Source organism: Salmonella sp. 741265073_HBA (genome assembly GCF_046569105.1).
In the GTDB taxonomy this organism is placed as follows: domain Bacteria; phylum Pseudomonadota; class Gammaproteobacteria; order Enterobacterales; family Enterobacteriaceae; genus Salmonella; species Salmonella enterica.
In genome coordinates this window covers 1-57,671 of sequence record NZ_JBKFRY010000012.1, presented here as the reverse complement: position 1 = coordinate 57,671, position 57,671 = coordinate 1, and the positions used below count along the sequence as shown (strand labels likewise).

Below are 57,671 nucleotides of genomic sequence, written 5' to 3'. Positions count from 1 at the left end.
GACAATGTCTGACATCGACACGTAAAAACCAGGATCGCGGCATTAATATGCACGTCGTCACGGAGGTTCAGCATATCGTTATCCTCGCGGAACATCGTCTGCTGGATTACAAAGGCGTGGAAAAACGCTTTAGCCAGCTCCGCCCGCTGCGTTATCCGCGCTGGCTGGTGGCGTTTATGGTCGGTCTCTCCTGCTCCTGCTTTTGTAAGCTGAATAATGGCGGCTGGGATGGCGCGGTTATCACCTTTTTCGCCAGTATGATAGCCATGTATATCCGCCAGATGCTGGCGCAGCGGCATTTACATCCGCAGATCAATTTTTGCATTACCGCCTTTGTCGCTACCACGGTTTCCGGGCTGATGCTCACCCTTCCCGCCTTTAGCCAGACGCCCACTATCGCCATGGCGGCGAGCGTACTGCTACTGGTGCCGGGCTTTCCGCTGATTAATTCCGTGGCAGATATGTTTAAAGGACATATTAATACCGGGCTGGCGCGCTGGGCTATCGCCAGCCTGTTGACACTGGCCACCTGTGTGGGCGTAGTGATGTCAATGACAGTATGGGGGCTACGAGGATGGGTATAATCGACTTTTTACTGGCGCTAATGCAGGACATGATCTTGTCTGCGATCCCCGCCGTCGGGTTTGCGATGGTCTTTAATGTTCCCCACCGGGCACTTCCGTGGTGCGCGCTACTGGGGGCGCTGGGTCATGGCTCGCGTATGCTGATGATGAGCGCTGGCTTTAATATCGAATGGTCGACGTTTATGGCTTCGCTGCTGGTCGGCAGTATTGGTATTCAGTGGTCACGCTGGTATCTCGCTCACCCTAAAGTGTTTACCGTCGCGGCCGTGATCCCGATGTTTCCGGGGATTTCCGCCTATACCGCGATGATTTCCGCAGTAAAAATTAGCCATCTGGGCTATAGCGAACCGATGATGATTACGCTGCTGACCAATTTTCTGAAAGCCTCTTCCATTGTTGGCGCGCTCTCAATTGGCCTCTCTGTACCGGGATTATGGCTGTACCGCAAACGCCCCCGCGTGTGATCGGTGGAACGCCTCCTGCTGTTCTTACAGGTCTGTGTGGTACTATAAAAACAGTCGCCCTTCTCGGTTGTTGTTCCATATTGAGAAACATTATGTCTTCCAGAATTTTAACGTCGGACGTCATCGGTATTGACGCCCTTTTACACGATCATCATGCTGTGCTGGCGAAGTCAACGGGCGGCGCAGTGGCGGTATTCGCTAATAATGCGCCTGCCTTTTATGCCGTGACGCCTGCACGCATGGCTGAACTGCTGGCGCTTGAAGAAAAGTTATCACGTCCGGGAAGCGATGTGGCGTTAGACGCGCAATTTTACGAAGAACCCGAAGCCGCCCCCGTTGCGATTCCCTGCGGAAAATTCGCCATGTATCCCGCCTGGCAACCGGATGCGGATTTTCAGCGTCAGGCTGCCCTTTGGGGCGTGGCGCTTCGGGAGCCGGTCACCGCAGAAGAGCTGGCGGCGTTTATCGCCTACTGGCAGGCGGAAGGCAAGGTTTTTCACCATATCCAGTGGCAGCAAAAGCTGGCGCGCAGCGTGCAAATCAGCCGTTCCAGCAATGGCGGAATGCCGCAGCGCGACATCAATAGCGTCAGCGAACCTGACAATCATATTCCACCAGGTTTTAGGGGGTAACGATGAAAAATGTTGGCGACCTGATGCAGCGTCTACAAAAAATGATGCCTGCGCATATTACACCGGCGTTTAAAACGGGCGAAGAACTGCTGGCGTGGCAGAAAGAGCAAGGCGAGATCCGGGCGGCGGCGCTGGCGCGGGAAAATCGGGCGATGAAAATGCAGCGCACCTTTAACCGTTCCGGCATTCGACCGCTGCATCAAAACTGTTCGTTTGATAACTATCGGGTTGAGTGCGACGGACAAATGAACGCGTTAAGCAAAGCCCGACAGTACGTTGATGAATTTGACGGCAATATCGCCAGCTTTGTCTTTTCCGGCAAGCCGGGAACCGGTAAAAACCATCTCGCCGCGGCTATTTGTAACGAGCTGCTGCTGCGCGGAAAGTCGGTACTGATTATCACCGTAGCGGATATTATGTCAGCGATGAAAGACACGTTCAGCAATCGGGAAACCAGCGAAGAGCAGTTGCTTAACGATCTGAGTAACGTTGATCTGCTGGTGATCGACGAGATCGGCGTGCAGACCGAATCCCGCTATGAAAAAGTGATCATCAATCAAATTGTCGATCGTCGTTCCTCGTCAAAACGTCCCACCGGCATGTTGACGAACAGCAATATGGAAGAGATGACGAAAATGCTTGGCGAACGCGTCATGGACCGTATGCGCCTCGGCAACAGTTTATGGGTTAATTTTACCTGGGACAGTTACCGCAGCCGGGTGACGGGTAAAGAGTATTAAATTGCAACGTGCGCCAGGGCGATACAACGCCTGGCTGGCATAACACAGGTGATTACCATGAATACAGCGAAACATGTTCTGTGCTGCGCGGCAGTCGCCTGCGTACTGATTTCCACCAGCGGTATCGCCGCCTCCTGGCAGGATTCGCTTTCCAGCGCCGCCAGTCAGTTAAGCGCTCAGGGCGCGAACTCACAGCAGGGCGGGATGTCGCTTTCGGCGCTAACCGGTCTGCTCAGCAACGGCGCCCAGTCGCTCAGCGCCGATAATATGAATAATGCCGCCGGTATTTTGCAGTACTGCGCCAAACAGAAGCTGGCGTCCGCTACCAACGTGGAAAACGTTAAAAATCAGATTCTGAACAAGTTGGGGTTGGATACTACACAGCAGGAGCAGGACACTAACTACCTGAACGGCCTGCAAGGGTTGCTCAAGACGAAGGACGGCCAGCAGTTGAACCTCAATAATATCGGCAGTACGCCGCTGGCGGAAAAGGTGAAAACCAAAGCTTGCGATCTGGTGTTGCAGCAAGGGCTGAATTTCCTTTCCTGACTGCGTTTTTCTGACCGTGCGCCACGCTGGGACGTCCTGATAAAAGCCGTGTTTTGGCCCTTTACCCGCCAGCACGGCATTAACCCGACTTTTCCTTTCGTCTTTTCCTGTTATTAACCGCTATGTCAGGAAGTGATGCCGATCAAAAAAACAACTTTCTAAACTCATTCTAAATAATAGCGCCGTGTAAAGTCATTAGAATTGCAGCAATGTGACATCGCTATTACATTGTTAGAAATTTTTTCCTGCCAGCGATAAGCCTGGTTTATTGAGGATCGTCAGTTGTCCGAGTTGCTCTCTGTCGCTCTGTTTCTCGCCTCTGTGCTGATATATGCCTGGAAGGCGGGCCGTAACACCTGGTGGTTTGCCGCCACTCTCACGGTGCTGGGACTTTTTGTCATTCTGAATATTACCCTGTATGCCAGCGACTATTTTACCGGCGACGGGATCAACGACGCAGTGCTTTATACGCTGACGAATAGTCTGACGGGAGCGGGAGTCGGCAAATATATTCTGCCGGGAATCGGCATTGCCCTGGCGTTAGTGACGGTATTCGGCGCGCTGGGATGGGTACTACGCCGCCGCCGTCACCATCCGCATCATGTCGGTTACAGCCTGCTGGCGTTACTGCTGGCGTTGGGTTCGGTCGACGCCAGTCCGGCGTTTCGCCAGATCACCGAACTGGTAAAATCACAAATGCGCGATGGCGATCCGGATTTTGCCGTTTATTATAAAGAACCAGCAAAAACCATTCCTAATCCGAAGCTCAATCTGGTCTATATCTACGGCGAGAGCCTGGAACGGACCTATTTTGATAATGACGCGTTCCCCAATCTCACGCCAGAGTTGGGCGCGCTGAAAAATGAGGGGCTGGATTTCAGCCATACCATGCAACTGCCGGGAACGGATTACACCATCGCCGGGATGGTGGCCTCCCAGTGTGGTATTCCGCTCTTTGCGCCGTTTGAGGGCAATGCCTCAGCGTCGGTTTCCAGCTTCTTCCCGCAGAATATCTGCCTCGGCGATATTCTGAAAAACTCCGGCTACCAGAACTATTTCGTGCAGGGCGCTAACCTGCGTTTTGCCGGGAAAGACGTGTTCCTGAAATCACACGGATTTGATCATCTGTACGGCGCTGAAGAGCTGAAAACGGTGGTGGCAGACCCGTCTTATCGTAACGACTGGGGCTTCTACGACGATACGGTGCTTGATGAGGCATGGAAGAAATTTGAAGCGCTTTCCCGCTCAGGCCAGCGTTTTTCGCTGTTTACGCTGACCGTAGATACTCACCACCCGGACGGGTTTATCTCACGCACCTGCAACCGCAAACGCTACGATTACGACGGCAAGCCCAACCAGTCCTTTAGCGCCGTAAGTTGCAGCCAGGAAAACATCGCCGAGTTTATCAACAAAATCAAAGCGTCACCGTGGTTTAAAGATACCGTTATCGTCGTCTCTTCCGACCATCTGGCGATGAACAATACCGCCTGGAAATACCTGAATAAGCAAGATCGCAACAATCTGTTTTTCATTCTGCGCGGCGATAAACCACAGCAGGAGACGCTGGCGGTCAAACGCAACACGATGGACAACGGCGCAACGGTGCTGGATATTCTCGGCGGCGATAATTTTATCGGTCTGGGACGTAGCAGCCTTTCCGGGCAGTCGCTGTCGGAAGTGTTCCTGAATGTAAAAGAGAAAGTGCTGGCGATGAAGCCGGATATTATTCGCCTGTGGAATTTTCCAAAAGAGATAAAAGCGTTCACTATCGATCGGGACAAAAACATGATCGCGTTTTCCGGCAGCCACTTCCGCCTGCCGTTACTACTGCGCGTATCGGATAAGCGTGTTGAACCGTTACCGGAAAGTGAATACTCCGCTCCGCTACGGTTCCAGTTGGCCGACTTCGCCCCGCGCGATAATTTCGTTTGGGTCGATCGCTGCTACAAGATGGCGCAGCTATGGGCACCGGCGCTGGCGCTCTCCACCGACTGGTGCGTCTCGCAGGGGCAGCTTGGCGGGCAGCAAACCGTACAGCATGTCGATAAAGCGCAGTGGCAGGGTAAGACGGCGTTTAAAGATACGATGATCGATATGGAACGCTACAAAGGCAACATCGATACCTTAAAGATTGTCGATAACGATATTCGTTATAAAGCCGATAGCTTTATCTTTAATGTGGCGGGCGCGCCGGAGGAGGTGAAGCAGTTTAGCGGCATTTCCCGGCCGGAGTCCTGGGGGCGCTGGTCAAATGCGCAGTTGGGCGATGAGGTTAAAATCGAATATAAAGCGCCGCTGCCGAAAAAGTTTGATCTGGTGATCACCGCCAAAGCCTTCGGCGACAACGCGAATCGGCCGATTCCGGTACGCGTAGGCAACGAAGAACAGACGCTGGTGCTGGGTCACGATGTGTCCACTATCACGCTGCATTTCAACAACCCGACGGACGCGAATACCTTAGTCATTGCGCCGCCCGCTCCCGTCTCCACCAACGAAGGTAATATTTTGGGCCATTCGCCGCGCAAATTGGGGATTGGCATGGTGGAGATCAAAGTGGTGAATGTTGAGGGTTAAAAGAGAATGTCATATATGCCGGGTGCGGCTGCGCCTTACCCGGCCTACACATCATCTTTATCAATAAACTGGCGCGTAGGCCTGATAAGCGAAGCGCCATCAGGCAAAAGTGTGAACATCTCATCCGGCCTACGATCATCTGTAGGCCGACTGTTCACCATACGCCCTTAAAACGTTTCCCAATTATCGCTGCCGTCGGCCACAGCGGCCTTTGGTGACGACACGGCTGCCGGGGTTTTTACCGCTGCCACTTCACGCGCACGCTGCTGTTGCTGTTGAATACGGAACACCGCGACGGCCTGGGTCAGACGGCTGGCTTGCTCTTCCAGCGCCGCAGCCGCGGCGGCGGATTCTTCCACCAGCGAGGCGTTCTGCTGCGTTACGCGATCCATCTCCGCTACCGCCAGGCCCACCTGGTCGATACCACGGCTTTGCTCGTCGGACGCCGAGGCAATCTCGCCCATGATATCGGTCACGCGGGTCACTGCATTGACGATCTCATCCATGGTTTCACCGGCGCTTTCGACCAGCGTCGACCCCACATCAACACGGCTCACGGAATCCTCAATCAGACTCTTGATCTCCCGTGCCGCCTGCGCGCTACGCTGGGCCAGATTACGGACTTCACCGGCCACCACCGCGAACCCGCGTCCCTGCTCGCCTGCGCGCGCCGCTTCTACCGCCGCATTCAGCGCCAGAATATTGGTCTGGAAAGCAATACCGTCGATTACGCTGATAATATCGGCGATTTTCTGCGAACTGGAGGCGATATCGCGCATTGTTTGTACGACGTTATCCACCACTTTGCCGCCTTTTTGCGCTGTTTCAGAGGCGCTCAATGCCAGGTGACTGGCCTGACGGGCGTTTTCGGCGTTCTGTTTCACGGTGGCGGTCAGTTGTTCCATACTGGCGGCGGTCTCTTCCAGAGACGCTGCCTGCTGCTCAGTACGGGAAGAGAGATCGTTGTTGCCCATCGCAATCTCGCTGGCGCCGCTGTAAATGGCGTTGGCGCCATTGCGCACATCGCCCACGGTACGCACCAGTTCGCTCTGCATATGACGTAAGTTGTCCGCCAGTTGCCCCATTTCGTTAGAGCCTTCCACATCAATACGTTTCACCAGATCGCCGCTGGCGATATGGCGAATACTTTCAATCAGACGATTCATCGGGGCGATAAGCGACAGTTTGATGCCGAACCAGACGGCGATAATGACCACCAGAACGGCAATCAGCACACTGACCAGTACCCACATCGCCTGGTTGTAGGAACTGTTGTTATCCTCAACAGCAATATCGTACAGACGATCGTTTTGCTGCATATAGGCCATGTACTGCTTCTCAAAAGCGTCCTGATAGCTTTGAGTCGGTTGATCAAAAAACTCGTTAATCTTACCCGCGCCAAGAAGCTGAATAAGCTCCGCCAACGCGCCGTGGTAGATATCATAGGTTCGTTTGATCTCAAGGAAAGCCGCCTCGCTCTGACGTTGATCGCGCGGTAACGACTCATACTGCGCCCAGTTTTTTTCGGTCAGCTTCAGCGCATTGGTCGCCCCCTGCATCAGTTCAGCGACAGTTGCGCCGCTGCCAATATTGCTCTGGTCCATCATCCAGCGGATACCCGCGCGATTCAGGGTATTACGCGTTTGCAACAGCTCCACCCAGGTTGCATTCAGGGCAGACTGCTGCTGACGAATGGTTTGCAATACGGTGAAGTTTTCTTTGTCATTCTTCAGCGAGTTGAAGAACAGCCCGCCGGATGTCAGTTGTAAAAGGCCAAATAGCGCCAATACCAGCAGTAAGCTGGTAACAATTTTAATTCGCTTTAACATGTTTTCTCTTTCCGCTAGACAGATACAGAATTTTCGGCCTGGAAAGGGAAAACTTTATGGGATGCGCGCCATTAATATCACGATTAGCTCAGTGAAGTCGTTATGACGCCCCGCGCAACAAGGATCGCCCCATTTTATATCGTGATCTCAATCACATAAAATAGCCCACGCCCTTCTCCGCGAAACCGCTTACCGGTACGTCCGACCGCTTAAACCGCCATACAACCACTCACTGATTTACCTAACTTTACGCGCGCGATGATCTGGCAAGATCCTCTCAGCATAGCAGTCAATCTACCTCCTCAAACACGAACTCAATGTCCACCCAGCTTCGGCTGATAATTAAACTTACAACCAGGTTTTACTATGGATACGAAAAAGATATTCAAGCACATACCCTGGGTGATTCTCGGAATCATCGGTGCTTTCTGCCTCTCGGTCGTTGCCCTACGTCGGGGTGAACACGTGAGCGCCCTGTGGATCGTGGTCGCTTCCGTTTCCGTCTATCTGGTGGCTTACCGCTACTACAGCCTGTATATCGCCCAGAAGGTCATGAAACTCGACCCGACGCGCGCGACGCCGGCGGTTATCAATAACGACGGCCTGAACTACGTGCCGACTAACCGCTACGTGCTGTTTGGTCACCACTTCGCCGCCATCGCCGGCGCAGGTCCGCTGGTCGGGCCGGTATTGGCCGCGCAGATGGGCTATCTGCCGGGGACACTGTGGCTGCTGGCGGGCGTGGTGCTCGCGGGCGCAGTGCAGGACTTTATGGTGCTGTTCATCTCTTCCCGCCGTAACGGCGCCTCTCTTGGCGAGATGATCAAAGAAGAGATGGGTACCGTTCCAGGCACCATCGCGCTGTTCGGCTGCTTCTTAATTATGATCATCATCCTCGCGGTGCTGGCATTAATCGTGGTTAAAGCGCTGGCCGAAAGCCCGTGGGGCGTCTTCACCGTCTGCTCAACGGTGCCGATTGCGCTGTTTATGGGCATCTACATGCGCTTCCTGCGTCCGGGACGCGTAGGCGAAGTCTCCGTTATTGGTATCGTGCTGCTGGTGGCGTCTATTTACTTCGGCGGCGTGATTGCCCACGACCCGTACTGGGGCCCGGCGCTGACCTTTAAAGACACCACCATTACCTTCGCGCTGATCGGCTACGCCTTTGTTTCCGCGCTGCTGCCGGTATGGCTGATCCTTGCCCCGCGCGACTATCTCGCTACCTTCCTGAAAATCGGCGTGATCGTCGGTCTGGCGCTGGGGATTGTGATCCTCAACCCGGAACTGAAAATGCCGGCGTTGACGCAGTACGTCGACGGTACCGGCCCGCTGTGGAAAGGCGCTCTGTTCCCGTTCCTGTTCATCACCATCGCCTGTGGCGCCGTCTCTGGCTTCCACGCGCTCATCTCTTCCGGTACCACGCCGAAACTGCTGGCCTGTGAGACCGATGCGCGTTTTATCGGCTACGGCGCGATGCTGATGGAGTCCTTTGTTGCGGTGATGGCGCTGGTGGCGGCCTCGATCATTGAACCGGGTCTCTACTTCGCGATGAACACCCCGCCGGCAGGTCTGGGCATTACCATGCCAAACCTGCACGAGATGGGCGGCGAGAACGCGCCGCTGATTATGGCGCAGTTGAAAGACGTTACCGCACACGCGGCGGCGACCGTCAGCTCCTGGGGCTTTGTGATTTCCCCGGAACAAATCCTGCAAACGGCGAAAGATATCGGTGAACCGTCAGTATTGAACCGCGCAGGCGGCGCGCCAACGCTGGCAGTAGGTATCGCGCATGTGTTCCACAAAGTCCTGCCGATGGCGGATATGGGCTTCTGGTATCACTTCGGTATTCTGTTCGAAGCGCTGTTCATCCTGACCGCACTGGATGCGGGTACCCGTTCCGGCCGCTTTATGTTGCAGGATTTGCTGGGTAACTTCGTCCCGTTCCTGAAAAAAACCGATTCTCTGGTCGCGGGTATCATCGGTACCGCAGGCTGCGTCGGTTTGTGGGGCTATCTGCTGTATCAGGGCGTGGTCGACCCGCTGGGCGGCGTGAAGAGCCTGTGGCCGCTGTTCGGTATCTCTAACCAGATGCTGGCCGCCGTGGCGCTAGTGTTGAGCACCGTGGTACTGATCAAAATGCAGCGCACCAAGTACATCTGGGTGACGGTGATCCCGGCGGTATGGCTGCTGATCTGCACCACCTGGGCGCTGGGCCTGAAACTGTTCAGCGCCAACCCACAGATGGAAGGTTTCTTCTACATGGCAAACCTGTATAAAGAGAAGATTGCCAACGGCACCAACCTGACCGAGCAACAGATTGCCAACATGAACCATATCGTGGTGAACAACTACACTAACGCTGGTTTGAGTATTCTGTTCCTGGTGGTGGTGTACAGTATTATCTTCTACGGTTTCACCACCTGGATGAAGGTACGCAACAGCGATAAACGTACCGACAAAGAAACCCCGTATGTGCCCGTGCCGGAAGGCGGCGTGAAGATCTCTTCACACCACTAAAACTGATGCCGGGTAGCGCACAGCGATCCCGGCTAGTGTAGGCCGGATAAGGCGCAAGCCGCCATCCGGCTTTATTCATTAACAGGACGGCAGAATGTTTGATACTTTAGGTCAGGCAAAAAAATATCTCGGCCAGGCGGCAAAAATGTTGATTGGTATTCCGGACTACGACAACTATGTCGAGCACATGAAAACCAACCATCCCGACAAGCCGTACATGACCTATGAAGAGTTCTTCCGCGAACGTCAGCAAGCACGTTACGGCGGCGATGGCAAAGGCGGTATGCGCTGTTGTTAATGGAGAGACTATGACCCCGATTGCAGTTACCCTACTTACCGGTTTTCTTGGTGCCGGCAAAACCACCCTACTACGCCATATCCTCAACGAACAACATGGTTTTAAAATCGCCGTTATCGAAAACGAATTTGGCGAAGTCTCCGTTGACGATCAACTGATTGGCGATCGCGCCACACAGATCAAAACCCTGACTAACGGCTGCATCTGCTGTACCCGCTCCAACGAGTTGGAAGATGCGCTATTAGACCTGCTCGACAGCCGCGACCGCGGCGATATTGCTTTCGACCGCCTGGTAATTGAATGCACCGGCATGGCTGACCCCGGCCCGATTATTCAGACCTTTTTCTCCCATGACGTATTATGCGAACGCTACCTGTTAGACGGCGTGATTGCGCTGGTCGACGCGGTGCACGCTAACGAGCAGATGAACCAGTTCACCATCGCCCAGTCGCAGATAGGCTACGCCGACCGTATCCTGCTGACCAAAACCGACGTGGCAGGCGACAGCGAGAAACTGCGCGAGCGGCTGGCGCGTATCAACGCCCGCGCCCCGGTTTACACCGTGGTACATGGCGATATTGACCTGAGTCAGTTGTTTAATACCAGCGGCTTTATGCTGGAAGAGAACGTGCTGGCAAGCCAACCGCGTTTCCACTTTATTGCCGATAAACAGAACGATGTGTCGTCAATTGTGGTGGAGCTGGATTACCCGGTGGATATCAGCGAGGTTTCGCGAGTGATGGAAAACCTGCTGCTGGAATCAGCGGATAAACTGCTGCGTTACAAAGGGATGCTGTGGATCGACGGCGAACCCAACCGTCTGCTGTTCCAGGGCGTGCAGCGTCTCTACAGCGCCGACTGGGACAGACCGTGGGGCAACGAAACGCCGCACAGCACGCTGGTATTTATCGGGATCCAGTTGCCGGAAGACGAGATTAGAACGGCGTTTGCGGGGTTAAGGAAGTAAACGGGCGCAGAAAAGCCGGGCCGCACAGGAGATTGTATGCCCCTTATCCGAGATATTCACCAACGCTTCTGGCGTCTGCCACAACTGCCGTGGCTGGAGCTACGTACCACCAGTGAAAGCCGTCAGGCCTATAAGCGCCACAGCCACCCGCAACTGTCGCTGGGCGCGATCATCGCCGGAGAAACCCGCTGCATCAGTAACGGGCAAGAGTATCTGTTACGCCCCGGCGAGCTGATCCTGATCCCCCCGCAATCTCCACACAGTTGTAACCCGCTCCACGAGCGACCACGCAGCTATCATATGCTGTATCTCGATGCGGACTGGTGCCTGACGCAGCTCCCCCATTTGCCGGCGGATAGCCGCCTGCATACCACGCAGCCACAGTTGCAGAACCCGCAGCTTTTCCAGCTTTATCAGCAAATTGTGACGTCTATTACTCAGCAGCAAACCGCCGGACTTCCGGCGCTTATTATCCACCTGTTGCGCGCCCTGCCGCTACAAAGCGCCGACGCCGAACCGCCATGCGCCATCAGCCGCCAGTTGGTTGCCCGCTTAGTCAGCAACCTTCAGGAACCGCCGACGCTGGACACACTGGCGCAGGAGTTTGCGCTCCGTAAGGAGACTCTGATTCGCACTTTTAAGCAGGATACAGGCCTGACTCCTGTCAGCTTTACCAATATGGCCCGCATTGAATATGCCCGGCACCGATTGCGCGCCGGGGACGATATTGCCGATGTTGCCTATCAGACCGGTTTCGCCGATCAAAGTCATTTCCACAAAACCTTCGTCAGCTACACGGCGGCAACGCCGCGTCAGTACGCGCAGAACAGATCAATATCCGACAATAAATAGCGCATCCGCAGGTATAGGCTGACCTCAGTATCATCACTGAGGTTACTATGGAACAGGTTACAACGTTATTTCCCCCGGCGTTTCCCGCACTGGCGCTGGCGCATTTTATGGCGCTGCTCAGCCCGGGCCCGGACTTCTTTTTGCTGGTCGGTTACGCCGTACGCTATCGGCTGCGCGGCAGCGTCGGGCTGTGCCTCGGCATTGCGGCGGGAAATGGGCTCTATATTCTGCTGGTGGTGATTGGGTCAGGGCTACTACGTCAGACGCCGCTGCTCTTTACCATCATCGAGCTATTGGGTGCCGCCTACCTGCTATGGGTGGGCCGTCAACTGTTGAAAAGCCGCGCCGGGCCGCTGGAGTGGCGGTACGCCGCATCGGCATGTCCGTCACTGGCAAAACAACTATTACTGGGGCTAGGTTCATCGCTGTTGAATCCGAAAAATGCTCTGTTTTATCTGGCGCTAATGACCGCCCTGCTGGGCCCAAACGTGACCGTTACACAGCAGGCCATATGTGGAATCTGGATGACCAGCGTAGTGTTACTCTGGGATCTGCTGCTGATAACGCTTATCGCCCTGCCGCAAATTCAACGTCGCTTGGGTAATCTTGTCTGGAAAATTGAACGCGCCGCCGGCGGCATTCTGATCGCCTTTGGCTGCTGGATTGTGTGGCAGTTCATTACAAGTTAAATAGATGGGGGGCAGCTTTATACGGTGGTCAACGTTGCCCGGGCAGATGAATAGGGTCTGCATCATTCGAACCCTTTCCTTCTTATAATGCTGACGCCGCCATAAATTAACCTGCCCCAGAAACCAATAAAGCGACTAAATAGCCGCTTTATTCTCATCACCAAATATAATATCACCTCTCATCCAGCGGCTTATTTTCATTGATTTTCAGCTGGACTTTTCTTTTATTTACTGATGATATATCCAGGTATTTAGCGCGGTGCGAGCGTGCGCCAACACGCCCGCACCGCTAATCACAATCCCTATTAAACAGGAATAGAGACCATGACTACCCCGCATTCTATTGCAGAATTCACCGATCCAGAAGTCTCCCCGACAAATAACCGTCACTTGACCGTGAGTTATGCGAGCCGCTACCCGGATTACAACCGTATTCCCGCTATTACCCTGAAAGGTCAGTGGCTGGAAGACGCCGGGTTTACCACCGGTACGCAGGTCGATGTAAAGGTGATGAACGGCTGTATTGTGCTCAGCGCACAGCAGCCGCAACCAGAAGAAAGCGATTTGATGCAGTCGCTGCGCCAGGTGTGCAAGCTATCGGCGCGTAAGCAAAAGCAGGTGCAGGCGTTTATCAGCGTGATGGCAGGATCTAAGTAAATACATAAAATAAGCTGGCAAAGAACCCTTGCCAGCTTTAATTATAATTAATATCAATGATTGAAGGGAAACCATGCAGCTAAAAGTAAAAGAAAACATTACGCTTTGGAGAAATGAAGGATTAATTTTTTATATCATCCTGGGATTTCTATGTACTTTATTTATGGAGGTCAACGCACTATTACCATACTATCTTCAGCAAAGTATATTTTTCGAAACGCTGATGAATTACATGGTCTTCAATACGTTATTTTCGCTTGCCTTATGTGAGATTTTTTTTGCGATGCTGGTAGTTGTTTGTAATAACACTAAACTAGAGAAGCTTACAAATAATATTTTGAAAGAGTTACATAAAAGAATTATGCAAGGTTCTTTCGTTATATCCTTCTTATCTTTCGGAATATCTCTATTTTGTATGATGGCATTCTGTATTGGTTCGCTGATAATAAATAATAATTACTATGGAAAACATGCCATAAATTTTGCTTACCCATTTGTTTTATTTCTATCCTTCCCTTATCTTATACATAAATGTATAACAATCCTGTGTACTCAATTAAAAGGATTTCCCAAAAGCAAAATTCATGCAGCCATAATAATGTTACTGATAATTGCAGCCGCCATTATCATTCCATGCATATTTAACAAAAAAGAAAAAATGACTATAACCATTGATAAGGAAAAATATCATGCAATTGAGCAAAAAACTAAGGTAAAACCAGAAAAATATATTGAGAAAAAGATTAATGATATTAATATTAATGATATAAAATAGTGAGCACGCATAACATAAGGGCATAGTAATATATCATAAAATCCTTTAACTACTATTGCCCTTGAATAGATCCACTATTCCACATCCTTCCTTTCCAACCCGATATCCCTTAACTGCTCGTCACTCATTCGCCGCAGCGCCTGACAGGCCCGCTTACGCAGCCACCACCTTTTTAGCGCCCGTCTGAGCTGCACAAAGCCAATGAATGGTTGTCTGGGGCGGTTCTCGTAAAATTCCATACCGGCCTCCGCATAGAACAGAAAATGCGGGCATCATGAATGTCTGTACAAACAATAGCGGGATAAAAAGCACGGTTAGTGCAACGTGGATAAATAAGGAGGGCAATTGAGGGGGTTTTGTTCGCTTATTTCGTTCTGATTTAAGATCCGCGTCCTTCGCTGCAAAAAGCCAGGCCCCTCCCATTTTCAGAGGGGCAACAGGGATTAGCGGCGCACCACTACCAGCTTCTGGTTCACAAACTCCTTAATCCCCAGATCCGATAGCTCGCGTCCGAAGCCCGAACGCTTAACGCCGCCGAACGGCAGCTCCGCTGCGGTATCGGTCAGCCAGTTGATATAAACCATCCCGGTTTCAATCCGGGAGGCCATGCGTTTAGCACGCTCAATATCCTGACTAAACACCGCGCCGCCCAGGCCGTAGTGGGAATCGTTGGCTAGTTTTACCGCCTCGTCATCGTCTTTCACCACATACATCTGCGCCACCGGGCCGAAGAACTCTTCAAAGTACGCCGGGTTGTCACGCGTAATGTGGGTCAGAATGGTCGGCTCAAAGAAGTTGCCTTTGCTCTCCAGCGGCTTGCCGCCAACGTGCAGCGTCGCGCCATTTTTCACCGCGTCCTCGACCTGTCTGGTCAGTGTTTCCAGCGCATCTTTCGACGACAGCGGCCCCAGTTCGGTAGAAGCGTCCATCTGATCCCCCACCTTCACCTTCCTGAACGCCTCGGTGAACTGGCTGAGGAATTGATCGGCGATTTTCTCATGCAGGATAAAGCGCTTCGCCGCCGTACATACCTGCCCTGCATTAGTGAGTCGTGCCTGCACGCCAATTTTCACCGCTTTCTCAAGATCGGCATCGTCCAGCACGACGAACACATCGTTCCCGCCCAGTTCCAGCGTCGATTTTTTAATGTGCTTCGCCGCCTGTGCCGCCACGGCGCTCCCCGCTTTTTCAGATCCGGTCAGCGCCACACCCTGCACGCGCGGGTCGGCGATGATGTTCGCCACCTGATCGGAGGAAATAAACAGGTTGGTCCATGCGCCGTCCGGCGCGCCAGCTTCACGCACCAGATGGGCAAACGTCTCGGCACAGTGCGGTACGATGCTGGCATGTTTCGCCAGCACCGGGTTACCTGCGGCCAGGTTCGGCGCCAGCACACGCATCAACTGATAGTACGGAAAGTTCCACGGCTCAACAGCCATGATGACGCCAATCGGATGATGTTCTACCCACGCGTCGCCAAACTCGGTTTTATAAGGCACCGGGGCAAGGAACTGTTTCGCGTTATCCGCATAGTAACGCGCGATCTGCGCGCACAGTTTGACTTCGCCACGGCTCTGCTCGATGAGCTTGCCCATCTCCTGGCTGGCGATTTTTGCCAATTCTTCAACACGGCTGTCGATCAAGTCAGCCAGCTTATGCAGTACCGGCAGACGTTGGTCAATCTCTCCTTTGGACCAGTCGGAGTGATAGAGCGCGTCAGCTTTTTGCAGCGCGGCTTCAATATCCGCGTCCGTGTGCGGGGGATACTCTTTAATGAGCTGATTATTGGCAGGATTCACTGTCTGGTAAGCCATATCACATGTCTCCTTGTTATCGTCATTAAGGCAGCCGTAAATGCCGCTCAGAACAATAAGGGTAGTAGAGATGGCTGGCGCTATCGGTAAAGTTCGGTATATTCGTGCGGTTATCAGCGATAATTATAGAGAGCGTTGCCCGGCGATCACCGGGCCTGCAACATTCAGACTGGAACCGCGTTAGTGGCTAACATCCTGAAGCTCTTCAGCCGTAAGGCCGGTGAACCGCTGGACAGTCTCGCGGTCAAGTCCGTCCGCCAGCATCTGTCTGGCGATACGCAATGCGGCAACACGCTGACCTTTTTCCAGCCCTTTTTCCAGCCCTTCCTCCAGACCAACCTGTCTTCCTTGCCGTTCCCCTTTTCTGCGATCCGCTGCGCGGATCCTCTCTATCAGCGTCATCAGTCTCTCCTTAGTGTGCGGGACATGCCCTACCACATCACGAATAAACGTGGTGAAACGAGGCGTATGTCCGTGCTGAATCATAAGATAATTAAACAGCGCTTTAAGCTGCCTGTCATTAGCGCAACCAGTAACTAACAGCGAAGCAATTCGTTCAACCAGTCCCAGCAGGTCGCGCTGGCGGATATGTTTTTGGATGAGCTCCAGCAGCGCAATGCGGCGGTGCTGCATAATGTCATCATCCGATACCACCGTAATGTCGACCAGCGGAAAGGCAGCGGCATAGAGTCTTCTTGCCACTTCCGGGTTCGCAAACTCATCCAGCCAGCACAGCGAAAAAGGATACGGGCTATCAACACCGTGATAAAACAGCATCGGCACCACCAGCGGAAGATGCTTATGCCCCGCATCCAGATGCTGTTGCATTGCCGCCATCGCATACCGCATCAGCCGAAACGCCATATGCGCATCCGGCGTACTCTGATGTTCAATCACGACATAGATATAACCGTCGCCCTCGCGCGTTTTCAGCGACCAAAGCACATCGGAATAATAGGCTCGCAGATTTTTTTCAATAAAACTGCCGGGCTCCAGCTTTAGCGTCCGCAGGTCGCAAAGCTGGCGTAACGACACCGGCAGATGAATCTCCATAAAATCGCGGGCGGTTTCCGGGTGGCGCAAAAAGGTTTTAAACACCGCATCATGCGGTGTTGAGGTCGTCGATTTTTTCATGGCGCTCCATCACCCCAAACCAGGATGCTGCGACTCTACCTCCTGAAAATTCCTTTCTCATCCGTACCTTTTCAGCATTGCGAGGCGCGACGGAAGATAAATCCTGTTATCTGTAATGCACATGCATTTTCGGAACTGAACACGCAAAATACCAGCCTGCGCGCCCTGCCTTTATCTTTATTAACCAGACAAACTCTTTTGATTAACATCAAAATTTAATTACACTTAATGTGTATATTTTCCGTGCAACGTAAATTTCCCGAGGTGTGATGTGCTGATTGTTATCTGTAATCGCCACACGTTCTGACGAGATTCAGAACGCGTCTCTTCCTGTCTGTGTTTTCACCGGCAGCGTTTTTGATTACATGAAATTCAGTACATCCGCAGCCGCTGTTTCCATCGCCTGCCTGACGTCACGATGACGGTATTGAGTTTCGCTGTCCCATCATGGGGTTCTCCGACATGGAGCGCATTTTTTATGCAACGGATTATTCAGTTTTTCTCCCAACGCGCCACAACGTTATTTTTCCCGATGGCGCTGATTTTGTACGATTTTGCCGCCTATCTGACGACGGATCTGATTCAGCCTGGCATCATTAACGTCGTGCGCGATTTTAATGCTGACGTCAGTCTTGCGCCGGCCTCGGTCAGTCTCTATCTGGCGGGCGGAATGGCGTTGCAATGGCTTCTGGGGCCGCTATCCGACAGGATTGGCCGCCGGCCAGTGCTGATTGCAGGCGCATTAATTTTTACTCTCGCCTGCGCGGCAACGCTGTTGACGACCTCAATGACGCAGTTTCTGATTGCCCGTTTTGTGCAGGGCACCAGCATTTGCTTTATCGCAACGGTCGGCTACGTCACGGTACAGGAGGCCTTCGGTCAAACCAAAGCCATTAAGCTGATGGCGATTATTACCTCCATTGTGCTGGTCGCGCCGGTTATCGGCCCGCTCTCCGGCGCCGCGCTGATGCACTTCGTTCACTGGAAGGTACTGTTCGGTATTATTGCGGTGATGGGACTGTTGGCGTTGTGCGGCCTGCTACTGGCGATGCCAGAAACGGTGCAACGCGGCGCGGTGCCGTTCAGCGCGGTGAGCGTACTGCGCGATTTTCGTAATGTGTTTCGCAACCCGATTTTTCTCACCGGGGCGGCGACGCTGTCGTTGAGCTACATCCCGATGATGAGCTGGGTGGCGGTGTCGCCGGTGATCCTGATCGATGCTGGCGGGATGAGTACTTCGCAATTCGCCTGGGCGCAGGTGCCCGTATTCGGTGCGGTGATCGTGGCCAATATGATCGTTGTACGCCTGGTGAAAGATCCAACCCGACCGCGTTTTATCTGGCGCGCCGTACCAATCCAGTTAAGCGGGCTGGCGACATTGCTCCTCGGTAATCTTCTTCTGCCGCACGTCTGGCTTTGGTCTGTGCTGGGCACCAGCCTGTACGCGTTCGGCATTGGAATGATTTTCCCGACGCTGTTTCGCTTCACGCTTTTCTCCAACAACTTGCCAAAAGGGACGGTTTCGGCCTCGCTGAACATGGTGATTCTGACGGTGATGGCGGTGTCGGTCGAAGTTGGCCGCTGGCTGTGGTTTCACGGCGGGAGACTGCCATTTCACCTGCTGGCAGCGGTGGCCGGAGTGATTGTGGTCTTCACTCTGGCGACACTATTACAGCGCGTGCGCCAGCATGAGGCGGCAGAACTGGCCGCTGAGAAGTAACGACTCTGCCGGATAGAGGCTTATCCGGCACAGGATAATCTGATGTTTTTTGCACGTTCCTGCCGTCTGGCTCTATCCTTAACCCTATGAATAAAATCGCCGAACTCAAACGCGCCAAACGCCTGGCGCTCTCACTGTTGCTGATAGCCGCCGCGACGTTTGTAACCACGCTTTTCCTGCCGCCCAGTTTCTGGGTGCTGGGCGTAAAAGCTATTGCCGAAGCGGCGATGGTTGGCGCGCTGGCGGACTGGTTTGCCGTGGTGGCGCTGTTTCGCCGTATTCCCATTCCGTTTATTTCACGACATACGGCGATTATTCCCCGTAATAAAGACCGAATCGGCGAAAATCTTGGGCAATTTGTGCAGGAGAAGTTCCTTGATACGCAGTCGCTGATCGCGCTAATCCGCCGCCATGAACCCGCGCTGCTTATCGGAAACTGGTTCAGCCAGCCGGACAACGCCAGCCGGGTCGGGCAGCATCTGCTGCAAATTATGAGCGGCTTTCTGGAACTAACCGATGACGCCCGTATTCAGCGGCTGCTCAAGCGAGCGGTACATAAGGCGATTGATAAAGTGGATCTTTCCGGCACCAGCGCCCTGATGCTGGAAAGCATGACCAAAAACGATCGTCACCAGGTGTTACTCGATACGCTGATCGCCCAGCTTATCGCCCTGTTACAGCGTGACAGCTCCCGAACATTTATCGCCAGACAGATCATACGCTGGCTGGAGACCGAGCATCCGTTAAAAGCGAAGATTCTGCCGACCGAATGGCTGGGAGAACACAGCGCTGAACTGGTCTCCGACGCGGTGAATTCTCTGCTGGATGATATCAGTCACGATCGCGCGCATCAGATTCGTCATGCCTTCGATCGCGCGACGTATAAGCTGATCGATAAACTTAAACATGATCCGGAAATGGCTGCCCGGGCAGAAAACATTAAAAGTTACCTGAAGGAAGATGAGGCGTTTAACCGTTATCTCGGCGAGATCTGGGCGGATCTACGCCAGTGGTTAAAAACAGATATCAACGCCGAAGACTCGAAGGTAAAGCAGCGCATCGCTCATGCCGGACAATGGTTTGGCGAGACACTGATCGCCGACGACGCATTACGCGCCTCGCTTAACGGTCATCTGGAACAGGCCGCGCACCGCGTCGCGCCGGAATTCGCCGCCTTCCTGACGCGCCACATCAGCGATACCGTAAAAGGCTGGGATGCGCGCGATATGTCGCAGCAGATTGAGCTTAATATCGGTAAAGATTTGCAGTTTATCCGCGTGAACGGCACGCTGGTCGGCGGCGCTATTGGTCTGGTGTTATATTTACTGTCGCAAATACCGGCACTGCTCAGTATTTAACGCCGTTCTCGTTCAGATTAACTGCCAAACCCCGCACGTGGGAGGCATTAATTTAATGCCATTTCCCACCGATGCCCCTCTTCTCAATCCGTTATTCGCCTGCGCTTCACTTTCTTTTCTTGCAAATTTGAAACATTAATTTTACTTTTTATTATCATTTACAACAACAATCCGGCATTCCTGCCTTACTTTAGCAAAGAGAAAAACCATGGTTCATGCTCAGAGCGCTTCACCTCGCCATCCCATTTTTACGGCGCTTTTCGGTATGATGGTATTGACGCTGGGGATGGGAGTTGGCCGCTTTCTGTATACGCCCATGCTGCCGGTAATGCTGGCGGAAAAGCAGCTAACGTTTAACGAACTCTCGTGGATTGCCAGCGCCAATTATGCAGGGTACCTGGCGGGAAGCTTACTGTTTTCCTTTGGCCTTTTTCATCTCCCCTCTCGTCTACGCCCCATGCTGCTGGCTTCGGCGGTCGCCACCGGTATTCTTATTCTGGCCATGGCGATATTTACCCAACCCGCAATCGTCATGTTGGTGCGCTTCCTGGCAGGCGTCGCGAGTGCGGGAATGATGATTTTTGGATCAATGATTGTGTTGCATCATACCCGCCATCCGTTTGTGATCGCCGCGCTCTTTTCCGGCGTCGGGGCCGGGATTGCACTGGGCAACGAATATGTCATTGGCGGTTTACATTATGCGCTTTCGGCCCATTCGCTATGGCTGGGGGCCGGAGCGCTCGCCGGTATATTGCTATTAATCGTGGCAATGTTGATTCCCCCCCGCGCTCATGCGCTGCCGCCTGCGCCCTTAGCAAGAATCGAAAATCAGCCTATGCCCTGGTGGCAACTGGCGCTGTTGTACGGTTTCGCCGGATTCGGCTACATCATTGTCGCTACCTATTTGCCGCTGATGGCGAAAAGCGCGGGCTCTCCGCTACTCACGGCGCACCTTTGGTCGTTGGTCGGCCTGGCGATCATTCCCGGCTGCTTCGGCTGGCTGTGGGCGGCAAAACATTGGGGCGTCCTGCCATGCCTGACCGCGAACCTGTTGATCCAGAGCGCCTGCGTGCTGCTGTCTCTCGCCAGCGACTCGTTGTTGCTGTTAATACTGAGCAGTATTGGTTTTGGCGCCACGTTTATGGGCACAACCTCGCTGGTGATGCCGCTAGCCCGACAACTCAGCGCGCCGGGCAATATTAATTTGTTAGGCCTGGTGACGCTAACGTATGGTATTGGGCAAATTCTCGGTCCGCTCGCCGCCAGTCTGTCAGGCAATGGCGCGCCGGCAATTATCAACGCCACGCTTTGCGGTGCCGCGGCGCTCTTTTTTGCCGCGCTGATCAGCGCCGCGCAGCAGATAAAACAAAAACGGTTTGTGATACGTGAATAAGCGGTAGAGTAAACCCACGCTCTCCGCACCAGGTTGTATCTTTAATGCTATTCGCGGCGCAATGCGGATCTGTTTTTAATAGCACATCCTCAACACGTTATTTCAAGGTAAAGATGCCACTAAAAACTATACTTATTCTATGGTTATTAGTGCTATCAATCTGCCTATTATTTTATATACCCTTCATACTTCAAGTGGCTTATGTGTTGGCTACGGATTACCTGGCCCATCCTGGGCCTCGCCCTGACGGGCCGTTGCTCACCCCAGTCACATAGTTATCTATGCTCCTGGGGACTCACTCCCTTGCCGCCTTTAAGCAACTCGAATTATTTTGGGTATATATCCCATTATGATGATTATCGCGCCCTTTCAAATCATCACAATTATAAATAAATCACATCATGAAATTAATTAGATGATTCGTTTTTTATTACCTGCCCGTAGGATTCTTAGGGCGCAAACTGACCCATCAGCGGCTACTGACATGATCGTGACAATTCCTCTTAAGGCGTGAAAAATTACAGTAAAAAGTAAAATTTAGGTTAAAAAATCCTATTTTTTAACAACGATAATTAAGTGGCGTGAAATTGACTAACGTCAAATTTATTTCCTCTTTTTCCTGCTCCCGGCTCCGGCCTGCGTCAACACCTGTTTCTTTGCTTTTTTACCTCGCGTTATACCGTCCACGGTTCCCCGCGCCTCCGGCAGTAGCGAAGATGGTGATTTTTCGCGCTGCTATGCAAGAAACGCATAGCACGATACATACTTGCATTTTGTCCTTACCCTTATGGCTGATAAGGTCTTTCTGTTTCGGGCTTTTTGGCCTGTGGCTACAACCAACACATCATCAAAAAAATTCGGGGATCGCTATGGCGCAACAAGTGGACGGGGCGGCCATGCCGCTTGATACAGAAAAGGTCGGGATAAAGGGATACCTGGCGTTTTTTCTCACCATTATTTTCTTTTCCGGCGTATTTTCCGGAAGCGAAGGCTGGTGGCGCGTTTTTGATTTTACCGTACTCAACGGGTCATTCGGTCATGTGACCGGTACGCAGACCTTTCGCGGCGCGGGCGGAACGGGCGCGAAAGATGGCTTCCTTTTTGCGCTGGAGCTGGCACCGTCGGTTATCCTTTCTCTGGGTATCATCGCGATTACGGATGGACTGGGCGGTCTGCGGGCGGCGCAGCAATTGATGACACCCATCCTGAAACCATTGCTTGGCATTCCCGGCATTTGCTCACTGGCGCTGATCGCCAACCTGCAAAATACCGACGCCGCGGCGGGTATGACCAAAGAGCTGGCGCAGGAAGGCGAAATCACCGAACGCGATAAAGTGATTTTTGCCGCCTGGCAGACCAGCGGCAGCGCTATTATCACCAACTATTTCTCCTCCGGCGTTGCGGTATTCGCCTTTCTGGGGACGTCAGTCATCATTCCGCTGGTGGTCATTCTGCTATTCAAATTTATCGGCGCAAACCTTTTGCGCGTCTGGATTAACATCGAAGAACGCCGTCACCCTGCGCAAGGAGCCCAATCATGACGACTCAGGTACGTAAGAATGTCATGGATATGTTTATCGATGGCGCACGCCGCGGTTTTACCATCGCCACAACCAACCTGTTACCCAATGTGGTCATGGCATTTGTCATTATTCAGGCGCTGAAAATTACCGGTCTGCTCGACTGGGTAGGCCATATCTGCCAGCCCGTGATGGCGTTGTGGGGGCTTCCCGGCGAAGCGGCTACGGTGCTTCTGGCTTCGCTGATGAGTATGGGCGGCGCCGTTGGCGTGGCGGCCAGTCTGGCTACCGCCGGCGCGCTAAGCGGCCACGATGTTACCGTACTACTGCCCGCCATTTACCTGATGGGAAACCCGGTACAGAATGTCGGCCGCTGTCTCGGTACTGCCGAAGTCAACGCCAAATATTACCCGCATATTATCGCAGTCTGCGCCATCAATGCGCTGCTGTCGATCTGGGTCATGCAGCTTATTGTTTAATAAGGAGTTATCATGCCTGATTTATCCGCCGCGGAGTTTACCTTATTACAGGGTGCGCACCTGTTTGCGCCAGAAGACCGGGGCATCTGCGATGTTCTACTCGCGAATGGCAAAATTATTGCCGTCGGCGCTGACATCCCCGGCGATATCGTACCGGACTGTACGGTGATTAATCTTAGCGGTCGTATGCTGTGCCCGGGCTTTATCGACCAACACGTTCATCTGATCGGCGGCGGCGGCGAAGCGGGGCCGACGACGCGGACGCCGGAAGTCTCCCTGAGCCGCCTGACGGAAGCCGGGATAACAACGGTCGTCGGTCTGCTTGGCACCGACTCCGTCAGCCGTCATCCCGCGTCGCTGTTAGCCAAAACGCGAGCGCTAAATGAGGAGGGGATCACCGCCTGGATGCTCACGGGCGCTTATCACGTTCCGTCGCCGACCATTACTGGCTCGGTAGAAAAAGACGTCGCGCTGATCGATCGCGTCATTGGCGTGAAATGCGCAGTCTCCGACCACCGTTCCGCCGCGCCCGGCGGGAATCAACTCGCCAGCATGGCCGCCGAATCACGCGTTGGCGGCCTGCTGGGCGGCAAACCCGGTGTCAGCGTTTTTCATATGGGCAGCAGCAAAAAAGGGTTACAGCCGCTATATGACATCCTGGAAAACAGCGACGTGCCGATCGGTAAACTGTTGCCTACCCACGTCAACCGTAGCGAATCGCTTTTCGAGCAGGCGCTGGCGTTTGCGCTTAAAGGCGGCGTAATCGACATTACCACCAGTATCCCGGATCCCGTCGCGCCGGCGGAGGGCATTGCCAGAGCGGTAAAAGCCGGCGTCCCGCTTTCCCGGGTGACGCTCAGTTCAGACGGTAACGGCAGCCAGCCGCTATTTGACGCTGCCGGAAATCTGACGGGCATCGGCGTCGCGGGCTTCGAAAGTTTGCTGGAGACGTTGCAGACGCTGGTTAACCACTACGGATTCAGCCTGACCGATGCTCTGCGCCCGCTGACGACCAGCGTAGCCGCCTTCCTCAGTCTGGACGACAAAGGCGAAATCCGTCCCGGTAACGATGCGGATCTGCTCGTCTTTAGCGCAGATTTACGCATTGAGCAGGTGTATGCGCGCGGCAAACGCATGGTCAATGAGGGGAAAGCCTGCGTAAAAGGTACCTTTGAACCGGCGTAATTCCCGCTAGTTTCAGGATGCCCCATCACGGCATTCTGAAAGAGGACGGGATAAGCGGTTGTCAGCCGCCCGAATGGACGTAGAATGCCTCTTCGGGCGGCTGACAGGATAACGGTAAATGGATGTAACTGGAGCAGGTTTGCACAATATTGAGACAAAATGGCTATATGATTTTCTGACGCTGGAAAAGTGCCGCAATTTCTCTCAGGCCGCCATTATCCGCAACGTATCGCAACCCGCTTTTAGCCGGCGGATTCGCGCCCTGGAACATGCCGTGGGCGTTGAACTATTTAACCGACAGGTCTCGCCGCTACAGCTTTCCGAACAGGGTAAAATCTTTCACTCCCAGGTTCGCCACCTGTTACAGCAGCTGGAAAGTAATCTGACCGAACTGCGCGGCGGCAGCGATTATACGCTGCGTAAAATCAAGATTGCCGCCGCCCACTCGCTCTCCCTCGGCCTGTTGCCGACCATCGTTAAGCAGATGCCGACGCAGTTTACCTACGCCGTTGAGGCGATAGATGTCGACCAGGCGGTGGATATGTTACGTGAGGGGCAAAGCGATTTTATCTTTTCTTATCACGATGAAAACCTGCAACAAGCGCCGTTTGATAATATCCGCCTGTTTGAGTCGAGACTGTTTCCGGTTTGCGCTAACAATGGCCGGGGCGAGCCGCGCTATACGCTTGAGCAGCCGCACTTTCCCCTGCTTAATTACAGTCAGAACTCCTATATGGGCCGGCTGATAAATCGTACCCTGACTCGCCATGCTGAACTGAGTTTCAGTACATTTTTCGTCTCTTCGATGAGCGAATTGTTAAAACAGGTTGCGATGGACGGCTGCGGAATCGCCTGGTTGCCCGAGTATGCTATCCGTCAGGAGATTACTGACGGGCGCCTGATCGTGCTTGATGCCGACGAACTGGTTATCCCGATCCAGGCTTATGCTTATCGCATGAATACCCGCATGAGTCAGGTAGCCGAAACATTTTGGCGCGACCTGCGTGGGCTTCAGGCCGCGCTGTAAACACATCAGGCGGTAAGGCGTTGTTCCCCGGTCAAAGAGGCGCGGGTGTCTGGCCAGGACTCATACCAACGAATCGCCGCGCGCACCAGCGACGCTGTGGAATCGATCATCGGGCACGCTATCGCGCGTTCATGTCCGGCCACAATAAGCGGAATTTCGGTACACCCCATAATAATTGCCTGCGCGCCACGGGCAATAAGGCTATCGATTTGCGGCAGCAGCAGCGCTTGCGCCGCAGTTTTATCGCCACGTTTAAGCGCATAAATAGCCTGCATTACCAACGCCTGCCCCGCGTCTTCTGGCTGAATTAACGTCAGCCCCCGCGCCAGAGCTTTCTTTTGATATAACCCGGTCGCCAGCGTCGCATTGGTCGCCAGCAGACCAACGTGCCGCGCCGATGGCGGAATATCCCCCAGGGTAGCGTCCAGAATGCTGATCATTCGCGCTTTCGCGACGTTCTGTAAATCATCAAACCAATAATGCGCAGTGTTGCATGGGATAACGATACACTCCGCCCCGGCGTCTTCCAGCATATGCAGATAACGCTCCAGATAACGGTATGGCGAAGGCCCGCCGGATAACAGACATGCTGTACGATCGGGAATATCAGGAATAGAGCTGACAATGAGCGGGATATGTTGTTGATCACAACTGGCATGTCGTAATTCAACAAATTTTTCCAACATATCCGCCGTTGCCGCAGGTCCCATCCCCCCCAGTATCCCAATGGTGTGTTTCATCGCTTTTCCCGCTTATTTACGTCAAGGTCAGAAACACACTATCAACTTGATGTGTATATAAAAAATGCCGTTTTATTAGCGGCTATGCGTAAAAATCATAACGGGTGTAAGGGCCACGCGTTATCGCCTTTTCTGGCAATCGATTGGTTACATGAGCGCTCATCGACCTTCGCAAGCCGCTAAATGCCATTTCGCTACACCGCATTGCCCACTGCGAGTCCGCACGCTTGTTTTATCCTCATCGCCACAGCGCCTGTCGGTGAAGGGGCCGCCGTGTTTTGCTTTTCGACGCTAATGCGGGAATATCCCAGCGAATATGGCTATAAACCAAATCCACGGTCTCCGTGGCGCTGCCTTCGGCGTCGCCATGATTGCTCATGCGTGAAATCCGCACATTGGTGAGCGTATAAATAATAAATGGCAGCATTGCGCCCTTATCACGACGGCATAATGTCAGCACGCCTTCTTTCACCGTTTTCCCGTTACAATAGTGCTCATAGAGGCCAGGCGTAGCAAGATCGACAGGCTTTGTCAGCGTCAATCCTCCAATATATGTCCCTCTCGCTTCGCCGGACTCCCGTTTCGTCGGGTTGTGGTTGTAAGCAATAAGTTTTATTTGGTTTTCAAAACCTTTGATCCGGCTTTCGCCTTCAATACCGTCCAGTTTTAAATAGATGGCGTCCATCCCCCCTCCGTGATTATCATGCGGCAAAGCAGGCTGACAAGGACGGAACGCCAACAATGAAAGAACGTTCCATTTTCCAGCCATTTCGTTGGTGTCTCTGTATACCAGATTAAATACCGACAATCTGCTATAACTGGATTCTTGCTAAATACCTTCTGCCATCAACAATCCATTTTACAATAGCGCTACTGACCTGAAATCTATTACGCCTGGCATTCAAGCATCGTTTCCTGAATAACCATAGCCGCTATAAGAACCATATCAAAAAAGAAATATCAATATCATTTCTTATTTTTATCCGAGAAATTACTTAATTACACAGAATCGGAATATAGACAATTCTTATTCCTTTTCACATCAATGGGTTTTTTAGACTTTTGTCATATCGAAAACAACCATTCCAATAGAACATATTTACTATGTGAATATATTTAATGTTTTTATCGCGCACAGTGTTATCACAGTAATAAATGATTTGCATCAAAAATGCGCCTTTCAGCGCCACGTATTTTTGGGCAGCAAATTATAAAATCGCGTTTCAAAGTCAGTAACATGTTCTCTGTTCAGGCGATATGACTTTATGCCCGGACGACACGCCAGCCGCTTTACCCTTACGTTTAGTCGTGATACGTTAGATCACATGAACACGAAACGATCCAACGCTACGCAACGTCATCTCCGCTGGTGGCTGCCTTCCTGAAGGCGGCACGGATCACTATCCCTCTTTAAGTAGCCGCCGAAAGGCGGCTACTGTGTTTCGGGACGTCTTTCGGCTTTACAGTAAGCATAAAGGAGTCCTTAATGAACACCCTTCCCATCATTCTGACTGGCGATCGCCCCACCGGCTCGTTGCACCTCGGCCATTATGTCGGTTCACTGCGCCAGCGCGTCGCGCTACAGCAGGATCACCAACAGTATGTCCTGATTGCCGACCTGCAGGGACTCACCGATAACGGCAGTAATCCGCAAAAAATCCGCGATAATATTCCGCAAGTGTTAGCTGACTATCTGGCCGTCGGCATCGATCCCAAGCTGACGACGATCTGCCTGCAATCCGCGTTACCTGCCCTCGCCGAATTAACGGTGCTGTATATGAATATCGTTACCGTCGCCCGAGTGGAGCGTAATCCTACGGTAAAAAATGAGATTGCCCAAAAAGGCTTTACCCGTTCCCTGCCGGTCGGGTTCATGGCGTATCCCATTAGCCAGGCGGCAGATATCACCGCTTTTAAGGCCGAAATGGTACCGGTTGGCGACGACCAATTGCCCATGATTGAGCAAACGAATGAGATCGTTCATAAGATGAATAGTCTTTTCTCCTCGCCGGTATTGCGCCCCTGTCAGGCGCTCCTGAGCGATACGGGCCGTCTGCCAGGCATTGACGGCAGCGCCAAGATGTCGAAATCGCTCGGCAATACCCTGCTTCTTTCCGCCAGCGAAGAGACCATCCACCGTGCGGTCAGCGCGATGTACACCGATCCCAATCATTTAAAAATTAGCGATCCGGGAAAAATAGAAGGTAACGTCGTCTTTACGTGGCTGGATGCGTTCCATCCGGATAAAGCCAAAGTCGCGGCGATGAAAGTACATTATCAACAAGGCGGATTAGGCGATCGTGTCTGTAAAAATGAGCTGGAGACCTGCCTGCAAGAACTGATCGCGCCAATACGCGAACGGCGGGCAACCTTTATTGCGGATAAGGGAATGCTAATGGAATTGCTGAAAAAAGGTAGCGAGCGGGCGCATGAGGTCACTCAAAAGACGCTACAGGAAGTAAAACGTGGACTGGGTCTGCCCACGCTATTCCAGGTATAATCAGGCATCAACGTTGTCCAGCGGCCATGACTCAAACAGATAGCCATCAAAGTAGATGTCATCAACATTGGAAAACTCCAGCAGACGCTGCTTCACATTTTCCAGGTGCTGCCACATCGCCAGCTTCGCTGCGCGGGCGTCTTTCTTAATTAACGCTGCGAGGATCTGCTTATGATCAACCAGCCACTCCTTACGGTAAAGCGTATCGCCCAGATGGCTATGAAGCTGGAGCCACATCGGATTATTTTCACGCCATTGCCAGGACTGGCGGAAGAGCTCTACCAACATACTGTTATGGGTCGCTTCGGCAATGGCCAGATGAAACTGCATATCGCCGCTTTCTGAGCCGCCCGGCGCGCTGGAGGCGAGCTCTCGCTCTTCCAGTTGTAACGCCTGGCGCATTTTAATGATGTCTTCGCGGGTGGCCTGCAGAGCGGCAAATTCAGCGATATTGCTTTCCAGCAACTGACGCGCCTGTAACAGTTCAAACGGCCCGGCGTCATTACAGTGATTGACGTCAGCGCCTTCCATCTCGTTATTATCCGCGCTGTCGAGCACGTAGATCCCGGCGCCGCGGCGGACTTCAACCAGACCTTTAATTTCCAGCATGATCAGCGCTTCACGCACGACGGTACGCGTCACATTGAGCCTCTCAGCGATCTCTCTTTCCGGCGGCAAGCGCTCCCCGGGGCGGTACGGCGTCTGAACAATCAGATCCCGTATCATTGCGCCCACTTCCTGGTAAGGTCTTTGCTGAGAAGTGTTTGATTTCATATTGGTCGTGCCCGTCCGATGCGATTTCCCGGTATCAGACTATAGCATTTGTAAAGAGGGATAGCACGCGTAGCACACCAAAAACGCGAAACTGGTCAACCAACAAAACAATAATGCGCCCCGTTTCGCTAGTGAAGCCAGATAACCAGATAAAAGGAAAGGCAGTAGACAATACACAACTGATGTTCCATCTTTAGCCCTGATGCCTGAATATAAACACCATATTGGTTTACCAATATGAAATTTATCAACCAAAAATCAGGCCATAAAATGTGTCTGTACATTGACAGGAACAATGCCTCTGACATAGCGTGATCGGCGAAAATCCAGCCGCTCTCTTTGTATCAAGAACGCGTTATGATAAAAGACACCGTGTTTTTCGCCCCAGGCGTATCCGGGGGAAGCAACGCCTCCAGTTTGTCGAGCCGCCATCGCCGGGCAGCGATTATTCTGCATGAAATTTATGGTATTAACGCTCATATCCAACGCGCAGGCCATGAATGGATGACGCGCGGATTCGACATCTATATTCCCGCGCTGTTTCCTCACCATACCCCCTTTCGCTATGAACAGCAGGAGGAGGCTTACCGTCACTTTTCAGCAAATGTCGGCTTTGATCCCGCCGTCGTTACCACATTACTCCACGAGCTCAGAACGCAGTATGAGACGTTAATCGTCGTAGGATATAGTGTCGGCGCAACGCTCGCATGGCTAAGTGCAGCCAGTGGGTTATGCGATGGCGTCATTTGCTATTACGGTTCCCGTATACGCCAGTACCTTCATCTTGCGCCTCTCTGTCCGGCACTGGTTATTATCGCGCGCTATGAGCCGGCGTTTGATCCCCTCGCCATGCGACAGACGCTGGAAAAGCGTCCCCGGGTGCAGTGTAAAATGTACGATGCGCGGCACGGGTTCTGTGATGCTGATAGCGCCACCTTCGATGCCGCCTTATCGCATCAGGTAATGGACGATGTGAGCGCATTTATTCGCGACATCACTTGTGCAAACACATCGCCCGATTGAAGCCTGATTTTCAGCTTTAGTGGAGACTTTTTTCAACGAGCTGTTCCAGTTTTTTCAAAGCCTGTATGTCTGCGGCATCAAGACCATAACGTTGCAGCGTTTCGGCGGGATGATAACTGACCAACGTTCGCCCATCGGCTTGCTGGCTAATGAGCACCCGAAATGGTAAATCCAGCGCCAGTTCGGGATGCGCCAGCATGAGAGGCGTTCCGCCTTTAGGATTGCCAAAGACCAGAACCGTTGTCGGCGGCATTTTCAGGTTAACATTCTGTGCCGCTCTGGCATGGTCAAATTCCCCAAATAACACCAGACCGTGATCGGCGACAGCGTGCATCAACCGCGCTCGGGTCTGCAAATAGTCATAAGCGCTGTAGGTTTTAACCATGGTTATCGCTCCATCCTCCGTTGCAAAGCCAGGCCTTATTAAGATTAACATCAGGGTTACCGCCAATAAAAAAGGCTTTAAAATAGTACTCATTCTTCTCTCTCCCTGACCCAATACCCATGAGTAAATGCGGCACAGATGATATGCAGTTTAAAAATCAGTCATCATACTGTACCCCTTATTATTGCACTGAACAGCTCATCACTAAAAAAGCAGACGGCAGAACAAAAAATTCCGACGCCTGAACAAATTTAAATGAAGATGATGCAGTCTGACTGAGCGACAGCGCGATTATTATTATGGCGCGACACCATCTTCTTCAGCCCGCTGGGTAAGAAAAAATATACTCCGCTCAGTAAGATAATAGATACTACAGGCCAACTCTTCAGAGATACGGAGCATCATTGCGTAGTGATGATGCGATTTTTCTGGCGCCATTGGCAGAAATATTTCTGACTCCAGCACGTCACTTAAAAAATGAAATTTATGTACATATTCAGCAGATATAATGCCTCTCGCCATCAGATTAGCCATTAGTGTATTTAAACTATCTTGTTCATGATATACGATACTTTTTCTCTCATGAATTCTGATAAGAACGCTTCTGAAAACTGTATAACATTCTCTTACGACACAGGCAAAATCATTAAGCATCAGGCGATTATACGCTTCCATAAGATCATATTCGACAAAGCCATACTCTCCAGGGGAGTATAAATAATAACATATATTTTTAAGTCGTTTTATTCTGCGCAACCTTACAATTTTACCATTTTCATATCGATATTTTAAACTATGCTCATGAAATATATTATTTAATTTACTAATCGCCTTATCCGGTTCTAACCCAAGCGTAACTTCATAGGTCCGAAGGTAGGTATCTATATAGTTAAAAGCAAGCTCAATGGTATCAATATGCTTTCTTTTATCATCTGTTTTTAATAACAGATTACTCATTTCATCCAGATATGACGTCGAATGCGCATATAAGGTGAATAAGCCATACTCTTTGCGCAGCGTTTTACATATTCTTCGATACACTTCGTCAGAATGACTATTATGATAGCAGTATAATGTCATATCATAAAAAGAGGAGCAACTTCCTAGCGTATTGATAATCAATAAGATTATTTGCTCGCGTATTTCTAACGGAATATCTTCATATAACAGATCGCTATGCCTTAGTGAGTATGGTCTAAAGGTGTGCATTCCTCCCCCTGTAACCGCAACAGAAAAAATTACGCTATGAATAGCGCCACATTACTCTAATTCAGTGGTTCGGGTATTAATATCAGCTCAACAGTGAGACATTTTTTCTTATTTTTTAATGGTGTTGCGTGAATATTTATTTACTCTACAGATAATTGTAACCCTGTAACCCATCGCCCTTTGTCATTCTGCTGATCATCACTGGTGCGAAAATCTGGATTATCCATGGCATTCAGCCTTCACTGAATGCCACAGACAAGGGTTATTCAACTAAAGCTCACCTGTCCCTTAATCCTTCTTTCATTCCGTTACGTCGTTGCCATACCAGCACACTTAAACGTAAGGTGAGCTTATTATTTTTATCGACGGGTCAGAACAATCCTTCGCCGGTCATACAGTGTTTCAACAGAGAGCTGCAAATCATATTTCGCATTCTTCAGTTTTCGCGATTTAAGCATTTTCATCGTGACGCCACTTATTTGTCCTGTTTCAATCCGTCTCTTGATTTCGGCTGCGCTTAACAGGAGTTGCTTCTTCAAAATCGACAGCAGGCTGACCTGAAAAGAACGGGAAATCCTGACGCTAACACTGACCTGCTTGTGGGGGGCGATACTGACCAGCCACCGTTCCTGAATGTGAAAATCAGGCTGCCCCGATAATTCAGCATTGTTTCGCTTCAGGATCGCGCTGTCATAAGCAAAATATTGCACCGTGGCAGCATCATTCGCCATCAGTCGACAATAAAGATCGCGGTTAATTTTGCTGACTGGCAGGCGCGAGAACAGGGAGATATTCCAGGTGTAATCGCAGTGCGTGCATTTATAGATACTCCAGACATCGAGTACCTTCTTTTGCGAATTAACCCGAAATGCCCCAGAAGGCGTGAAGTCCCGTTTTACGCTGCATGAAGGGCAACGTTTCGCTATGCGCTGATACCCCACAGGAGTGACAGTCCATATGACTTTCATAACGTACCTTTTTTAACCCATACAAAACCGGATCCGAACTCAGCGGACCATAAATGTTTGTGTATGAAAAATATTTAAGTGATATTTTTCAGTGGATTAAAAAAAGATTTCCAACGCAACAACCCTGTCAATGGCTAAAAAGATACGCCGAGATTATCAAAGCGGCCATTATCGGGTATATGAGTTTAATCAATATTCATTATGGTAGCGGCGGGATCTATTCAACTGACTTGCTAAACGCATGATCCTCCCTTTGAGATCACACTTTTCACTCCCGGTTATTCACTTACAGAAATCAGGTGTTATCATTCACGACGTAAATACCTTTCAACTCAACCCGAGGCTTTGATGCTGGAGAATGTCATCATCTGATAATCAGTTCCCCGACCTTTTCAGGCCGGACTGATTATCAATGCGCCGAAATCGAATGCGGACACCGCAGTGTGTTTGCACGTTTTGCCTATGATGATTAAACAGGTTCTTCAGTATGAATTTATCCCGTCAGGAACAACGTACCTTACACGTTCTCGCCAAAGGCGGACGCATTACGCACATCCGCGATGCGTCAGGCCGCGTCACCGCCGTTGAATGCTATAGCCGCGAAGGGCTGTTGCTCGCCGATTGCACGCTCGCTGTATTCAAAAAACTCAAAACCAAAAAGCTGATCAAATCCGTTAATGGTCAGCCCTACCGCATTAATACAACCGGGCTGAACAACGTTCGCGCCCAGCCTGACAATCGCTAAGGAGATGATGATGGATATCAGCGCCGTTATTTTTGCAACGCATCGCATTCGGCTATTACCCGATGAAGGCAAAATCCCCTGGGACGAGCCAGCCTTCAGTCAACGTATGCTGGAAAATCATCTGTCGCAGGACCACGACTGGGCCAGCCGCCGGCTAACCGTGATTGAGCAACAGGTAACATGGATTACCCGTCAGTTACCCGCTGGCGCCCGCATTCTGGATCTCGGCTGTGGACCCGGTTTTTATACCCGCCTGTTAGCGGAGCGTGGGTTTCACTGCACAGGCGTAGATTTCTCTCCGGCATCCATCACATGGGCTCGCCAGCAGGCGCAAGCCGCAAACCTGAATATTGACTACATTCAGCAGGATATTCGTACGTACCACCCCACGGAACCTTTTGATTTCATTATGATGACGTTTGGGGAACTGAATGTCTTTAGCGCTGCTGATGCGCAAAGCCTCATCAGTTGTTGCGCGCAGTGGTTGAAACCGGACGGCAAACTTCTTGTTGAAGTGCATACCTTCGATGAAGTTAAACGCCAGGGCATGGCGCAGCCAGGCTGGCAGCGTTGTCCGCACGGCCTGTTTCTTGCCGTGCCCCATCTGCTGTTAACGGAAAATGCCTGGGATGAAGAGGCCCAAACCAGCTCAACGCAGTTCTGGGCGATAGCGGAAAACGGCTGTACCACCCGTTTCGGCAGTCAAATGAAGGCCTGGCGCGATGATGAATATATCAACCTGCTTGGTGATGCTGGATTCACTGTGTTGCAGCGCCCGGACAGTCACACCTGGCCGGTCGGCGAGACTTTTGCAGGCAAGCTGTTTGCGCTGCTGGCTGAAAAAGCAACCACTTCTGAGGGTATTGCCCTTAGTAAAAGGAATAACCCAATGGATATCCCACGTATTTTTACCATTAGCGAAAGCGAACACCGTATCCATAATCCGTTTACAGCGGAAAAGTATGCCACACTGGGCCATGCGTTACGCATGAAGCCTGGCACGCGGATTCTCGATCTCGGTAGCGGTTCGGGTGAGATGCTCTGCACCTGGGCTCGCGATTACGGTGTTACAGGTACTGGCATTGACATAAGCCCGCTCTTCACCACACAGGCAAAACAACGAGCAGAAGAGCTCGGCGTCAGTGAATACGTACATTTTATTCATAACGACGCGGCCGGTTATATCGACGAGGAAAAATATGACGTGGCGGCCTGCGTAGGCGCCACCTGGATTGCGGGCGGTGTCGCGGGGACAATAGATCTGCTGGCCAAAAGCCTCAAACCTGGCGGGATCATTCTCATCGGCGAACCGTACTGGCGTCAGATCCCCGCAACGGAAGAGATCGCCCACGCCTGTGGCGTCTCATCCGTCGCCGATTTTCGCCCCCTGCCCGAGCTGGTCGCCTTTTTCGACCAACTCGGCTATGACGTAGTGGAAATGGTGCTGGCGGACCCGCAAGGCTGGGACAGATATGAAGCCGCGAAGTGGATGACCATGCGCCGCTGGCTGGAGGAAAACCCTGACGATGAGTTTGCGCAAGAGGTTCGAACAGAACTGACGGTAGCCCCCAAACGTCACGTCACCTGGACGCGAGAATACTTTGGCTGGGGCGTATTTGCGTTAATCGCGCGATAACGTAAAGCAGGAGGTATAGCCTACAAGAGGTATACCTCCATTTAAAAGTATTCAACAAATTAACGCGGCTCAAGGCGGGAATATATCGTCTTAGAGACTATCCCAGTAGGCGTTATTGGCGCAGCCAGTTTGGACACGGACAGCGCGCAAAAACCGGAGCGTACACGTAGTACGTGAGGATTTTGAGCACTGCCCAGGTCCAAAATGGCAAGTAAAATAGCCCTAATGGGATAGGCTCTTAATTTCGCCATTAAGTTTCTGCCACAATATGTCGCAAGACGTGCAAGCGTTCCACCTCACCTGATGAGCGAAACCACCATCAATAAGACGTTATTGCTGCAATTCAATTATTAAGAATAAAAAAAGAACCAGAAGAAAATTAGAAAATGACTTATCCACCATATTAGCTATTGTTAAAATCAAAGTAATCCCCCGTAAAAGCCGGATGTTTTTATTTCTCATAGACGAGAATTTATATATTATGATATAATGCGGTAGAAAAACATGTAGGTTATTAACCTGCCATTAATGTAAATAATTTTTTGAGGAGATGTTTCCAGTGGGACGTAAATGGGCAAATATTGTTGCTAAAAAAACGGCTAAAGACGGTGCAACGTCTAAAGTATATGCAAAATTTGGTGTAGAAATCTATGCTGCGGCTAAACAAGGTGAACCAGATCCGGAATCAAACTCAGCTTTAAAATTCGTTATTGAACGTGCGAAACAAGCACAGGTTCCAAAACATGTTATTGATAAAGCCATTGATAAAGCCAAAGGTGGCGGAGATGAAACGTTCGTGCAAGGGCGTTATGAAGGCTTTGGACCAAATGGTTCAATGGTTATCGCTGAAACGTTGACGTCTAATGTTAACCGTACGATTGCTAATATCCGCACAATTTTCAATAAAAAAGGCGGGAATATCGGAGCGGCAGGTGCTGTCAGCTATATGTTTGACAATACTGGAGTGATTGTATTTAAAGGAACAGACCCTGACCATATTTTTGAAATTTTGCTTGATGCTGAAGTTGATGTTCGTGATGTAACCGAAGAAGAAGGAAACATCGTTATTTATACTGAAGCTACAGACCTGCATAAAGGAATCGCAGCGCTAAAAGCCGCTGGAATTACTGAATTTTCAACAACAGAATTAGAAATGATTGCTCAATCAGAAGTTGAACTTTCACCAGAAGATTTAGAAATCTTTGAAGGACTTGTTGATGCCCTTGAAGATGATGATGATGTGCAAAAAGTATATCATAACGTTGCAAACCTCTAATTATAAATTAAACAAATCTGTCTCTATGGCAGATTTGTTTAATTTATAAAGCTGTTATAAAAAAGTCTATCTGGCCAGATATATAGATTTTTAAATTTATGTGTCTTATCACGACCTGATCTGACACATAGCTTTGAAAGATTGAGAGTTACCGGTTTTGATATAGTGTCGAATCCTCATATAAAACATGAGGTAATTTTCATGCTTCATACAACTAATCCCGTCAGCAAGCTAAGCAAAAGCCAGCAATATCGGGCGACTTACAATCTCCCTGTGCTCTTTAAGGCACTGCCCTTATAAATTCTGCTTGTGCTCATGATGGCTCATCTGGCGCTCTACGCGTCGCTTGACTACAGGTGTGACTCCACCAGCGCGCTACAGACCATAGTGCGAGAACCGTGGCCGATTACTTTGATGCCTTTGATGTGGAGCTATTTTTTACAGATAGCGTATACCCCACTCAAAATACTCCCCCAGATCAATGCCCTCCTCTGAACACCTCCCTCTTGTGCCATTCCACAAACCGTTCACCCGGATAATTTTCTTTCATCTGCGGCAACGCGATCTCTTTCCCCGCAAAATCCCAGAACAGCCGCTGTACCACCCCGCCACCATTCACCGCGTCGGAAACCACCACGCGCATATTTTCATCCAGACCAATCGAACCACGATCGAACGCTTTATGATGAATTGCGCACAACGCCAGGCCATTAGGTACTTCACAAGGACCATGATGCTGCTTCCATCTGATATGGGCTGCTTCAAGGGCTATAGGGGCGTTGTCGTGGCGCATATTGAAGCCGCAGACCGCACATTGATAATTGTAAGCTCGTAGCACCGCCTGGCGAAACTTCGGATCGCGTTGACGGAAAGAGGTGCGAATATCAAAACCCATCTCGTCAGCGATGTCTTCCTGAATACTGGTCGGAAAATGCGCCTCAAGGATCTGCTGCGCCAGCGCGTCGATTAGCTTACGTTTTTTTGTTACCAGCGCGAAATTGTCGACATCAAACCCACCAGCAACATTATATTCAATGAGTTCACGTTTAGGTGGCTGGCGGCTACCGCTGGTTGAGCAGAATTCCGTGTTTTGCAATTCCCAGAAACCATCGCCCTTCAGACGCCAGAACGGCATATCCGGGTGCTGTTCACGGCGCTGTGGCCCATAGCGCTCCAGCAAATCCAGCAATTGCTCATGAATTTCAGAACCATAATCAAATAGACGATCGTGACTCTGCCGATAGTGCGAGAGGACATATAACAGCAATAACGGCTTATGCGGCGCTCGCTGTTCGCCTTTGCGCCAAATAGTAATATTTGATATCGCTTGCTTTAGGGTTTTGTCAGAGGTCATTACATTGAAGAATTCATGAGCACATAGTTGCGATGATGCTCGCAACTATATGTACATTCAAGACATTATTGCAGACATACTTTTTGTCTATCGGCTCTGTCCTGACGGTTAGCATGCTGATAACAACGGAAAAAACACAGCGCTCAACCGAGAAAGGTAGGTAACTTCTGGATTTTAGACATAAAAAAGATCTCAGTTGAGGTCCATTTACATGCTCCTGGTGCGAAGGCCGGACTCGCCTTTTCATTTAATCTATTGAAAATTAATGGGTTGTGAGGTTTTAGTTTGGGGATTTGCCCCCAAAATGGGACATAAAATTGAATACTGCGTGGAAGATCACAAAGTTGCGTGATTATTTTCCAGGCCCGAAACGCATTCCAGAGTAAGGCTTCTCCCGGCACTGCGTCAGTCGGGATGCTAAATCTCCCACATGCAGCTCCAGCTTGTGGCCATCCGGATCAAGAAAATAGAAAGATTGCCCTTCGCTTTTATTGTCTTTCCAGACCGTCACTCCCGCCTGTTTCAGCTTACACGAGAACGGCTCAAAATCTTCTGGCGCAATGCTGAATGCGTAGTGGGTGTAGTCACTTTCCTGCGGGGCCACGTAGTTACGGGATACGTCGTAAGAAAGGCAGACCCAAAGGTCGCCACAGGTAAGGTAAGCGCCAGTATCCCACTCAGCATGTAGCTGCAACCCCAGCAAATCGCGCCAGAAGGTCAGGCTAGTTTGCAAATTACTGACAGCAAGCGTTAAGTGGTTCAGAGATTGAAGCATAGGGATACCTATAAATTATCATGTCTTCACAGGGAACGTTCTATCTCAAAAAAAAGGAAAATTGAGATAGTTTTAAGTGGCGGTCTGTATAACTCAAATTCATCAAATTTTGAGATAGCAACATGTCAATCAAAAGATCACCGGTACTTATTGCATTGTCCCAACTTAACGGAGTGGATCTGAAACTCAACCAACACTACAGCCGCGTGACGGACGATAAAGGCCGCTATCTTCCGTTTGACGAATTCTGCCGCCGTACGTCCAGCGGAGAAAATGTCTCTATCGCCTGGACGCTTACGCGGCGCGCGCGTGACTCAGCTATGCAACGGATCCATTATCGCAACGAAACAGGCGATCAGGCTGGCTTTGTCCTTACACCTAACATCATGTCAGTGTGTGAACAGGTGGACAAGCACGCCACAAGGCTGACGCTCAAAGAACTCACCGCCAGACTCAGGGGCAGGGAAAGAGTTAACAGCACTAAGCATGGAAGAGCCCATCACCTCATCACAGCTGGAAGGCGCTAACACAACTACGCTTGTCGCGCGCGACATGTTTGAAAGTAGCAGAGCCCCCCGTACCGAAGATGAACACATGATCGCTGGTAATGCGCGGTTGATGGCCGAAATACCAGATCTGCTCCAGGAACCATTAACACCAGACTTAATCCGCCGTTTCCATGCGGTTGGAATGGGTGGAATAAATGACGAAAAATACCGTCCTGGAGAATTCCGCGACACCGATGATGTGGTGATTGCAGATTATGACGGTAACATTGTTCATCAACCGCCAGCCGCCACCGACCTGCAGGTGCGTCTGCAAATGGTGTGTGACTTCGTAAATGACACAGGATCCTACGTTCACTCCTTGGTAAAAGCCTGCGTTCTTCACTTCATGATCGCTCACGAGCCCCCTTTCAGAGACGGTAACGAGCGTACAAGCCGTGGGCTATTTTACTGGTACATGCTGAAATCAGAATACGACGTGTTTAAATATATCTCGATCAGCCAGTTACTACATGCCGCCCCGGCCAAATATGCCCACAGCTACCAGTACACTGAAACCGATGATATGGATCTGACGTACTACCTTGAATATCAGGCCAGTATTATCCATCGGGCTATGACAAGACTCTTACAGTATGTAGACGACCTGGTTGCCCGCGCGGCCCGAATTGACCATTTTTTGTATAAATCTGGGAGTTTATCGCGGCTGAGCGGAAGACAAGTCACACTACTCAATATCATTTTGGCGGAGCCTGGTAAGAAATATTCCGCAGCAGGTGTAGCGGAGGCACTGGGCGTATCGGATAACACAGCGCGTAATGACCTCCGTACCCTGGCGCGTGAAAATCTCTTAACCGAGATATCAGAAAACGACCAGAAAACGGTTTTTAAAGTATCTCGGGATCTTAGCTAATATACTGGAAGGATATCGGGAGGAAATAACCTCCTCCCGACCTTCAAATACAATGGCCACGACATTAAGAAAAAATCAGTAATGCTCCTCGATATACCCGTAAGCCTTCTGGAATAACTCTTTATCTTTACCTAATCCAAATTGAGCCAGAGTGAGCAAAAGCGCCTTTTGAATTTCGCGTGGACCGCTGTGGGAACTTTGCCAGCCATCAAAGCGAGTTGCTTTGACGATTTTATCGATTTGCTCAACAACGTCGCCGATTAACTTAGGGGTAGTTTCTGGGCGTGTTTCGAGGAAAAGTTTGGTCAAAGCCTGTTTATTATCAGCTTCAGTTACTGGGCGCTCGCCCGTTTCGCGCTCGGCTTGTACGGTATCTTTCGCAGCATCCAACAGGCCTTTCAACCAGTCGATGGCCTTGATAACACCAGCTTCATAGTCCTGACGCAGTTTTTCCAGACGCTCACCCAATGCCACAAATTTAGGATCATGGCTACCGCGTAAACGCCCCATAAGATCAATCTCCAGGCGTTTTGCGCGTTGTTCCTGTTCTTTAACCGTCAGGGTAAAAATTGCGTGCTCATCCATGATCAACTCGTCAATATCATCGCGAATACGATTGATATCAGTATGCTCATGGATCATCTTAATTGTTTCGGGGCCAAGGGCTGCCCAAACAAGCGCACCTGTCTGCCCCACCGGACGCACCGATTCATAAATTTGCGCTAGCCATTTATAGTCCTGACGATAAGGAGTCAAAAAAGGATCTGGGTTGATAGCTGACCATAACTTGGATAACACACCAAAGCTGGCAGCGAATTCATCGCGTTTCTCGTTGGTTGGCAGGCATTCCTGCGCAGCCATAATGCCTTCAAAACCTTCTATAGAACGATCTATACCAGGGAAGAAGGCCAGACATTTATTCAGTTGTAACGGCAATAGCTCTTTAAATGCCTCGATCCCCTCTACAACCCCTTCAATTTCTTCAGGGTTATAGGCCAGAGCAGTACGCAGATTTTCGAAAACGCCGAGGTAGTCGACAATTAATCCCATGTCCTTGCGCACATCATCGGTTTCGTACAACCGGTTGGTTCGGCACATGGCCTGAAGAAGAGTATGATCGCGTAGAGGCTTATCGAGGTACATGCAATAGCAAATTGGCGCATCAAAGCCCGTAAGCAGCTTGGCGGTAACGATGATAAGCTGTAACGGATGCACAGGATCTTTAAAGCATTCAATCAGATCCTTTTGCACTTGCTCTTCCGCATCAATGTGCTGCCAGCGTTCGAAATCGGCTTGTTTAATAGGTAGCTCCAATTCGTCATGCCATTTGAGCCAGTCCTTATTAAGCTTATCTTTTTTGCCACCCTCTTCAACTTTAACCGGAGCCTGGTCAACGTTCATAACCACTTCAACCGCATCAAAACCGAGCTTTTCACCGAGCAAATAATACATCTGCACACAGGCTTCACGATCGTATACCACAACCATGCCTTTCATCTTTTTCGGCATAACATGGCTGGTAAAATGCTCAACAATATCATTACTCACCGCAGCCATGCGTCTGGGGGATTTCAGCATAATAGCCAGCTTGCCAGCGCGTCTGGACAATGCTGCTTTTTCTTCTTCATCCAGGTTGTTTTCGGTGGCCAGTTGCTCGAACTCTTCGTTGATAGCATCACGATCCACTCGGAGTTCAGCCAACCGAGGTTCGAACTTCACTGGGTTAGTCGCTCCGTCACGGATCGACTGCTTATAGCTATAGCGGCTCATATAGCGACCAGGATCTTCTTCAGCACCGAACAACTTGAATGTATTACGATCAATGCCAGAAATCGGTGTGCCAGTCAGGCCATAGAAGTGCGCATTAGGCAACGCCCAACGCATTTTCTCACCTAACCCACCTTCCTGGGTACGGTGGGCTTCATCAACCAACACAATGATGTTGTCACGGTTGTTCAGGCCATTAGGGTTGCTATCGTCAATTTCGATATCTTTAAATTTAAAGATGGTGGTGATTAAAATGCCACGGCTGTCTTGCTCAATGTATTCACCCAACTTTTTGCAGCTTTGCACTTTAATCAGATTCTTAACGTCGGCCCCACCAAAAGTTTCATTAATTTGGCTGTCCAGATCTCGCCGGTCCACAACGATAAGTACCGTCGGGTTTTTTAACGCATTATCGGCACGCAGCATTTTAGCGGCGTAAAGCATCAACAAGGATTTACCCGATCCCTGGAAATGCCAAATCAGACCTTTTTTTGGATAACCTCTGCGAACACGCTCAACGATTTGTTTTGCTGCTTCAAATTGCGGATAACGCGGCAGGATTTTAACGCGTTTAGGTGGAGTATTTTTGCCTGTTTTGACGGTTGAAAATAATGCAAAAGATTCCAGTAGTTGCAATAAGGTCTGCGGATTTAATAAACCCTCGCAGCTGTTGAGTACCGATGCCAGGCCCGGCAGAATCTCATCACGAAGCTCAGTATTATGCCATGGTCCCCAATCTTTAACTCGGGCATTAATGGCACCATAGGCAAAGGTTTTACCTTCGCTGGCAAAACACAGCAAGTTAGGTACAAAGAAAGATTCAACATTTTTCCAGTAGTACTTTTTGCCGCCCATAAAGTCGGCGGCACCGTCTTGCCAGGTTACGCTAGGACGTGTTGCGGTTTTAACTTCGCCTACAACTAGTGGTATACCGTTCACATAAAGGACAATATCAAAATAGACTTCAGTGGCCGCGATATAGTGAACCTGCTGTGCCACCACGAAATGGTTGTTCTCTATGTTCTCAAAATCAATCAGATTGATGGTGATATGGTCGCCATTTTCGCCAAAGGGCAAGGTTTTGTCTGCCATCAACCATTCCTGGAAGTTTTCATTGGCCTTTACTAAACCGGTATGTCTGGCTTCTAAAACCACTCCCCGAAGTTTGTAAATGACCTCATCGGCATAGTCAGGCTGTCTGCCGATATCAGGGTTTAACGAACAAAGCGCGTCTTTTAGCCACTCATCAACGAAGATATCCTGCGCTTTTTTAGGCAGTTTTTCACCGTGGCAGTAAGACCACTTGACCCCACTCAACCCTTTTAAGCGATCGATAATTCCATTTTCTGTGACGGTTTGTTCGTTAAACATAATTAATCACTATCCTGAACAAAGAGAGATTTTGTTAAATTTGTAAGAATTACACCTTTTTTTTTCAATTTATGTCTCAAGCTATCCATTTCTCTAACTACCATCACAAGCTTTAACTGTTCTTCGAGAAAAGGAACATCGACATCAATATTTGCTAACGTGGATTTATTAATAATAGGGACGGCCTGAATGCCTGTGTATTTTTTAATAACTTCCAAATTATTCTGAATCCAAACAATAAGGTATTCTGGCAATATTTTTTCACTACAAATTAATGAATTTATCTGCTGGTTAGTAGATAAATCACACGATGCAATTGCTGCTTTTCCTATTGTTGAACCTATACAAGTCAGTAAAACCGATCCTTTAGGCACAGATGGAGTTTTTTCTAGCCCTTTATGAGTAATATTACGCTCGCCGCTATTAATATATAATGAATCAGAGCTAATATCACCCGGAGTTATAAACGGAATATCCCCCTCCCAGTATTCACGTTCATTAGGAGGAGGCGTCTTCCCCGTACTGATTCGACAAACATCACCTAGTTTTTCTCTAGAAACATTATGACGGATTATTAGCTTAGATATATGTTCCCTAAAAATAACCTTCCTAAAAAAGAGTAATGACTCTAAGGCTGCATCGTTTTTTAAACTTGCCAAATTACATGATGATAATATTGGCAACATTTTCAGCTGTCGATTTTTTGACGGGAATAGGAAAACTTGTTCGGCTAAAACTTTCCACTTTATCGTTGGTGATAATGACCCTTCCGATATAGCTACAGCTCGATTCATAAATATATCGGATTGCATAAAGAAAGGAAGAAACCCGGGAATAACCATTTTAGAATTTTCTTCAAGAACCATTGCGTGCGCTGAGCAGATACAATCCCAATCAGCCACAGCTACCTTACGTTGATACGCACGACGCTTGCCAAAAATGATCTGCCCTTTCTTTACCAACAGCTTTTGCCCTTCAACATCCGCCGGTACGCCATGTCGCTTAATCTTCAGACTATCAGGATCTAAGTGTTCCAAGCCAACATAGATTTTAAGGTCTGTCTCGCTCGGTTCTACACGTTTAGAGATATGTTTCGCAATATCGCCAAACTTCACCATTTGCCAGCCTTCCGGTAATTGCTGTTCCGTCATTTACTGCCCCACCTTGCTTTGAACATTATACCCAAGCTCCGCAAGGCTTTGGAATAATTTATTAGTTTGTTTTTTCAACTGTATACGGCTTACTTTCCACGCTTCAATCGCATGTTCAATATTATGTACTTTACCGTTTTGTTGCGCTTGCACATACAGCGGGATCGACAGGTTGTAGAGATTCCCTTTAATAGCGTCGATATCCACCAGTGCAGTGATATTATTTTGGTTTTCAGGGCTAAAATAAGCCTCGCATAACACAGCCAAATCATCTTTGGATAAGCGACTATGGGCGCGCTCACGAGTAACGTGTTCCACCCCATTAATAAATAACACCTTGTTTTTACGCTCAGCAGGTTTATTGCAGTTAAGCACTACCACGCAAGACTCCATCGGAGAGTTGTAGAACAAATTCGGGCCTAACCCAATCACCGCTTCAATGATGTCCGATTCAACCACCTGTTTACGAATGGCTTGCTCTGAATCACGGAACAGCACGCCATGTGGCCAGAGCATGGCGGCGCGACCAGTATCTGGTTTTAAACTTTTGATTATATGGGTATAAAAAGCATAATCAGCGCAGCCCTGCGGTGGTACACCATAAAGATTACGACCATATGGATCGGCAGCAAACTTGTCACGATTCCATTTTTTTATGGAGTATGGCGGGTTGGCAAAAATCACATCAAACTGCTTGAGCCGATCGTTTTCAATAAACTTTGGCTCAGCCAAAGTATCACCGCGCAGCACATCAAATTCTTCGATATCGTGCAGGAACATATTCATACGGGCGATAGCGGAGGTCAACAGGTTCACCTCCTGACCATAAAGATGCACTGAGCGCCACTCTTCACCTCTTGCACGGAGATCCATCACTGCATTTAGCAACATCCCGCCAGTGCCGCACGTCGGATCATAGGCGGTTTCACCCGGTTTTAATCCCATAATGCGCGTCATTAAATGCACGACTGTTCGGTTGGTGTAGAACTCTGCAGCCGTGTGACCGGAATCATCAGCGAACTTTTTAATCAGGTATTCGTAGGCTTCACCAAGATCATCCTGGGCGACAGATTTAATACCGAGCGGAATTTTACTGAAATGTTCAATCAGATCAGCCAGCAGATGATCGGGCAGGCGCTCTTTATTGGTCCACTGCGCATCACCGAAGACGCCATGTAAACGCGGGTTATTGACTTCAATTAGTCGAAGCGCATTCTGGATCGCTTCGCCAATGTTTTTACTGGTATTGCGGACCTTTTCCCAAGCTGCCTCAGAGGGAATGTTAAAACGGTGAAACATCGGCATGGCGGCATATTCGGCATCGCCTTCATGGAGCTCCATCGCCTCATTATATTCTTCCAGATAGACATCTGACAGGCGTTTGTAAAACAGCAACGGGAAGATATACTGCTTGTAGTCTGATGCGTCAATTTGGCCACGAAGAAATTCGGCGGCACCCCAGAGCAGCTCTTCCAGCTTTTTATTACTCATACCTCGAATCCTTCTTTGATAAGCAGGGTTTCCAGCTCCTCTTCTGCTTTTTCCAGTTCAGCCAGCTTCCGTTGAAAATCTTTGAGCGCCTCTTCCACAGTGATGGTTTCTTCTTCGAGTGGCTTTTGCACATAACGAGCAATATTTAGATTGAAGTCATTTTCTTCAATCTCCTTCAGAGGTACCCAGCGTGCAACTCCTTCGATTTCTTTTGCATCCGGCCCCTGTTGCGCTTGGTCATGATAGATTTGGTATATGTCATCAGCCTGCTTGTTGGACAGTGTATTCTGCGCACGCCCCTTGGTATAGATTTCTTCAGCATTGATAATCAATACATGATCTTTATGCGTTGCCGGGCGTGATTTGCGCAGCACCAAAATACACGCAGGAATCCCAGTCCCATAGAACAGGTTGGAAGCGACACCAATAATCGCTACGATGCGATTTTCTTTCAGCAATTTGGTTCGTATTACTCCCTCTGCGCCGCCACGAAACAGCACACCATGAGGTAACACGACAGCCATACGTCCATTGTCGTTAAGTGAAGCAAACATATGCTGCACCCAGGCAAAATCACCATTTGTTTTAGGCGCCAGACCATATTGCTTACGGCCATAGGGATCGTTCGACCACAGATCGTATCCCCATTCCTTCAAGCTAAATGGTGGGTTGGCAACAACGCAGTCGAAGGTTTCTAAACGATCGCTTTGTAAAAACTTAGGTTCACGCAGCGTATCCCCGCGAACAATATCAAAATCCTCCTGACCGTGCAGGAACAGGTTCATTCGCGCGATGGCTTCGGTAGTCAGGTTTTTTTCCTGACCTTTAATTTTTAGCAAGCGCGGATCACCGCCGTTTTCTTTTACATGGTGGATAGTTTCAAGCAGCATACCACCAGTACCACAGGCGGGATCGTAGACACTCTCACCAGCTTTTGGATCAAGAATGTTAACCATCAAGCGAACAATAGTACGTGGGGTGTAGAACTCACCAGCTTTCTTGTTAGCTTTATCAGCAAAACGTTTGATCAGGTACTCGTATGCGCGCCCCATATCATCATCACGGACACTAGCAACGCCGAGATTCACTTTGTTGAAGTGATTAAGTAACGTAGCCAGTAACTCATCAGAAAGGCGTTCTTTATTGGTCCAACTGGCATCGCCAAAAATGCCATGCAGTTTAGGGTTTGCCAGCTCTATACCACGGAAAGAGTCTTTTAAGGCCTGACCAATGTCTTTGGTCTCAGCGAATACATCACGCCAGTGACAATTCTCTGGTATCTGAATACGGTGAAACATCTTCCCTTTAGCAAGCTCTGCATCCCCAACGCTCTCCATCGCATCGGCAAATTCTTCGTCATATACATCACAAATGCGTTTGAAGAACAGGATGGGAAAAATGTACGTTTTGTAATCTGACGCATCAATAGGCCCAGTGATGATATGGGCTGCATGCCAAAGATGGGCCTCGAGATCTTTTAGGTTAATCAGTGTCATTGTTGTCTCTTATCGATCCTGCGAAGCTGGAACTCTCAGCAACTCATGGATTTCACAGTAAAAAAGCAAGCAAAGCGATTCCATAACCACCTGAGCGTTCAATGAGTATGACGCCTTTACCCAAGTTGCTTTAATCAAGGAAATCGCCAGAGATCATACTCTGGCACTAGAATGATACCAAGATGAAGGACTGATTTCCGCATCAATACCTTGTAGCCAAGGGGGATTACTCTTTTACACTTATTGGCGCAATAATGGCGGTATTCCTCATTTCTCTACCGGAGCATCTTACGCGCTATGACCACTCTCGTTTTTTCCTATTCCCATGCAGATGAAGCACTACGCAACGAACTTGAGAAGCATCTCTCCCCGCTGAAGCGAACCGGGAAGATCACAACATGGCACGATCGCCGCATCGTCCCTGGCCAGGAGTTTGAACGTCAGATTGACCACTATTTTTCGCAAGCAGATATCATCCTGCTCCTGATCAGCAGTGACTTTATCGCTTCAGATTACTGCTATCAGGTAGAGATGAAAAATGCACTGGAACGACATAACCGGGGCGAGGCGGTGGTCATTCCGGTAATTTTAAGAGACTGTGCCTGGCATCAGTTAGAATTTGGCAGCATTATGGCGGCGACTACCGACGGTAAACCCATCACTAAGTTTGCCAGCCACGATGAAGGCTATGTTCAGGTCGTCGAGGCCATCTCGCGTGCCATAGCCCAGATGGAAGCCAAAAAACCACAGCAAACCACACATATCCCTTCACCGGCTCCGGCGAATCCGATGTTTCAGGGAGTGGATACCGTTTTTACACCGCGTTCAAGCAACCTTTCTCTACCCAAGAATTTTACCGATCTGGATAAAGATCGCGCCAGACGTGAAGGCTTTGAATATGTTGCCCACTATTTTGAGAACTCGTTAGATGAACTCAAAAATCGCCACTCCGGATTAGACATCGATTTTAATCGGCTTGATACAGATTCATTCACCTGTGCTGTTTATATCAATGGCAGTAAGGTCGGTCAATGTGGCATCTGGCGTGGAAATCAACACCATGGAATGGGGGATATTTGTTACAGCCAGGATAATGTTGTTCGAAACAGTATTAACGAAAGTCTAAGCCTTGCTGATAATGGTCAGACTCTTGGTTTTCGTGCTCTGATGGGAGGCTTCAGTCGTGGCACCTCACGAGACGAACTATTGACGAATGAAGGGATGTCGGAACATCTCTGGGAAATGTTCTTCGGGCTAATCAAGCAAAGAATGTCCCGATAATTTGCCGTATCACAATCGGGCATACTGCCCGATTTTTGTGCTGTCATTATTAGCAAATCTCAATAGGGGTTGAGAAATGATGCAACTTAATCTTGCCAGAGTGCTGTTACTTGGGGACGAAATTAATGGGTATATTCGTTATGAAATATTCTCAAAAGAAGGAGAGCGTCCTGACTATCCAGAAAAAATAGTGGTTTATCGTGAAAAGGTTTTAGAAGCGAATGGCGATAAATATTGGGTCAAAACGGATGAAGTCATCAATCTGGATCATCTAGGATTCCAGGAGGGTCAATTTCAAATGGCAATGACTTATCACATGTGCCCTGCGCGAGATATGTTTTCAGCGATAGATGAATGCAAAAAACATTATCGTAAAACTTGCTAATCCGAAGATATCAAGACTGCATATATAGGCAAACTCCACTATCAGTTCCTTGGGGGCCGCAGGCTTTGCCGTGAATCATTAGGCTCCTGCTGTAGTTACAGCAACGCCTGTCTATACAAAAACAGGCGTTGCAAATTCATGCAGGCAAATACGTTTTCTTAAGCGGCACCAATAACTTAGTCTCAATATCCACTTGCTCATAGTTTTCCACTAACGCACGTACCAAATCGTCAAGCGTCCATAGCGTCAACGGGATCGTAGAACGATCGGCCTCATAGCGTGCATCCTTGCTGAATCCACCTGTGCTGACATACAGCCCGCGATCGTCTTTATGACGGCCACCGATAAAGCTACGGATTTGCTGGCTGTTCATCTGTTCCCTCCGGTGCTTCACCTCAACAATAATGCGCGAATTTTCGAAGCCAAAACCGTCAGGGGAAGCAATGATATCTTTCCCACGGTCAGCGCCAGCAGGCGATACCTGAGTTTTATATCCCATGCTGCGTAACACGCCTGCGACCAGATTTTGCATCTCATCCCAGTCGAGACGGTTGATACGATCCTTGATGCCTTCAAAGGCGATCATCTCCATGTCGCGCAGAGGATTAGAAACAACCTCATCCTCTCCATCTGAAACAGGTACTTCCGGCACGACATCTGAGACAGGCTTTTTACCCTGCACTAATTCATTCACGGCAAAATCAGGCACCTGAAAAACCGTCAGCGTAGAGCCAAGAGTGTTTCTGGTTGCATCACTCAGACTATCGCGCTTAATCTCTTCCGCGTTCCACTTCACTTTACGCGCAATGCCCATGCCATCTTCAAGCCACTCGGCATGAAACTCAAAATCTGATGCGATTTTCCCTATTAAATAGGTCCGATTAGAAGGTGAATAAGTGATAGCCCAGTCACCTTTCTGCATCTCATTCACAAAGCGCCAAACCTGGGAAGCACCGGAACGAACTGTGCCTGGCTTAGTCTGTGGCTCAAGCTCCTGATACCGGGTAAACAACTGCTCTCTTGAGCATCCCGGTTTTACATAGGGAGCGAGCTGCGACCAGCCGATTGCAACAACCTGTTTGTCCCTAAAGTCATCGTACAATTTTCCGCCATCGCCGCGGATCATCCACATTTTAGTCGCCACAATAATTCCTTCTGAAAATGCCTCACAGCCATCTTACACTGGGGAAACACTGTTAAGATGGCTAATCACATTCCTGATCTAAACCTGACGCCTCTCAAGGCTATTATAAATTGCCTCAATCTCGCCCTTCAGGTTATCACCGCAATAAACCATCGATGTATCGTATCGTTCATATCGCGCTTCACGTGTCGCGCTAAACCAGTTGAACGATCCCACGCACAGCAAACCATCATCACCAATAACAATTTTGCTATGAACACGATTGACCAGTTTTGTCGCAATACCAAGGGCGTTCAGTTTCTCCAGCGCCGCTTTGAGGTTCTGCTGCTTCTCTTTTCGCTTCTCAAAATCATTATGTTCAGTGTTGTAGCTTCTGTCAGTGACTACCGTGACGTTAATACCACGTGAACACGCCGCAATCATGGAATCAAGAAAACCGGTTTGTTCCAGCTTTTGCCAGGTCAGCCATGGAGAAACTATCGTGATGTGTTTACCGGTATTTTCAAACGTCTGATTCAGGAAATTATCATGCTGCTCCACACCATGGAGGGTATAGATTTTGGTCTCGGAAGTTTTTAAATCCTCACGCTCTTTATAGTCAAAAAAGAGTGCATTTTTCTCTGACTCAAAGAGATATTTTGCCAGTAATCCCCGCGGAGATGAGGCTGGCTGGATCTCAAACAGGTCCATATCGCCGAAGACAAGGAAACTGTCCTTAGCTCGGGAGACAGCAACGTTCAGCATGCTGTTATCGCTATCAATAAACGCGCCGTCTTCATGCTTTGAATAGACTGGCGAGAATATAACAATCGCTCTTTCAGCGCCCTGAAGAGAATGCACGGTGCCTACTGTAAGCGACTTTTCATTCGCGCCTGCGCTGATGCCTTGTTTATCCAGCGCCTGTTTGATGGTCGATACCTGCGCACTAAAAGGCGTCACGATACCGACAACTTCATGAAGCGATTTACCATAATACGCTTCAATACTTTGCTGGTTATCTGTCAGCCAGGCCGCTATCGTTTCAGCCTCCAGCAAATTATATCGGCTTCCGCTACTTGCCAGCTCTCCTTTACCATCAATATGGAGATAACCCATTGCGGGCATTAAATTGCTCTCTTCACATCCTCTTTTAGGCAACAACTTACCGTGATAGCAAAGCGTATTGCAGTATCCAATAATATTATCGAAGCACCGGCGGTGTTCATATAAGTACATGCCACGTGCCAGTTCGGGATCATATTGATAGCGTGAAGCACACTGCGCTATTTTCATGACGCTGCCAGATGCGGCGCTTTTACCAAGCTCTGCGATTGCCGTATATTTCTCAGTAATCTCTTCTTGCGTACTGCCTGACAGAATTTTTTCCGCCAGCATGTTACCTATATCAATAGCAGGAGTAATACTCCATATTGGCGGGATCTGTTCCGTATCACCAATCACTAATGCCTTTTTAGCCAGAGCAAACGAAGCAGCAGCCACTTCAGGAAGCACCTGCCCGGCTTCATCGACAATGAGTAAATCGGCAAAATCATATAAATAACTTTTCTCGAATTTACGTTGTCCTTTATGTTCACTTATCTGCATATTGCCGGGCAGCATATAGCAGGTCATGACCACGCATGGGGTAAGTTTCATTCGGCGTTGCCAGCGAGCGGCTACTCCTTTAGCACCTTTCTTGCCCTTTTCTTTCTGCAGATCATCGATCTTCGCCATATCCATCAACCAACGACCTTCCCAATAGTGGGTCGCCAGTAAGAATGCAGGGAAGCGGATTTGCGTATCAGCCAGTTCATCGGCCTGTGAGAAGCTCAGTTCCTCATCGCCCTCATGCCCTAAATCAAGTGCCAGCCTCTGCCATTCCTGAGCCACCTGCTGTTCTTTAAGAACGATTTCATGCGCGGAGTCAATCTGCTGCCGGTAGGTTGTTTGCTCGCGCTCGGCGGAATTAAGTAACCTATCGATATTACGTTCGATGGTTTCAGGATCAGACCACTGATTTCCCGCAATCAGCGCACCTAATTTATCTTCGAGAAACAGTTGTATTTGGTACTGCCGCTTACTGCGAACCGCTGGTAGCCATGAAAATAATGAATAGATCAGTGATTCACTGGCCCGATATTTTTTCCATTCCGCTTTAGCACTTTTTAGTAGAGTGACCTTTTGTTCTTGCCCGGAAAGTAATTTATTTAAATTATCGAGATATTGCTTAATGTCGTTAGCAATAAGCTCACGCGCTGCCCGAACCTGGCTTAACGTTTGCCATACAGCGTTCAGCCTTACCAGTTGTTCGGATTTTGCTGCCAACTGACCATGCAGGAGTTCAATAACCTTTTCAGGGGATGAACACTCTTTTTCAGGAAAGGCTGCCTTAGCTTTCTCCAGATAAAACAGCTGTGCATCCTCTACATACTCTTTTGACTCAACCTGGTTGAAGAAATCTTCAGTTTGATATTTTTTGGCGGCCTCGGCTTTACGAGTGCTTGAGGGAAAATAAGCGCCGAAGCTTTTCAGCTCTGGCAACCATCGTCCGGCCATTGCACCAGTGCCCTGGGAAAAATCTTTCCCGAACGCCTCGATAATGTTCGTTACAGCCTGGTTATTCGTTGAAGTCGCGATAATAACCGGAGGTTCCGCTTTTTCGAGAGCCGCTCTGGCCCACTGTGTGGCGATGATAGAAAGCACCAGCGTGGTTTTTCCGGTTCCCGGGGGACCATTAACGGCAAGGATATCGCCATGCCTCGCATCCAGAAAATGGCTTAAGGCATCGCGCTGAGCCTTTGCCAGCGGAAACTTATCCCCGGAGTGTCCAATCCTGTCGCTGAATTTTGCTTCCGGAGGAAGTAATGACTCTGCAGCATGAACCTCTCGCGAGGCGAAGCGATTGAAGAGCGGCACATCCTTTTTGCAAATAAGCAGGTGATCATAAAGCGAAAGGATATGGAAACTGGCACCGCCAGATTGCGCCGTTTTAACAATATAACCGTGCTCAGCGAGTTCATATTGCTCGGGATTTTTAATCCAGTCGCCGACAACGTTCTTCAGTAGCCTCTCTGAATCATCCAGATATTGACGCCAATCCTGCTGCCAGGCTGCATATCGTGCTTCTCGTTCTTCATCTGTTTCGGCGGTCTTATCAACGCGGTCATCAAAGTTGATAGAGAATGACGTATGTGTCGTTTTGTATTTGTCGTACTGCTCAATCTCACCAATTGAAAATGCCCCTTTTGGCAAAGGTTCAAGCAGGTCTCTGGGAATGGAGGTCGCTGGCGTCGGATATAAAAAACCTTCACGGCTCAACAGGGCTGGCGTCACTATCGGGGTAACAATATCAGGCGCACCAGCGGAATGGTCCTTTCCACGCTGCAGTAACCGGAAATAAACCTTTGGCCGCAAGATGACATCGACTGTTTCGACGTCGTCTTTTTCTCCCTCAAAAAATTTACCCACGATCGTTTCGTCAAGACGTCCCGCCGCTATCCCATGCCAGTGAGTGAAATTTTTGGCATCTTTGCGTTCAAAACTGCCCTTTCCTGACTCAGCATCTGCCAGCGAATTGCGCCAGTATGAGGCAAACCCTAAAGCATTGTCATCCATTACCAGTCCTATGTTTCAATGAAACCCATTGATTTATCGAATATAAAATCACCGTATGGATAACTATTGTCCACGTTGAAAGGCTGGCTGCAATGTTTTGTTCACGCTTCGATAAAAATACTCAGGTTATACGGAGTTCAGAAAACGACCATATCATGCTGCATGTCACATAAAAGCGTTATAACTGAAGCAGAAGAGGATTACCGGTTACGTAGCACGTTCCAGAAACCCGTGAGCCCGGCTGGGCAGCGTTCAGTGCAATACTGGAACCTGTAAGCTCAGAAAATAACGCTGTCGAATGTTCCGCCGACCAGATTATGTTACTGGCGCCCCATTCGCGCGCCACGGACTCGAACGTATAAAGGGGCTCTCCACCCCGCTTGTCCTCTCTGCGTTTTTCCGCCGGATTAATGCCTTCTAAAATAAGCCTTCTTCTATCCGCTTGCTTCTCCCTTGCCAGTGCGAGAGAAATGAGTGGATAAGGGCCTAATGCCATACGGTTCTTTTTGTTTCCAAAGCGAAATTTCAGATACCACAGCTTGGATCCGCTGGGGTTCACCTGAATGTAAAGACCGTGGCAGTCAAAGAGCCTGTATGCCTTGCCAGGCGGCTGGCATGCCGGATTGCGAGATCTGTAAGCGCCATTTGGGGGTCACTCCTCTATCGAACCGGATTTGCCCCTTTTTGCCCCCAGATCGCGTGGATGTCAATGGATGAAAAATGACCAACACGTAAAGACCATAAAATAAATATGGTTATTAGCGAAAAATAAATTATCTTTGAATTACAGACAGATATGGACGAACCTGGACAGAAATGGACACAAAAAAAGCCCCCCTTATGCAGCTAATTATTGCATCACTTGGTGCGAAGGCCGCACCGCGATTCTCGACGTAACCTATTGAAGTAAATAATATTACAAAACAAGAGAACCGCTATATATACTCACATGTATACTCATGCGCGATTCTCTGAAAACGCAGTTAACTTAAAATCACGCCTCATCTTCTTCCACAGGTTCAAGCGCGTCAAGTCCCCCCAGAACGGTGAACAACTCTCCATTTGACCTGCAAGCCATTCAGAACCCGTCAAAGATAAAATCGAGAGCATTTTTGATGGTTTGCCTGTGGGAACGAACGTCCATCACCTCATCACCAATCTGCGAAAGCCTGATACTCGCCATTTCGTGAGTCATCACCAGATAGTCATTACCTTCCACATTCAGAGTGGGCGTGAGGCGCTTAACTGGGTTATTTACCAATCTGCTCACAGGAAACAATGGGATAACCATGCGAGTATGCAATTCATCAATAATATCGCTTTGCACATCAAGTAAATAAGGATAAGCCTTGCTGTTTCCTTTATTGCGATAAACCATGTATTGCATGATTAAAACGTCCTGTAATCGTCCGATAAAAGGCCGTGCTCATCAGTAATACGATTGAGCTCCTGCAAACCCGCTCTATTTTCTGCTTTCCAGCGTTCAACGCCTGTGGCACTGATTTCCTCTTTCAGCGCGGCGGTAAGCACCGCAGACAGATTAATACCTGCATCACGGGCTTGCTGAAGCAATGCAGGTTCCAGCGTGACACTGACTGTTTTTTTATGTCGTACACTCATACCCGACATAGAGCCTCCTGAAATTACACGTGTAATAAACACATGTATCTAGTATGGGGAGTATTTAAGCAAATGGCAATGAGAGGCGACTATCTCGGATAGCAACATCTTTGCCTGTCAGGTTTCCTTTAAACGGTTGGCAAAATCTACCATATCCGAATGACTCACCACACGACCAGCATCCACATCGGCAAGACCGGCCTGGATGCTCTGGTGACGTCGCTCTCTTTCAGCCAGCATGGAGAGTAATGCTTCCTTTATGACCCAGCTTTTTGAACGATCCAGCTCTACAGCCAGATTTTCAACAGCAGCAGCCAACTCAACTGGAATCTGGGCGCTGATGGTCTGTTTAGCGGAAGAAGCCATAGGGATTACCTCGTTTAATAATACTTAATAACTCCTATTAAGATTAGCATAGAGGTGCCTATAAAAACATCATATCTTATTTCGCAGGCAACATCCCCGGATAGTGTTTCGCCACGATATCATTCATCTTCTCCATCAGATCCAGACGCTTGAACGTGATATATCCGCTGCCCTTCTGGAAGTAGCGAATAGACAACTTTTCATCTTTATGCGGGTCACGGATACGCAGAGTTGGCGCGGCCCTTCGCCACACAAGCCCCGCAGACGGCAACCAGCGGCGAACGGTTCCGGCATGTAACTGGAAACCGGTTATCTCATTGATTTTTATTGCCAGAAGTTCTGTACTCCAGCGGGAACGCTGGTAGCCAAAATCACCGGGAGAGTGTTTTACCAGCTCACGTAACAGCGTGCAGATATGCTCAAACGGCGAGCGACAGGTACGCCCGGCAGGTAATGATTTCAGACCTTCAATACCCGACAACGTGAACCAGTTAATCCAGCGACCGACGGAGGAACGGGCACAGCAGAGCGTTCTGGCAACGTCGCTGACGCGATCGCCCCGGTGCAGCATCAGCATGGCAGTCAGCCTGCGGGCATAATTTTTATCGTGCGTTTTATGGATAGCTTTCTACATCAGGCGTCGTTCGTCACGGGGAATTGGTGCTATGATCGGCATCGCTCAGTCCGGTTGGTGATTTGTGATTTTTGGCGATTGATCAGATCGCACAATCCGGGCTGAGTTCCCTCAAAGTGATCTACTATTTGGCGCAGCTATTTAGGTTTTACAAGTAAGGACATGCCGTCACCGTCAACAAGTGAATACTCTTTATCCTCAGGTTTCGCAGAACGAACTTTAGTATCCGTTAGGTCATGATGGACCTCCTTCGATTGGTATCTCGTGAGCATACAAGCAATATAGAATCGGAAAATATACTCATTAGTATACTCACAAGCTTGTTGATGTGGGTTGAGTTAGATTGACTTCAGTTGAAGGAAAAATCGCTGAAAGCCTTGTGTGGCGCGGATTTCAGGCATAAAAAAAGACCTCAGTTGAGGTCCATTTACATGCTTTTGGTGCGAAGGCCGGACTCGAACATCACACTTACCTCATTGGTTTATATGTCATTTTCTGAATACAATATAATCAATACCATCATAAATACCATCACGCAACATAGTCATTTAAACGCATAACGCAATTTTTTATTGAAGTAAAGATAAAAATTGAACCAATACCCAAATGATGGTATCCTACAGGATGGTTTTCAATTCTAACATGGATTTAGGAAGCACTAATGCTTAACTTTGAACAAGTGCTAAACGACATCGAAAATCTTCTTTTTGGCAAACAGCTACAGCCAATTAATCCTTCTACGCCTCCACTATGTATTATAAGCATTGATCGTGAAAACGGTAAATATAAAGTCTCTTCTAATTCTGAATC

Annotated in this window: 50 protein-coding genes and 2 pseudogenes (1 of these 52 running past the window's edge); 29 read left to right on the top strand and 23 right to left on the bottom strand. The window is 49.6% G+C overall.

Annotated elements, in window-relative coordinates:
• From ACLD3P_RS16225 to opgB, 6 genes are all read left to right on the top strand, one after another.
• Positions 1-584: the 3' portion of a threonine/serine exporter ThrE family protein gene (locus ACLD3P_RS16225; RefSeq protein WP_411006508.1), read on the top strand. 193 nt of this gene lie to the left of the window's left edge; 584 of the gene's 777 nt are visible here — the last part of the coding sequence; its start codon lies off the left edge, out of view; it ends in the stop codon at positions 582-584.
• Entirely contained in the window at positions 575-1,048 is a 474-nt protein-coding gene (locus ACLD3P_RS16220; RefSeq protein ID WP_000511329.1) for a threonine/serine exporter, read from the top strand. Before ACLD3P_RS16225 ends, ACLD3P_RS16220 begins: the two co-directional genes overlap by 10 nt.
• Positions 1,049-1,140: 92 nt before the next feature.
• Entirely contained in the window at positions 1,141-1,680 is a 540-nt protein-coding gene (gene dnaT, locus ACLD3P_RS16215; RefSeq protein ID WP_000098573.1) for a primosomal protein DnaT, read from the top strand.
• 2 nt (positions 1,681-1,682) lie between these two features.
• The gene (gene dnaC / locus ACLD3P_RS16210) at positions 1,683-2,420 is read left to right on the top strand and encodes a DNA replication protein DnaC (protein WP_000799924.1); all 738 of its coding nucleotides are present in this window, start codon (positions 1,683-1,685) and stop codon (positions 2,418-2,420) included.
• 57 nt (positions 2,421-2,477) lie between these two features.
• Positions 2,478-2,969: a DUF2501 domain-containing protein gene (locus ACLD3P_RS16205; RefSeq protein ID WP_001090317.1), complete on the top strand. Its 492-nt coding sequence runs from the start codon at positions 2,478-2,480 to the stop codon at positions 2,967-2,969.
• 282 nt (positions 2,970-3,251) lie between these two features.
• Positions 3,252-5,543, top strand: coding sequence for a phosphatidylglycerol--membrane-oligosaccharide glycerophosphotransferase (gene opgB, locus ACLD3P_RS16200; RefSeq protein WP_131046641.1), 2,292 nt, complete (start codon positions 3,252-3,254; stop codon positions 5,541-5,543).
• Positions 5,544-5,710: 167 nt separating this feature from the next.
• Here opgB and tsr read toward each other — a convergent pair whose 3' ends face one another.
• Positions 5,711-7,372, bottom strand: a complete 1,662-nt coding sequence (gene tsr, locus ACLD3P_RS16195; RefSeq protein WP_131046642.1) for a methyl-accepting chemotaxis protein — start codon at positions 7,370-7,372, stop codon at positions 5,711-5,713.
• Between the two features lie 366 nt (positions 7,373-7,738).
• Here tsr and btsT point away from each other — a divergent pair, with 366 nt between their 5' ends.
• The 7 genes from btsT (at position 7,739) to ACLD3P_RS16160 (ending at position 14,127) form a co-directional block, all read left to right on the top strand.
• The gene (gene btsT, locus ACLD3P_RS16190; protein WP_000379929.1) at positions 7,739-9,889 is read left to right on the top strand and encodes a pyruvate/proton symporter BtsT; all 2,151 of its coding nucleotides are present in this window, start codon (positions 7,739-7,741) and stop codon (positions 9,887-9,889) included.
• Between the two features lie 94 nt (positions 9,890-9,983).
• Complete coding sequence (locus ACLD3P_RS16185) at positions 9,984-10,187, top strand: YbdD/YjiX family protein (RefSeq protein ID WP_000460616.1); 204 nt, start codon at positions 9,984-9,986, stop codon at positions 10,185-10,187.
• Positions 10,188-10,197: 10 nt separating this feature from the next.
• Positions 10,198-11,154 carry a GTPase gene (yjiA, locus tag ACLD3P_RS16180; RefSeq protein WP_131046643.1) on the top strand — a complete coding sequence of 319 codons (957 nt, stop codon included), beginning with the start codon at positions 10,198-10,200 and terminating at the stop codon, positions 11,152-11,154.
• Positions 11,155-11,190: 36 nt separating this feature from the next.
• Positions 11,191-12,006, top strand: a complete 816-nt coding sequence (locus tag ACLD3P_RS16175) for an AraC family transcriptional regulator (RefSeq protein WP_001523695.1) — start codon at positions 11,191-11,193, stop codon at positions 12,004-12,006.
• Between the two features lie 47 nt (positions 12,007-12,053).
• Positions 12,054-12,695 carry a LysE family translocator gene (locus tag ACLD3P_RS16170; RefSeq protein WP_000438687.1) on the top strand — a complete coding sequence of 214 codons (642 nt, stop codon included), beginning with the start codon at positions 12,054-12,056 and terminating at the stop codon, positions 12,693-12,695.
• A 324-nt stretch (positions 12,696-13,019) separates the two neighbouring features.
• Positions 13,020-13,352, top strand: coding sequence for an endoribonuclease SymE (gene symE, locus ACLD3P_RS16165; RefSeq protein ID WP_001647389.1), 333 nt, complete (start codon positions 13,020-13,022; stop codon positions 13,350-13,352).
• Positions 13,353-13,425: 73 nt separating this feature from the next.
• Complete coding sequence (locus ACLD3P_RS16160; RefSeq protein ID WP_023197696.1) at positions 13,426-14,127, top strand: hypothetical protein; 702 nt, start codon at positions 13,426-13,428, stop codon at positions 14,125-14,127.
• Between the two features lie 74 nt (positions 14,128-14,201).
• On the opposite strand, the gene yjiS is transcribed toward ACLD3P_RS16160, so the two are convergent.
• On the bottom strand, positions 14,202-14,366 hold the full coding sequence (yjiS, locus tag ACLD3P_RS16155) for a DUF1127 domain-containing protein YjiS (protein WP_000397917.1): 165 nt from the start codon (positions 14,364-14,366) through the stop codon (positions 14,202-14,204).
• Here yjiS and ACLD3P_RS16150 point away from each other — a divergent pair.
• Complete coding sequence (locus tag ACLD3P_RS16150; protein WP_131046644.1) at positions 14,333-14,476, top strand: hypothetical protein; 144 nt, start codon at positions 14,333-14,335, stop codon at positions 14,474-14,476. The two genes, yjiS and ACLD3P_RS16150, sit on opposite strands and share 34 nt — an antisense overlap.
• Before the next feature lie 94 nt (positions 14,477-14,570).
• Here the strand turns inward: ACLD3P_RS16150 and ACLD3P_RS16145 are convergent, their stop codons facing one another.
• Both ACLD3P_RS16145 and ACLD3P_RS16140 read right to left on the bottom strand, forming a co-directional pair.
• Entirely contained in the window at positions 14,571-15,941 is a 1,371-nt protein-coding gene (locus ACLD3P_RS16145) for an NAD-dependent succinate-semialdehyde dehydrogenase (protein WP_131046645.1), read from the bottom strand.
• Positions 15,942-16,121: 180 nt separating this feature from the next.
• A complete protein-coding gene (locus tag ACLD3P_RS16140) occupies positions 16,122-17,075 on the bottom strand; it encodes an Rpn family recombination-promoting nuclease/putative transposase (RefSeq protein ID WP_000749996.1) in 954 nt (317 codons plus the stop codon).
• Between the two features lie 478 nt (positions 17,076-17,553).
• Between ACLD3P_RS16140 and mdtM the strand changes: the two genes are divergently transcribed.
• The 7 genes from mdtM to hypT all read left to right on the top strand — a co-directional run bounded on the left by mdtM (position 17,554) and on the right by hypT (position 25,757).
• Positions 17,554-18,795, top strand: a complete 1,242-nt coding sequence (mdtM, locus tag ACLD3P_RS16135) for a multidrug efflux MFS transporter MdtM (RefSeq protein WP_023138510.1) — start codon at positions 17,554-17,556, stop codon at positions 18,793-18,795.
• Positions 18,796-18,881: 86 nt separating this feature from the next.
• On the top strand, positions 18,882-20,153 hold the full coding sequence (locus ACLD3P_RS16130) for a DUF445 domain-containing protein (protein WP_001033033.1): 1,272 nt from the start codon (positions 18,882-18,884) through the stop codon (positions 20,151-20,153).
• A 208-nt stretch (positions 20,154-20,361) separates the two neighbouring features.
• The gene (locus ACLD3P_RS16125; protein WP_131046646.1) at positions 20,362-21,546 is read left to right on the top strand and encodes an MFS transporter; all 1,185 of its coding nucleotides are present in this window, start codon (positions 20,362-20,364) and stop codon (positions 21,544-21,546) included.
• A gap of 869 nt (positions 21,547-22,415) precedes the next feature.
• On the top strand, positions 22,416-23,087 hold the full coding sequence (locus ACLD3P_RS16120) for a nucleoside recognition domain-containing protein (protein ID WP_000068752.1): 672 nt from the start codon (positions 22,416-22,418) through the stop codon (positions 23,085-23,087).
• Entirely contained in the window at positions 23,084-23,545 is a 462-nt protein-coding gene (locus tag ACLD3P_RS16115) for a YjiG family protein (RefSeq protein ID WP_000211979.1), read from the top strand. Before ACLD3P_RS16120 ends, ACLD3P_RS16115 begins: the two co-directional genes overlap by 4 nt.
• A 12-nt stretch (positions 23,546-23,557) precedes the next feature.
• Complete coding sequence (gene iadA, locus ACLD3P_RS16110; protein ID WP_079961576.1) at positions 23,558-24,730, top strand: beta-aspartyl-peptidase; 1,173 nt, start codon at positions 23,558-23,560, stop codon at positions 24,728-24,730.
• A 118-nt stretch (positions 24,731-24,848) separates the two neighbouring features.
• Complete coding sequence (gene hypT / locus ACLD3P_RS16105) at positions 24,849-25,757, top strand: hypochlorite stress DNA-binding transcriptional regulator HypT (RefSeq protein ID WP_000383509.1); 909 nt, start codon at positions 24,849-24,851, stop codon at positions 25,755-25,757.
• A gap of 5 nt (positions 25,758-25,762) precedes the next feature.
• On the opposite strand, the gene ACLD3P_RS16100 is transcribed toward hypT, so the two are convergent.
• On the bottom strand, positions 25,763-26,497 hold the full coding sequence (locus ACLD3P_RS16100; RefSeq protein WP_076728047.1) for an aspartate/glutamate racemase family protein: 735 nt from the start codon (positions 26,495-26,497) through the stop codon (positions 25,763-25,765).
• Positions 26,498-26,735: 238 nt separating this feature from the next.
• The gene (locus tag ACLD3P_RS16095) at positions 26,736-27,266 is read right to left on the bottom strand and encodes an Hcp family type VI secretion system effector (RefSeq protein ID WP_000907671.1); all 531 of its coding nucleotides are present in this window, start codon (positions 27,264-27,266) and stop codon (positions 26,736-26,738) included.
• A 717-nt stretch (positions 27,267-27,983) separates the two neighbouring features.
• Between ACLD3P_RS16095 and trpS the strand changes: the two genes are divergently transcribed.
• Entirely contained in the window at positions 27,984-28,997 is a 1,014-nt protein-coding gene (trpS, locus tag ACLD3P_RS16090; RefSeq protein WP_023214700.1) for a tryptophan--tRNA ligase, read from the top strand.
• On the opposite strand, the gene uxuR is transcribed toward trpS, so the two are convergent.
• Complete coding sequence (gene uxuR, locus ACLD3P_RS16085) at positions 28,998-29,771, bottom strand: Uxu operon transcriptional regulator (protein WP_000841654.1); 774 nt, start codon at positions 29,769-29,771, stop codon at positions 28,998-29,000.
• Positions 29,772-30,128: 357 nt separating this feature from the next.
• On the opposite strand from uxuR, the gene ACLD3P_RS16080 reads away from it, so the two are divergent.
• Positions 30,129-30,794 carry a dienelactone hydrolase family protein gene (locus tag ACLD3P_RS16080; protein WP_131046647.1) on the top strand — a complete coding sequence of 222 codons (666 nt, stop codon included), beginning with the start codon at positions 30,129-30,131 and terminating at the stop codon, positions 30,792-30,794.
• Between the two features lie 16 nt (positions 30,795-30,810).
• On the opposite strand, the gene ACLD3P_RS16075 is transcribed toward ACLD3P_RS16080, so the two are convergent.
• The 3 genes from ACLD3P_RS16075 to ACLD3P_RS16065 all read right to left on the bottom strand — a co-directional run bounded on the left by ACLD3P_RS16075 (position 30,811) and on the right by ACLD3P_RS16065 (position 33,356).
• Positions 30,811-31,272 carry a DUF302 domain-containing protein gene (locus ACLD3P_RS16075; RefSeq protein ID WP_001654330.1) on the bottom strand — a complete coding sequence of 154 codons (462 nt, stop codon included), beginning with the start codon at positions 31,270-31,272 and terminating at the stop codon, positions 30,811-30,813.
• Positions 31,273-31,476: 204 nt separating this feature from the next.
• The gene (locus ACLD3P_RS16070; RefSeq protein ID WP_131046648.1) at positions 31,477-32,388 is read right to left on the bottom strand and encodes an STM4504/CBY_0614 family protein; all 912 of its coding nucleotides are present in this window, start codon (positions 32,386-32,388) and stop codon (positions 31,477-31,479) included.
• Between the two features lie 359 nt (positions 32,389-32,747).
• A complete protein-coding gene (locus ACLD3P_RS16065) occupies positions 32,748-33,356 on the bottom strand; it encodes a DUF1062 domain-containing protein (protein ID WP_001635352.1) in 609 nt (202 codons plus the stop codon).
• Between the two features lie 487 nt (positions 33,357-33,843).
• On the opposite strand from ACLD3P_RS16065, the gene ACLD3P_RS16060 reads away from it, so the two are divergent.
• The 3 genes from ACLD3P_RS16060 to ACLD3P_RS16050 all read left to right on the top strand — a co-directional run bounded on the left by ACLD3P_RS16060 (position 33,844) and on the right by ACLD3P_RS16050 (position 37,013).
• Entirely contained in the window at positions 33,844-34,101 is a 258-nt protein-coding gene (locus ACLD3P_RS16060) for a YjhX family toxin (protein WP_001054380.1), read from the top strand.
• Positions 34,102-34,105: 4 nt separating this feature from the next.
• Positions 34,106-35,737 carry a class I SAM-dependent methyltransferase gene (locus ACLD3P_RS16055; protein ID WP_131046649.1) on the top strand — a complete coding sequence of 544 codons (1,632 nt, stop codon included), beginning with the start codon at positions 34,106-34,108 and terminating at the stop codon, positions 35,735-35,737.
• 559 nt (positions 35,738-36,296) lie between these two features.
• The gene (locus ACLD3P_RS16050; protein WP_000532939.1) at positions 36,297-37,013 is read left to right on the top strand and encodes a YebC/PmpR family DNA-binding transcriptional regulator; all 717 of its coding nucleotides are present in this window, start codon (positions 36,297-36,299) and stop codon (positions 37,011-37,013) included.
• A 478-nt stretch (positions 37,014-37,491) separates the two neighbouring features.
• Here ACLD3P_RS16050 and ACLD3P_RS16045 read toward each other — a convergent pair whose 3' ends face one another.
• Positions 37,492-38,367, bottom strand: a complete 876-nt coding sequence (locus ACLD3P_RS16045) for a phosphorothioated DNA-binding restriction endonuclease (RefSeq protein WP_131046650.1) — start codon at positions 38,365-38,367, stop codon at positions 37,492-37,494.
• Positions 38,368-38,719: 352 nt separating this feature from the next.
• Entirely contained in the window at positions 38,720-39,142 is a 423-nt protein-coding gene (locus ACLD3P_RS16040; protein ID WP_000941935.1) for a fosfomycin resistance glutathione transferase FosA7.2, read from the bottom strand.
• A 122-nt stretch (positions 39,143-39,264) separates the two neighbouring features.
• Between ACLD3P_RS16040 and ACLD3P_RS16035 the strand changes: the two are divergent.
• Positions 39,265-40,561 (top strand): annotated as a pseudogene (locus ACLD3P_RS16035) (Fic family protein).
• Between the two features lie 75 nt (positions 40,562-40,636).
• Here the strand turns inward: ACLD3P_RS16035 and ACLD3P_RS16030 are convergent.
• The 4 genes from ACLD3P_RS16030 to ACLD3P_RS16015 are packed head-to-tail and all read right to left on the bottom strand — an operon-like array spanning position 40,637 to position 47,837.
• Positions 40,637-43,699 (bottom strand): type I restriction endonuclease subunit R, encoded by a 3,063-nt coding sequence (locus ACLD3P_RS16030; RefSeq protein WP_000481469.1) that lies wholly within the window; start codon positions 43,697-43,699, stop codon positions 40,637-40,639.
• A 2-nt stretch (positions 43,700-43,701) separates the two neighbouring features.
• Complete coding sequence (locus ACLD3P_RS16025) at positions 43,702-44,850, bottom strand: restriction endonuclease subunit S (RefSeq protein WP_000139625.1); 1,149 nt, start codon at positions 44,848-44,850, stop codon at positions 43,702-43,704.
• The gene (locus ACLD3P_RS16020; RefSeq protein ID WP_216642462.1) at positions 44,851-46,341 is read right to left on the bottom strand and encodes a class I SAM-dependent DNA methyltransferase; all 1,491 of its coding nucleotides are present in this window, start codon (positions 46,339-46,341) and stop codon (positions 44,851-44,853) included. It abuts the gene before it with no gap.
• Positions 46,338-47,837, bottom strand: a complete 1,500-nt coding sequence (locus ACLD3P_RS16015; protein ID WP_000172636.1) for a class I SAM-dependent DNA methyltransferase — start codon at positions 47,835-47,837, stop codon at positions 46,338-46,340. Before ACLD3P_RS16015 ends, ACLD3P_RS16020 begins: the two co-directional genes overlap by 4 nt.
• 297 nt (positions 47,838-48,134) lie before the next feature.
• Here ACLD3P_RS16015 and ACLD3P_RS16010 point away from each other — a divergent pair, with 297 nt between their 5' ends.
• Both ACLD3P_RS16010 and ACLD3P_RS16005 read left to right on the top strand, forming a co-directional pair.
• Positions 48,135-49,118, top strand: coding sequence for a toll/interleukin-1 receptor domain-containing protein (locus ACLD3P_RS16010; RefSeq protein ID WP_023245162.1), 984 nt, complete (start codon positions 48,135-48,137; stop codon positions 49,116-49,118).
• Positions 49,119-49,194: 76 nt separating this feature from the next.
• Entirely contained in the window at positions 49,195-49,503 is a 309-nt protein-coding gene (locus ACLD3P_RS16005; protein ID WP_023245161.1) for a hypothetical protein, read from the top strand.
• 136 nt (positions 49,504-49,639) lie between these two features.
• On the opposite strand, the gene ACLD3P_RS16000 is transcribed toward ACLD3P_RS16005, so the two are convergent.
• From ACLD3P_RS16000 to ACLD3P_RS15970, 7 genes and pseudogenes are all read right to left on the bottom strand, one after another.
• The gene (locus ACLD3P_RS16000; protein WP_131046710.1) at positions 49,640-50,629 is read right to left on the bottom strand and encodes a restriction endonuclease; all 990 of its coding nucleotides are present in this window, start codon (positions 50,627-50,629) and stop codon (positions 49,640-49,642) included.
• A gap of 96 nt (positions 50,630-50,725) precedes the next feature.
• The gene (locus ACLD3P_RS15995; RefSeq protein WP_131046652.1) at positions 50,726-54,241 is read right to left on the bottom strand and encodes an AAA domain-containing protein; all 3,516 of its coding nucleotides are present in this window, start codon (positions 54,239-54,241) and stop codon (positions 50,726-50,728) included.
• 361 nt (positions 54,242-54,602) lie between these two features.
• Positions 54,603-54,886 (bottom strand): annotated as a pseudogene (locus ACLD3P_RS15990) (Arm DNA-binding domain-containing protein); the annotation flags it as partial.
• 433 nt (positions 54,887-55,319) lie between these two features.
• On the bottom strand, positions 55,320-55,628 hold the full coding sequence (locus ACLD3P_RS15985) for a CcdB family protein (protein WP_001199743.1): 309 nt from the start codon (positions 55,626-55,628) through the stop codon (positions 55,320-55,322).
• Positions 55,629-55,630: 2 nt separating this feature from the next.
• The gene (locus ACLD3P_RS15980) at positions 55,631-55,870 is read right to left on the bottom strand and encodes a type II toxin-antitoxin system CcdA family antitoxin (protein WP_000016244.1); all 240 of its coding nucleotides are present in this window, start codon (positions 55,868-55,870) and stop codon (positions 55,631-55,633) included.
• A gap of 108 nt (positions 55,871-55,978) precedes the next feature.
• A complete protein-coding gene (locus tag ACLD3P_RS15975) occupies positions 55,979-56,227 on the bottom strand; it encodes a CopG family ribbon-helix-helix protein (RefSeq protein ID WP_079944395.1) in 249 nt (82 codons plus the stop codon).
• A gap of 76 nt (positions 56,228-56,303) precedes the next feature.
• Entirely contained in the window at positions 56,304-56,849 is a 546-nt protein-coding gene (locus ACLD3P_RS15970) for a helix-turn-helix domain-containing protein (RefSeq protein ID WP_301337445.1), read from the bottom strand.
• Positions 56,850-57,671: the final 822 nt, after the last annotated feature.

Coding starts and splice junctions, on each gene's coding strand:
- ACLD3P_RS16125 (WP_131046646.1), top strand. CDS start 20,362: ATGGTTCATGCTCAGAGCGCTTCACCTCGCCATCCCATTTTTACGGCG.
- dnaC (WP_000799924.1), top strand. CDS start 1,683: ATGAAAAATGTTGGCGACCTGATGCAGCGTCTACAAAAAATGATGCCT.
- ACLD3P_RS15985 (WP_001199743.1), bottom strand. CDS start 55,628: ATGCAATACATGGTTTATCGCAATAAAGGAAACAGCAAGGCTTATCCT.
- ACLD3P_RS16120 (WP_000068752.1), top strand. CDS start 22,416: ATGGCGCAACAAGTGGACGGGGCGGCCATGCCGCTTGATACAGAAAAG.
- trpS (WP_023214700.1), top strand. CDS start 27,984: ATGAACACCCTTCCCATCATTCTGACTGGCGATCGCCCCACCGGCTCG.
- ACLD3P_RS16030 (WP_000481469.1), bottom strand. CDS start 43,699: ATGTTTAACGAACAAACCGTCACAGAAAATGGAATTATCGATCGCTTA.
- tsr (WP_131046642.1), bottom strand. CDS start 7,372: ATGTTAAAGCGAATTAAAATTGTTACCAGCTTACTGCTGGTATTGGCG.
- ACLD3P_RS16020 (WP_216642462.1), bottom strand. CDS start 46,341: ATGAGTAATAAAAAGCTGGAAGAGCTGCTCTGGGGTGCCGCCGAATTT.
- ACLD3P_RS16140 (WP_000749996.1), bottom strand. CDS start 17,075: ATGAAAAAATCGACGACCTCAACACCGCATGATGCGGTGTTTAAAACC.
- ACLD3P_RS16000 (WP_131046710.1), bottom strand. CDS start 50,629: ATGATCCGCGGCGATGGCGGAAAATTGTACGATGACTTTAGGGACAAA.
- ACLD3P_RS16015 (WP_000172636.1), bottom strand. CDS start 47,837: ATGACACTGATTAACCTAAAAGATCTCGAGGCCCATCTTTGGCATGCA.
- ACLD3P_RS15975 (WP_079944395.1), bottom strand. CDS start 56,227: ATGGCTTCTTCCGCTAAACAGACCATCAGCGCCCAGATTCCAGTTGAG.
- hypT (WP_000383509.1), top strand. CDS start 24,849: ATGGATGTAACTGGAGCAGGTTTGCACAATATTGAGACAAAATGGCTA.
- ACLD3P_RS16175 (WP_001523695.1), top strand. CDS start 11,191: ATGCCCCTTATCCGAGATATTCACCAACGCTTCTGGCGTCTGCCACAA.
- ACLD3P_RS16100 (WP_076728047.1), bottom strand. CDS start 26,497: ATGAAACACACCATTGGGATACTGGGGGGGATGGGACCTGCGGCAACG.
- ACLD3P_RS16115 (WP_000211979.1), top strand. CDS start 23,084: ATGACGACTCAGGTACGTAAGAATGTCATGGATATGTTTATCGATGGC.
- ACLD3P_RS16205 (WP_001090317.1), top strand. CDS start 2,478: ATGAATACAGCGAAACATGTTCTGTGCTGCGCGGCAGTCGCCTGCGTA.
- mdtM (WP_023138510.1), top strand. CDS start 17,554: ATGCAACGGATTATTCAGTTTTTCTCCCAACGCGCCACAACGTTATTT.
- btsT (WP_000379929.1), top strand. CDS start 7,739: ATGGATACGAAAAAGATATTCAAGCACATACCCTGGGTGATTCTCGGA.
- ACLD3P_RS16170 (WP_000438687.1), top strand. CDS start 12,054: ATGGAACAGGTTACAACGTTATTTCCCCCGGCGTTTCCCGCACTGGCG.
- symE (WP_001647389.1), top strand. CDS start 13,020: ATGACTACCCCGCATTCTATTGCAGAATTCACCGATCCAGAAGTCTCC.
- ACLD3P_RS16095 (WP_000907671.1), bottom strand. CDS start 27,266: ATGGCTGGAAAATGGAACGTTCTTTCATTGTTGGCGTTCCGTCCTTGT.
- ACLD3P_RS16075 (WP_001654330.1), bottom strand. CDS start 31,272: ATGAGTACTATTTTAAAGCCTTTTTTATTGGCGGTAACCCTGATGTTA.
- ACLD3P_RS16005 (WP_023245161.1), top strand. CDS start 49,195: ATGATGCAACTTAATCTTGCCAGAGTGCTGTTACTTGGGGACGAAATT.
- ACLD3P_RS16080 (WP_131046647.1), top strand. CDS start 30,129: ATGATAAAAGACACCGTGTTTTTCGCCCCAGGCGTATCCGGGGGAAGC.
- yjiA (WP_131046643.1), top strand. CDS start 10,198: ATGACCCCGATTGCAGTTACCCTACTTACCGGTTTTCTTGGTGCCGGC.
- uxuR (WP_000841654.1), bottom strand. CDS start 29,771: ATGAAATCAAACACTTCTCAGCAAAGACCTTACCAGGAAGTGGGCGCA.
- ACLD3P_RS15995 (WP_131046652.1), bottom strand. CDS start 54,241: ATGGATGACAATGCTTTAGGGTTTGCCTCATACTGGCGCAATTCGCTG.
- iadA (WP_079961576.1), top strand. CDS start 23,558: ATGCCTGATTTATCCGCCGCGGAGTTTACCTTATTACAGGGTGCGCAC.
- ACLD3P_RS16060 (WP_001054380.1), top strand. CDS start 33,844: ATGAATTTATCCCGTCAGGAACAACGTACCTTACACGTTCTCGCCAAA.
- ACLD3P_RS16040 (WP_000941935.1), bottom strand. CDS start 39,142: ATGCTTCAATCTCTGAACCACTTAACGCTTGCTGTCAGTAATTTGCAA.
- ACLD3P_RS16130 (WP_001033033.1), top strand. CDS start 18,882: ATGAATAAAATCGCCGAACTCAAACGCGCCAAACGCCTGGCGCTCTCA.
- ACLD3P_RS16185 (WP_000460616.1), top strand. CDS start 9,984: ATGTTTGATACTTTAGGTCAGGCAAAAAAATATCTCGGCCAGGCGGCA.
- ACLD3P_RS16010 (WP_023245162.1), top strand. CDS start 48,135: ATGACCACTCTCGTTTTTTCCTATTCCCATGCAGATGAAGCACTACGC.
- ACLD3P_RS16045 (WP_131046650.1), bottom strand. CDS start 38,367: ATGACCTCTGACAAAACCCTAAAGCAAGCGATATCAAATATTACTATT.
- ACLD3P_RS16145 (WP_131046645.1), bottom strand. CDS start 15,941: ATGGCTTACCAGACAGTGAATCCTGCCAATAATCAGCTCATTAAAGAG.
- ACLD3P_RS16025 (WP_000139625.1), bottom strand. CDS start 44,850: ATGACGGAACAGCAATTACCGGAAGGCTGGCAAATGGTGAAGTTTGGC.
- ACLD3P_RS16070 (WP_131046648.1), bottom strand. CDS start 32,388: ATGCACACCTTTAGACCATACTCACTAAGGCATAGCGATCTGTTATAT.
- ACLD3P_RS16160 (WP_023197696.1), top strand. CDS start 13,426: ATGCAGCTAAAAGTAAAAGAAAACATTACGCTTTGGAGAAATGAAGGA.
- ACLD3P_RS16055 (WP_131046649.1), top strand. CDS start 34,106: ATGATGATGGATATCAGCGCCGTTATTTTTGCAACGCATCGCATTCGG.
- dnaT (WP_000098573.1), top strand. CDS start 1,141: ATGTCTTCCAGAATTTTAACGTCGGACGTCATCGGTATTGACGCCCTT.
- ACLD3P_RS16065 (WP_001635352.1), bottom strand. CDS start 33,356: ATGAAAGTCATATGGACTGTCACTCCTGTGGGGTATCAGCGCATAGCG.
- ACLD3P_RS16150 (WP_131046644.1), top strand. CDS start 14,333: ATGGTTGTCTGGGGCGGTTCTCGTAAAATTCCATACCGGCCTCCGCAT.
- yjiS (WP_000397917.1), bottom strand. CDS start 14,366: ATGGAATTTTACGAGAACCGCCCCAGACAACCATTCATTGGCTTTGTG.
- ACLD3P_RS15980 (WP_000016244.1), bottom strand. CDS start 55,870: ATGTCGGGTATGAGTGTACGACATAAAAAAACAGTCAGTGTCACGCTG.
- ACLD3P_RS16220 (WP_000511329.1), top strand. CDS start 575: ATGGGTATAATCGACTTTTTACTGGCGCTAATGCAGGACATGATCTTG.